Annotated in this window: 52 protein-coding genes, 3 pseudogenes and 1 riboswitch (1 of these 56 cut by a window edge); of the genes and pseudogenes, 8 read left to right on the top strand and 47 right to left on the bottom strand. The window is 42.1% G+C overall.

The genetic code is table 11. The features are described 5' to 3' along the window. Window positions 1–389: the final stretch of a PQQ-binding-like beta-propeller repeat protein gene (locus tag AQR02_RS28490; RefSeq protein ID WP_054943693.1), read on the top strand. 793 nt of this gene lie to the left of the window's left edge; only the last 389 of its 1,182 coding nucleotides appear in the window; its start codon lies beyond the left edge, outside the window; it ends in the stop codon at window positions 387–389. Between the two features lie 878 nt (window positions 390–1,267). Here the strand turns inward: AQR02_RS28490 and AQR02_RS32720 are convergent. From AQR02_RS32720 to AQR02_RS28395, 20 genes are all read right to left on the bottom strand, one after another. Beyond that, a complete protein-coding gene (locus tag AQR02_RS32720; RefSeq protein ID WP_159067871.1) occupies window positions 1,268–1,426 on the bottom strand; it encodes a hypothetical protein in 159 nt (52 codons plus the stop codon). Between the two features lie 1,364 nt (window positions 1,427–2,790). Next, on the bottom strand, window positions 2,791–3,378 hold the full coding sequence (locus AQR02_RS28485) for a hypothetical protein (protein ID WP_148449238.1): 588 nt from the start codon (window positions 3,376–3,378) through the stop codon (window positions 2,791–2,793). Window positions 3,379–3,715: 337 nt separating this feature from the next. Then, on the bottom strand, window positions 3,716–4,582 hold the full coding sequence (locus AQR02_RS28480; RefSeq protein WP_054943691.1) for an ATP-dependent DNA ligase: 867 nt from the start codon (window positions 4,580–4,582) through the stop codon (window positions 3,716–3,718). Between the two features lie 105 nt (window positions 4,583–4,687). After that, on the bottom strand, window positions 4,688–6,343 hold the full coding sequence (locus AQR02_RS28475) for a hypothetical protein (RefSeq protein WP_209444334.1): 1,656 nt from the start codon (window positions 6,341–6,343) through the stop codon (window positions 4,688–4,690). Between the two features lie 30 nt (window positions 6,344–6,373). Then, window positions 6,374–7,921, bottom strand: coding sequence for a hypothetical protein (locus tag AQR02_RS28470; protein WP_054943689.1), 1,548 nt, complete (start codon window positions 7,919–7,921; stop codon window positions 6,374–6,376). A gap of 195 nt (window positions 7,922–8,116) precedes the next feature. Continuing rightward, window positions 8,117–8,362 carry a type II toxin-antitoxin system HicB family antitoxin gene (locus tag AQR02_RS28465; RefSeq protein ID WP_054943688.1) on the bottom strand — a complete coding sequence of 82 codons (246 nt, stop codon included), beginning with the start codon at window positions 8,360–8,362 and terminating at the stop codon, window positions 8,117–8,119. Between the two features lie 125 nt (window positions 8,363–8,487). After that, complete coding sequence (locus tag AQR02_RS28460) at window positions 8,488–8,880, bottom strand: hypothetical protein (protein WP_054943687.1); 393 nt, start codon at window positions 8,878–8,880, stop codon at window positions 8,488–8,490. Window positions 8,881–8,920: 40 nt separating this feature from the next. Continuing rightward, complete coding sequence (locus AQR02_RS28455) at window positions 8,921–9,760, bottom strand: phosphoadenosine phosphosulfate reductase domain-containing protein (RefSeq protein WP_054943686.1); 840 nt, start codon at window positions 9,758–9,760, stop codon at window positions 8,921–8,923. Window positions 9,761–10,219: 459 nt separating this feature from the next. Next, window positions 10,220–10,447 carry a hypothetical protein gene (locus tag AQR02_RS28450; protein WP_054943685.1) on the bottom strand — a complete coding sequence of 76 codons (228 nt, stop codon included), beginning with the start codon at window positions 10,445–10,447 and terminating at the stop codon, window positions 10,220–10,222. A gap of 107 nt (window positions 10,448–10,554) precedes the next feature. Then, window positions 10,555–11,526: a ThiF family adenylyltransferase gene (locus AQR02_RS28445; protein ID WP_054943684.1), complete on the bottom strand. Its 972-nt coding sequence runs from the start codon at window positions 11,524–11,526 to the stop codon at window positions 10,555–10,557. Beyond that, a complete protein-coding gene (locus AQR02_RS28440; RefSeq protein WP_054943683.1) occupies window positions 11,526–12,917 on the bottom strand; it encodes a hypothetical protein in 1,392 nt (463 codons plus the stop codon). The genes AQR02_RS28445 and AQR02_RS28440 overlap by 1 nt, the downstream gene beginning before the upstream one ends. A 60-nt stretch (window positions 12,918–12,977) precedes the next feature. Beyond that, window positions 12,978–13,679 carry a hypothetical protein gene (locus AQR02_RS28435; RefSeq protein ID WP_054943682.1) on the bottom strand — a complete coding sequence of 234 codons (702 nt, stop codon included), beginning with the start codon at window positions 13,677–13,679 and terminating at the stop codon, window positions 12,978–12,980. Beyond that, a complete protein-coding gene (locus AQR02_RS28430) occupies window positions 13,676–14,431 on the bottom strand; it encodes a hypothetical protein (RefSeq protein WP_245237782.1) in 756 nt (251 codons plus the stop codon). The genes AQR02_RS28435 and AQR02_RS28430 overlap by 4 nt, the downstream gene beginning before the upstream one ends. Window positions 14,432–14,440: 9 nt before the next feature. Beyond that, window positions 14,441–14,767: a hypothetical protein gene (locus tag AQR02_RS28425; RefSeq protein WP_054943680.1), complete on the bottom strand. Its 327-nt coding sequence runs from the start codon at window positions 14,765–14,767 to the stop codon at window positions 14,441–14,443. 275 nt (window positions 14,768–15,042) lie between these two features. After that, window positions 15,043–15,333 (bottom strand): hypothetical protein, encoded by a 291-nt coding sequence (locus AQR02_RS28420; RefSeq protein ID WP_054943679.1) that lies wholly within the window; start codon window positions 15,331–15,333, stop codon window positions 15,043–15,045. A gap of 142 nt (window positions 15,334–15,475) precedes the next feature. After that, window positions 15,476–15,814: a helix-turn-helix domain-containing protein gene (locus AQR02_RS35685; protein ID WP_054943678.1), complete on the bottom strand. Its 339-nt coding sequence runs from the start codon at window positions 15,812–15,814 to the stop codon at window positions 15,476–15,478. 26 nt (window positions 15,815–15,840) lie between these two features. Further along, window positions 15,841–16,554, bottom strand: a complete 714-nt coding sequence (locus AQR02_RS28410) for a metal-dependent hydrolase (protein WP_054943677.1) — start codon at window positions 16,552–16,554, stop codon at window positions 15,841–15,843. Window positions 16,555–16,569: 15 nt separating this feature from the next. Beyond that, on the bottom strand, window positions 16,570–18,489 hold the full coding sequence (locus AQR02_RS28405) for an ATP-dependent DNA helicase (RefSeq protein WP_054943676.1): 1,920 nt from the start codon (window positions 18,487–18,489) through the stop codon (window positions 16,570–16,572). A 477-nt stretch (window positions 18,490–18,966) separates the two neighbouring features. Next, complete coding sequence (locus tag AQR02_RS28400; protein WP_159067869.1) at window positions 18,967–19,863, bottom strand: S16 family serine protease; 897 nt, start codon at window positions 19,861–19,863, stop codon at window positions 18,967–18,969. A gap of 179 nt (window positions 19,864–20,042) precedes the next feature. Further along, a complete protein-coding gene (locus AQR02_RS28395; RefSeq protein WP_054943674.1) occupies window positions 20,043–21,056 on the bottom strand; it encodes a helix-turn-helix domain-containing protein in 1,014 nt (337 codons plus the stop codon). Window positions 21,057–21,374: 318 nt separating this feature from the next. Here AQR02_RS28395 and AQR02_RS28390 point away from each other — a divergent pair, with 318 nt between their 5' ends. Continuing rightward, a complete protein-coding gene (locus AQR02_RS28390) occupies window positions 21,375–22,460 on the top strand; it encodes a tyrosine-type recombinase/integrase (protein ID WP_082452132.1) in 1,086 nt (361 codons plus the stop codon). A gap of 327 nt (window positions 22,461–22,787) precedes the next feature. Here AQR02_RS28390 and AQR02_RS35680 read toward each other — a convergent pair whose 3' ends face one another. The 13 genes and pseudogenes from AQR02_RS35680 to AQR02_RS28335 form a co-directional block, all read right to left on the bottom strand. Continuing rightward, complete coding sequence (locus tag AQR02_RS35680) at window positions 22,788–22,907, bottom strand: stalk domain-containing protein (RefSeq protein WP_209444333.1); 120 nt, start codon at window positions 22,905–22,907, stop codon at window positions 22,788–22,790. A gap of 77 nt (window positions 22,908–22,984) precedes the next feature. Next, a complete protein-coding gene (locus tag AQR02_RS28385) occupies window positions 22,985–24,508 on the bottom strand; it encodes a YncE family protein (RefSeq protein ID WP_054943672.1) in 1,524 nt (507 codons plus the stop codon). A gap of 1,104 nt (window positions 24,509–25,612) precedes the next feature. Next, on the bottom strand, window positions 25,613–26,980 hold the full coding sequence (locus AQR02_RS28380; RefSeq protein WP_054943671.1) for an MORN repeat-containing protein: 1,368 nt from the start codon (window positions 26,978–26,980) through the stop codon (window positions 25,613–25,615). 18 nt (window positions 26,981–26,998) lie between these two features. Beyond that, a complete protein-coding gene (locus AQR02_RS28375) occupies window positions 26,999–28,840 on the bottom strand; it encodes a DUF262 domain-containing protein (protein ID WP_054943670.1) in 1,842 nt (613 codons plus the stop codon). A gap of 887 nt (window positions 28,841–29,727) precedes the next feature. Continuing rightward, window positions 29,728–30,486, bottom strand: a complete 759-nt coding sequence (locus AQR02_RS28370; RefSeq protein WP_054943669.1) for a hypothetical protein — start codon at window positions 30,484–30,486, stop codon at window positions 29,728–29,730. 153 nt (window positions 30,487–30,639) lie between these two features. Continuing rightward, a complete protein-coding gene (locus AQR02_RS28365; protein ID WP_054943668.1) occupies window positions 30,640–30,993 on the bottom strand; it encodes a hypothetical protein in 354 nt (117 codons plus the stop codon). Between the two features lie 284 nt (window positions 30,994–31,277). Continuing rightward, on the bottom strand, window positions 31,278–31,526 hold the full coding sequence (locus AQR02_RS28360) for a YdbC family protein (RefSeq protein WP_342447504.1): 249 nt from the start codon (window positions 31,524–31,526) through the stop codon (window positions 31,278–31,280). Continuing rightward, window positions 31,513–32,019: a type I restriction endonuclease subunit R, EcoR124 family gene (locus AQR02_RS35250; RefSeq protein WP_280818675.1), complete on the bottom strand. Its 507-nt coding sequence runs from the start codon at window positions 32,017–32,019 to the stop codon at window positions 31,513–31,515. The genes AQR02_RS28360 and AQR02_RS35250 overlap by 14 nt, the downstream gene beginning before the upstream one ends. Continuing rightward, a complete protein-coding gene (locus AQR02_RS28355) occupies window positions 31,989–34,610 on the bottom strand; it encodes an HsdR family type I site-specific deoxyribonuclease (RefSeq protein WP_280818674.1) in 2,622 nt (873 codons plus the stop codon). Before AQR02_RS28355 ends, AQR02_RS35250 begins: the two co-directional genes overlap by 31 nt. 2 nt (window positions 34,611–34,612) lie before the next feature. Continuing rightward, window positions 34,613–35,773 (bottom strand): restriction endonuclease subunit S, encoded by a 1,161-nt coding sequence (locus tag AQR02_RS28350; RefSeq protein ID WP_245237781.1) that lies wholly within the window; start codon window positions 35,771–35,773, stop codon window positions 34,613–34,615. Window positions 35,774–35,787: 14 nt separating this feature from the next. Continuing rightward, window positions 35,788–37,407, bottom strand: a complete 1,620-nt coding sequence (locus tag AQR02_RS28345) for a type I restriction-modification system subunit M (protein WP_245237780.1) — start codon at window positions 37,405–37,407, stop codon at window positions 35,788–35,790. Between the two features lie 123 nt (window positions 37,408–37,530). Next, on the bottom strand, window positions 37,531–38,208 hold the full coding sequence (locus AQR02_RS28340) for a phospholipase D family protein (protein ID WP_209444331.1): 678 nt from the start codon (window positions 38,206–38,208) through the stop codon (window positions 37,531–37,533). 176 nt (window positions 38,209–38,384) lie between these two features. Further along, window positions 38,385–38,572, bottom strand: a pseudogene (locus tag AQR02_RS28335) (ISAzo13-like element transposase-related protein); the annotation flags it as partial. Between the two features lie 44 nt (window positions 38,573–38,616). Here AQR02_RS28335 and AQR02_RS35010 point away from each other — a divergent pair. After that, window positions 38,617–38,730, top strand: a pseudogene (locus tag AQR02_RS35010) (ISAzo13-like element transposase-related protein); the annotation flags it as partial. A gap of 162 nt (window positions 38,731–38,892) precedes the next feature. On the opposite strand, the gene AQR02_RS28325 reads toward AQR02_RS35010, so the two are convergent. Beyond that, window positions 38,893–39,753, bottom strand: coding sequence for a glycosyltransferase family 2 protein (locus tag AQR02_RS28325; protein ID WP_054943663.1), 861 nt, complete (start codon window positions 39,751–39,753; stop codon window positions 38,893–38,895). 12 nt (window positions 39,754–39,765) lie between these two features. Continuing rightward, complete coding sequence (locus AQR02_RS28320) at window positions 39,766–40,734, bottom strand: glycosyltransferase (RefSeq protein ID WP_054943662.1); 969 nt, start codon at window positions 40,732–40,734, stop codon at window positions 39,766–39,768. Window positions 40,735–40,880: 146 nt separating this feature from the next. On the opposite strand from AQR02_RS28320, the gene AQR02_RS28315 reads away from it, so the two are divergent. The 4 genes and pseudogenes from AQR02_RS28315 to AQR02_RS28300 all read left to right on the top strand — a co-directional run bounded on the left by AQR02_RS28315 (window position 40,881) and on the right by AQR02_RS28300 (window position 47,801). Beyond that, on the top strand, window positions 40,881–41,852 hold the full coding sequence (locus AQR02_RS28315) for a sugar phosphate nucleotidyltransferase (protein WP_054943661.1): 972 nt from the start codon (window positions 40,881–40,883) through the stop codon (window positions 41,850–41,852). A 19-nt stretch (window positions 41,853–41,871) separates the two neighbouring features. Further along, window positions 41,872–43,689, top strand: a complete 1,818-nt coding sequence (locus AQR02_RS28310; protein ID WP_054943660.1) for a glycosyltransferase — start codon at window positions 41,872–41,874, stop codon at window positions 43,687–43,689. A 212-nt stretch (window positions 43,690–43,901) separates the two neighbouring features. Next, window positions 43,902–44,818: pseudogene (locus AQR02_RS28305) on the top strand (tyrosine-type recombinase/integrase). Window positions 44,819–44,831: 13 nt separating this feature from the next. Then, on the top strand, window positions 44,832–47,801 hold the full coding sequence (locus tag AQR02_RS28300; protein WP_054943659.1) for a Tn3 family transposase: 2,970 nt from the start codon (window positions 44,832–44,834) through the stop codon (window positions 47,799–47,801). A 288-nt stretch (window positions 47,802–48,089) separates the two neighbouring features. Here the strand turns inward: AQR02_RS28300 and AQR02_RS28295 are convergent, their stop codons facing one another. Together AQR02_RS28295 and AQR02_RS28285 are read right to left on the bottom strand one after the other, a co-directional pair. Continuing rightward, window positions 48,090–48,575 (bottom strand): YhjD family protein, encoded by a 486-nt coding sequence (locus AQR02_RS28295; protein WP_054943658.1) that lies wholly within the window; start codon window positions 48,573–48,575, stop codon window positions 48,090–48,092. 298 nt (window positions 48,576–48,873) lie between these two features. Continuing rightward, the gene (locus tag AQR02_RS28285) at window positions 48,874–49,074 is read right to left on the bottom strand and encodes a hypothetical protein (RefSeq protein WP_054943656.1); all 201 of its coding nucleotides are present in this window, start codon (window positions 49,072–49,074) and stop codon (window positions 48,874–48,876) included. A gap of 408 nt (window positions 49,075–49,482) precedes the next feature. Here AQR02_RS28285 and AQR02_RS32715 point away from each other — a divergent pair, with 408 nt between their 5' ends. Continuing rightward, on the top strand, window positions 49,483–49,818 hold the full coding sequence (locus tag AQR02_RS32715) for a hypothetical protein (protein ID WP_159067866.1): 336 nt from the start codon (window positions 49,483–49,485) through the stop codon (window positions 49,816–49,818). A gap of 664 nt (window positions 49,819–50,482) precedes the next feature. On the opposite strand, the gene AQR02_RS28275 is transcribed toward AQR02_RS32715, so the two are convergent. The 10 genes from AQR02_RS28275 to AQR02_RS28230 form a co-directional block, all read right to left on the bottom strand. Next, a complete protein-coding gene (locus tag AQR02_RS28275) occupies window positions 50,483–50,779 on the bottom strand; it encodes a hypothetical protein (protein WP_054943654.1) in 297 nt (98 codons plus the stop codon). Window positions 50,780–50,844: 65 nt separating this feature from the next. Then, entirely contained in the window at window positions 50,845–51,090 is a 246-nt protein-coding gene (locus tag AQR02_RS28270) for a hypothetical protein (RefSeq protein WP_054943653.1), read from the bottom strand. Between the two features lie 90 nt (window positions 51,091–51,180). Continuing rightward, on the bottom strand, window positions 51,181–51,453 hold the full coding sequence (locus AQR02_RS28265) for a hypothetical protein (RefSeq protein ID WP_054943652.1): 273 nt from the start codon (window positions 51,451–51,453) through the stop codon (window positions 51,181–51,183). Window positions 51,454–51,509: 56 nt separating this feature from the next. Further along, window positions 51,510–51,749 (bottom strand): hypothetical protein, encoded by a 240-nt coding sequence (locus AQR02_RS28260; RefSeq protein ID WP_054943651.1) that lies wholly within the window; start codon window positions 51,747–51,749, stop codon window positions 51,510–51,512. Between the two features lie 168 nt (window positions 51,750–51,917). Beyond that, window positions 51,918–52,154 (bottom strand): hypothetical protein, encoded by a 237-nt coding sequence (locus AQR02_RS28255; RefSeq protein WP_054943650.1) that lies wholly within the window; start codon window positions 52,152–52,154, stop codon window positions 51,918–51,920. Between the two features lie 245 nt (window positions 52,155–52,399). After that, window positions 52,400–52,579, bottom strand: a complete 180-nt coding sequence (locus AQR02_RS28250; protein ID WP_054943649.1) for a hypothetical protein — start codon at window positions 52,577–52,579, stop codon at window positions 52,400–52,402. Between the two features lie 109 nt (window positions 52,580–52,688). Next, window positions 52,689–53,369, bottom strand: a complete 681-nt coding sequence (locus tag AQR02_RS28245) for a hypothetical protein (protein WP_054943648.1) — start codon at window positions 53,367–53,369, stop codon at window positions 52,689–52,691. A gap of 4 nt (window positions 53,370–53,373) precedes the next feature. Beyond that, complete coding sequence (locus AQR02_RS28240) at window positions 53,374–53,766, bottom strand: PadR family transcriptional regulator (RefSeq protein ID WP_054943647.1); 393 nt, start codon at window positions 53,764–53,766, stop codon at window positions 53,374–53,376. Window positions 53,767–54,926: 1,160 nt separating this feature from the next. Further along, complete coding sequence (locus AQR02_RS28235) at window positions 54,927–56,273, bottom strand: protein kinase domain-containing protein (RefSeq protein ID WP_054943646.1); 1,347 nt, start codon at window positions 56,271–56,273, stop codon at window positions 54,927–54,929. A 513-nt stretch (window positions 56,274–56,786) separates the two neighbouring features. After that, a complete protein-coding gene (locus AQR02_RS28230; protein WP_054943645.1) occupies window positions 56,787–56,999 on the bottom strand; it encodes a hypothetical protein in 213 nt (70 codons plus the stop codon). A gap of 467 nt (window positions 57,000–57,466) precedes the next feature. Further along, a riboswitch (cobalamin riboswitch) is annotated at window positions 57,467–57,630 on the bottom strand. Window positions 57,631–57,671 lie beyond the last annotated feature (41 nt).

Below are 57,671 nucleotides of genomic sequence, written 5' to 3'. Positions count from 1 at the left end.
AACTTATAGCTGTATCACCAAAAGGAATTACCACTTGGGGGAGAACTATCGATCAATTTGGATTTGCTTTTAAAGCTGGATCTGAATATTTGGTATTTAACACTCAAAACAAGAAAATAAGCTTATATAATCAGAAGGGGTTAGTAAAGGAACGGGTACTAACAAATTTAATTTTTCCAGAGGGAGACAGTCTACCTACAGCGAGTAAAACAGTAGATGGAAAATTGCTTGTGAATTTGCTTAGCAAACAGTATATTTTCGACGCTAATACACTGTCCACTATACACGAATTTAGTCAAATAAAAGGGACTATATTGGATTACTGGCAGAATAATATAATAGTTTATTCATGGCAAGAAAATAGGATCTCTAAGTATGTGCTGAAATGAAGAGCTAATTGTGAGGATAATAAATTAATAGTTTCAAGCCGCTTGCAGAGAATCATTCTGTAAGCGGCTTTTTAAACTGCTGCGAATGTGGCGCTGATCCCGGCCATAGTCGGTGGTCAATCACGGCACCTAGTACGTTCAGAGAAAACCAGGAGGGTGAGTAGAGCTTCGAGCAGCTACAGGCTTGTGACTGGCTGCCGTTTGGTGATCTCAGTTCATTTGTATTAGTAGATTTTTTGTGGCTGATGGTTATCAACTTTAGGATTAGAACGCCAAATTCCTGAAAAACGTAAATTATAGTAGCATTCTGACAGCTTTCACCAGACTAACAAACCCGTCACAGTAATCATAAAGAACATCACTATGCTTTTTATCTGGTATCGTTTGAAGGATTAATTAACGATCGGACAATAATTAGTTTATAATTATACCTAGTCTAAGACTTATTACATTTGATTAAAATACGGATTTTGTGCAGATGTCTGGGCGAACATCACTGTTTATCGCCGTTTTACGGGTATATTGTTGTTGTACAGTGACACAAACTTACCTCTTAAAATTGAATGACGCAAAGTTTACCCCTATATAATAAGAAAACTAATGAATTAAGTTGCTCTCTCTAAAGGAAGGCTCAAATCATATTTGAGCCTTCCTTTAGAGAGGTAATCTTTGTGTCATTTTCTCCTATAGGAATAACTTTTGTGGCATTCGCTTCTAACAGGGGAACTTTTGTGTCATTTTCCTTCGAAGGGATAAACTTTGTGTCGCAGTTTTATGACACTAAGTTTCCCTTGAAATTAAAAAAAACCTTATTAAACAAGGTTTTTAAACCGGGTAATATTTGTGTCACTGTACACTATTCTCTTCATTTCTGATATTCATCCTTTGTCATTAAGATTCTTTGCGTCTTCTAGGCCTTTTCGGATCGCATTCGCTTTAGCAAGTTCTTTTTTCTCATCTTCAAGCATTTTAGAGTAAAACGAACTTTTATGTTTTTCTATATATTCATCAACTTCATCAACATTTACTCTTGGCATAAATAATCCCCTCCATTCCATAATGTAAATTCAACGATTTCCCCACCAATGATAGCTTCTTTTCATAGGGACAGGAGTATACATGAAAACCCTCCAAATATTCAGATGAACAAAAATGGTTATATTTTCTAATATGTTACCATGTTGCTGTCGCTCTGTAAACATGTTACCAAGCTGCTGTCGTTATACACTATATCTCTGTTGGTGGACAAGAACATAGTCCCTTGTAGGACAAGAACTTGGTCCCATTGCCGAATCCCCTCATGTGTATGCATCCGCTGATGGTGCAGCAGGCAGCGCGCCGGCATCCCAGCGTTCCTGCGGGAGCAGGTCGGAAGGTGCGGCGTTCGCGCTGCCCGGCGGAGTCCGTCACGGCTGTTCAGAGAAAATAAAGTATTAGACTGGAGTTGTTGATCTGACGCAGTTTTTTGGTTACGAAATCGTCAGGTATTGAGTAATAAGTTGTAGACTGGTCATTTGAGGGGGAGGTGTCCGAACTGCAAACGCTTTGTTAACCAATTGTGTGTGGAAAATAAAGTACTAGACTTCCGCATTAGGTGCGCCCGTTGCGGAGGGTCTTCTTAGTGTGACAGGTAGTGTGTACAAGACCCAGGAAAGCATTTAGAAGGGTTTCTGAGGCAGTTAATACAAATATTTTCTTCTGACAACGGCGACAAAGAGGGCGCTGCCCTCTGGGCACGTACCTGCTGCAGCATTCCGGCCACCCTCGGCTCTCACTGCCCTTCCTGGTTGCTCCGGGGAGTGATGTCCATTCTTTTAACTTCCTTCATCCCAGCGTGGTAACGAAGGGATGCTTCCGCTGATGCTGGCCGCGCGCCGGTATGCCGACTACGGCGCCCTCGCTGCCAGGCGGTATGCTGAGACGACAAAGAGGACGTTGCCCGGGCACGCCCCCCTGCTGCGGTGGTCCGTCCGCCACCGGCTCCTACCGCCTTTCCTGATTTCTCCGGCGGCGCGCTGCTTCGACTTTCTCACGGCCCGTAGCCGGGTGAGCCGATGCTGCAGCTGGCCGCGCGCCGGTATCCCGGCGATCCGGCGGCAGCCGGACAAAAGGTGAAACGTTCGCGCTGCCCGGCTGGGTCCGTCGCGTCGTACAGCAAAAAAAGAGGACGTTGCTCCCGGACGTGCCAGCATGCATACGGAAACGGCGGTATGTTGATAATCGGTCTAGCCTTTATCCCCCTCGTACCCCAAGCAGCAGCTATTATTTTCACTCGAATATGTTTGGACAATGGAATACTTATTTTCGCTAACCCCTTGGTGATTGCTGTGCCTTTTATTTATTTGTTCCTCTGGCATCCAGAATGATCGCTATCTTCTTAAGGTCTGCACTGGAGCCGTCATTAGACCATGTTCCCTGACTTTAAATATTCCTTACCTGGGGGGTATAAGTCTAGGAACTGGTTCTTATAAAGTGAAAATCCTCCTACGTGATCGATAAGTATATCTAGATGAGAATCAAAGTCTGCTCCGCTTGCTCTTAGCTCTTCTCTTATTTTTCTTATTTGGATTTTACAGGCATACTTAGACCGTACTCTCCGAAAAGTTAGCGTTGCTTCAGCTGCTAACTGTTCATCATTTTTCTCACCAGCTTCATTCATCTTCAGCATTAGAATTAACTTTTCCGGGAAACTCCATCTAATATTATTACGTTTTTTGAATTTCTCAAATGCAAGCGTATATTCTTCTAGATCCTCCGATCTCAAGATTTTCTTTAATTCCTGTATTACCCAATCCGCTGCGTCATTTTTATTGTATATCCAAAAGTATTGGGACTTAGTGCCGAAGGAGTATTCATATCTAGGATTCCTACTTGCATAATCAATGGCAATGTCCACTTTAGCCACTACTTCTTCTCCTATCCAAAGAAGTATTTTCTTTCCTTTCTTCTCCCAGTTAATGAAGTCCCTGATTTGTCGAAGATTAGTCAAATTAGTCACCGTCCTATCATAATTATGGATACACGAAAAAAAAGCTTCTGAAGGAATCAGAAAAGAAACCACCCTATTTCAGGGTCGTGACTTAACATTTGAATTCCTCCAAAAGCTGTTTTGTTTATCTCTGTATACGTCTTAGACGCTTTTTAGCATCGTACCATAGAAAATATAATATCATCAATAATAAATTTATTATAAGCTGTGTTATTCAATCCTTTTAATCAGCACTATCAAATATCTGAAAGACTATCTGTATTAATTATCAAATTATTTTGAATCAATTTGTAATTTAAAATGCACCCCAAACCTGATGTTTGGTGGCGCATTTTAGTCATATGATAAACTCCGTAAACACCGGACTCCGCAGCATCCCTGATTTAGTCCAGTTCCTCATTCGAACCCGAGCACGCAGTCGTGGTTCCATGTAGACAAACTCCTTATCCTCGCCATTCACCAGTTGCGAAGCTACTCCTTTAAATGCACTCTTATGAACCGGTGAAGCGCCAAGCTCAATAATCCCAGCCGGTCGAAGCCTACCGGGTGTTCCGGACGGAACCGAAGCCAGCAAGCCAAACTCCTTTTTCCTGTAACCACTGATGTAAATATCGGCGTAAGTCCAGTTGATAACCTTTTGCCATACCGCAGATCGCCGGCCCGTCTCGTACAGACTGTTCATGCGTTTTCCTATGACTCCCTCCATACCACGCGCCTTAATCTGTTCAAAGAGGGCTTCACCAGCACCCTCTACGTGAGGTACAATTCCAAAACTACGAGAAGGTAGATTCAATCCAGCCAGTATCTCTTTACGGCGCATCAGTGGTAATCCTCGCAGGTCCTGCCCCTTGTACTGTAAGATATCAAAGATTGCGTAATAGGCCGGTAAAGTTGCTGTAAGTTGCTGTATCTTGCCTTCCTTACGTGCCTGGAACCGGCTCATAACGGATTCGAAATCAGATACACCAGTTGCTGGATCGACGCAGGCCACTTCGCCGTCTAGAATAACATCCTCTGCAAACGGTATTTGTAGTTCGGGATACTGCTGTGTGCATTCGTTGTTGTGACGGGTATACAAACGGATCGTTCCACCCGATTGCTGGGAGAAAATCAACCGGTGACCGTCAATTTTTGGTTCGAATATATAATCGCTATGACTATAAGGGCCAATAGCTGATTTAAGTAACATTGGGGATATAAACATAAAAAAACCTCCTTCATCCATTATAGCTCTTGGCCACTTAAGATGGTGGAGGTAAGTATTGGGCTCACAAAAACCCTGAATGACTGACTTATAAATGATTGTTCTTCAATGACTGTCAAAAAATCCGTTCCATGAGTCAATATACCTTTCTCTAGTTGACCGTTCGATCTCATCAAGTATGGTTCTCTTGTTGGACATAAAGAGGCACTGACTTGCAGCATGAATTAGCTTTTCTCGGACCGTATTTCCCTGGGCTGCAACATAATAATCGCAAACACGGTTAATCATCTGAGCGGTCAACAGAGGGTAGATTAAGTTCTGATTTTCCAGAGGTATCTCACTTGTTTTTACACGGACCCCGTTGCTTTGGAAAGTTATAGCAGCTCCCTTAAATATGAGTCCCCCTTCCTGGCGCCCAAGCCCCCTCCACTGTCTTTCTGGGTCATTCTTAACGGCAAAAGGATCCAGGGTCACCAGAGTCGCAACAATAGCGGCGAATACAATCCGCTCGGGTCTGATTTCATTCCGTATTTCATGAGGAACCTGAAATTCGCACTGCCTGTTATAGTTTGAGTCTATTTGAATTTGCCCCGGAATGCTCAAATCGATCTCACGAATTTTAGGTTCAGAGAGCCACTCTTTATCTGTATGGGTTAAGTCTTCGTAGTTGGTCATATAGTTCACTTGAAACCAGCGCTTGAAATTCTCCGGTTGATGATGCAGGATCTCGATCCCATCACTGTTGTCCATATAATCTAAGGTAAGATAGGGCTGCAACTCCTCCAAGTAACGGAGTGCTGCTGTTTGGTCCCCCTTCAAATAAGAGAAATAGCTAAGATAGCATTGAGAAAAGTGATACATATCTTGATTGCCATCAGGTAGCTTACCTTTGAAGTTAGTAGGTATAGATGCCTTGCACCAGGCATCGATCTTCAAAAACGCACTAAGCGCTTCCTCCAACTGTCCTTCTTTAAGTAATTGGCAAGCATACGGAAAGTAGAGCTCCGGTATAATACGAACTTTTTTCTCCAGATGTCTGATGATATCTGAATGCTCTGCCGCGGATCGCTGGATATAGAAATTATTCCTTAGCAAATCATAGGCATTGTTGTCAAATTCATACCAGACTTCCGACTCCTCAGATTCAAGCGGGTCTGTAACAGGATATAAGATAAAGGTTTGCTGACGGCGATCGAGTACCGAAGGAAGCCACTCGCCTGTCCGAGCGTAGTTTAAACTGGCTTTATAACACACGGTTTGTCCTAAAGTCCAAAGCATCGTGCCATCCTTAAGGACCCGAATAGGGGGAGGGGTAAGAGGGTTTTTAGTGAGCTCCTGAAGGAACTCATTGTTACTAATATGGATCAACTCTGCAAAGTGATCTGCTTCGATGAGTTCGGAAATGATTGAAAGCTCTATGGAGTATAACATATACAGATCATTCTGCACGTTTCCTTGCCAATAATTGATAGGCAACTTTGCGATATCGTTTAGAAGTTCCTCGATATACTTCCCCCACTCCCAGAAGACCGGTGACTGCACGACGGAAAATGATGTATCCAAGCAAATATGCATGAGCTGAACCAATTCATCAAATTCTCCTTCTTGCTCATAAAGCATCATTGCCTTGTCCAAAGCTCCTTCATATCCTGAGGTCCAGACGGAGCTTTGTTCGGTCACCCTAACCACCTGAAGTTCATGCTTCAGGTATGCAAAAAAACGAGCAATCTCCTTGCCATCCCTAATATCTAATCGTTCCATATTATCCCTCACGTATATCCCTCCCAAACTCTAACCAATATTGGATAGTTCATCTAATAGAGTGATCCCCAAAGTATTCAACCAATCTTCTACTTCATTTTCGCGGCTTAATCCAACAATAAACCATCGTTTTGGTGTCTTTTCAATATGTAATACAAGGACGGGCTTTTGGGAGTAAGTAAAATGAGATACAGATATATCCTCATAACCTACTTGGTATAGGCCAAGTGAAAAGTAGTCTTCAGTCCCTTGAACAGAGTGTGTATCTATCGTCCTCTGAAAGTTGCCAAAATAAAAATCATTTACCTTATAGTTGCTTTTTTTCAATAACTCCCATAATAATCCTCGGGTTTCTGGAATGGAAAGCTGCTTGCCAGCTGGGAAAATGGGAACTGTCGGATCAGGCATGTCATCAGAATGTACCTCAAAAAACCATGCAACAAAATGGGTAGGACTCTCTATCAAAAGGTCGATCAGCTCTTGGAAATCAATATATTCGTTTGTTTCCGGTAATCGAGATTGGGCATACTCCAAAACCTCAATAGCTTCATCGGTCTCACCTTTCCGAGCAAGAATAAAGGAATAGTATAAATAGGCATAGTAATAATCCTCCACCCTATCATCAATTCGCCCTACAAATGAAGGTGGGATTACTTTTTCGAAATTGTCGATGGAATCCAGCAAATATTCTTCTGCTTTTTGAAATTCCCCCGCGTTAATAGCAGCGCTCCCTACCGCATACTGGAGACGTGCAGGATTACTTAGCCGCTTTATTAAATAGATACAAGCTCGTTCGTATTCGATAAAAGGTACATTAAGGATACTCATCTTTAATCGATGTCCGTAATAATATCTACTGCCGGTTTCCTGCCACGCATAAACCGTTTTTTCATCAAGTTCCTCTTCGCTGTCTTCTAACGGTAATAATTGAACGCGATGCCAATCATCTTTTTTTTCAGTGCTCGTCCAATCTCCCCTGATACCATGAATTGATCGACTCTCCAGTACACGACGGAAGTCCTCAGCTTGCCCAACTGTCCAAAGGGGCGTTGCAGCCAGTTGATCGACCGGTAAAGGAAATGGTTTATTTTTTGATCGAAATGCTGATAATTGACGGTTGCTCCAACCTATAAGTTCAGCGAATTCTTTTAAACCAATTCGACGATGTAAACGATAAAACTGCTCATTATAAACAAACATCAGGTCACCAACCAAATGTTCATATTGAATCCATGGTGGAGCTGATTGTAGATCAAATAATAGTTCCTCAATTTCTCTGCACCAAGAATTCCAAAAATTATTAGCGTGAAGAGAGCGATACTGTTTTACCAACTGAAGAAGCCTGTCCGGATTAGAACCGCTCTGATGGATCTGTGCAATTGTCAGGTCGAGCTTCGTAATCTCACCCATTTCTCCGATATCTTCTCTCCAAGCATTATTCTGATCCTCTGTCGATTGTAGTTTTGTCCAGCACCTTACTAATTTCTCGTGTTTTATATATGCGAAAAATGAAGCGATTTCGTTGAACTCAAAATACTGACCATCGTAGTGCAAAGAAGATTGAGACGTCAGTGTCATCAAAAAACCTCGATTCGATTTTGATTTTACAACCATAATATAACAATGTGGTGAAAATGTCACCAATGATTATGTGGATTAAAGAGGGTTTTTTCGGGGAATGGAGAGGAAATAAATAAAGCCCCTTTAACCGGGGGCTGCGGCTCTCTGCGGAGATAATATTCGATCTTTGATTTCAAGGTGTGTTTTTAAGAGTTATCTAATGGCAGGCAAAAGGATCGAGAGCTTTTCCATCGTTGCTGTGTTATCGGACGGAATATCCTTGCCTTGCTGAAGTCGAGATTCGACCTCCATTTGAAGTACATCTCTTGCGTTCTCGCGGACCTCTTCCAAGCTGTCCCCGCGCGCCCCGAGCCGAATTGCCGGGATGTAGGCAATGAAGTCTCCTTCCAATGTGTCCTCTTCAATTAAAACCTGGAAATATAGTTCATTATGTTGCATGATAAGTCCTCCTAATAGATGATGTATGTTTTTCGGCTGTACGTACAGTTAGCCTAGTTGGAGAACCGAAGCCGAATCAGGTAGTTACCTGCAAATCGCTTCAGTTCCCCTCAAGGCTTCCGTACTTAGCAAACTGTCTTTAGTAAACGTTCGGATAAGTTATTGCACGTTCTAAAGTTATCCACGCTTAGTAATTCACCAGTATGCACATTTAGGACATAGAGTGCATCGTCCATACCCGGCTTCTTACCCTCAATCTTTTTAAGGCTTTCGAGCCAATCACGCTGGAAGTTTCTGACCTCCTCGATGTTGTTCAGAGGAATCAGGTGAGTACCGGACTCGTATACATACCAGGCAAACGTGCCGGAGCCCTCACATCGCTGCAGCGTTGTCTTGTCGTTAATCTCGAAATCCGATCGAAATTTTTCCCACTTGACGATGCTTAAGACAACTTCTCTCATCTTTACTAATAATGCACCGACAGCATTTTGTGCAGATGGTGCTTTGAAAATGGACATAAGGAATTACCTCCATATTGTTATTTATAAGGGTTGATCATCAAAACAGGGGAATCTGATCCTCTTTGATGAAGGCGCTAAGCGAATGAGAGATTCCATTCTTGCTCTTCAGGGTGTGTCCGAGCTCACGTTCCATTTGCTTCAGATACGCCCAATCCTCCGGGAAAAGCTGCGATGTGCGGCTCATTTCGGCAGACGTATTGAAAATGCAAAATTTGCAGGAGCAGCGGCTGACCCATTCATAACAAGGGTGGAGATCGATGCCGTAATCCGCGCAGAGTTGCTTAACTTCGGTTTTAAGCATGGCCTTAATCGGTTTAAGCCAATGAACAATCCGGTTCTTCCGTCCCGTAGCATGGGCCGAATGAAGTTTGAAAATTGGCTTCTGTGCCCGTTCCTTTGATTCCTCGGAACGTTCGCCGGTTAGGAGCAGGATTTTGACGTTATCGAACTGACGCACCCATTTTGCGTACACATCCCTCTTCATATACGATGTACAGAAGCGGCATTGAGAAGATGGAAACATCTCACGCTCACGGATTCGCTCTTCCAGGCTTAGATCGCCCCATAAAACGATCAGGGGTAGATCTAGTACCTTGCTCATGTACTCCAGGTAACCGTCCGTCTGTGGCCAGTCAAACAATTGCCGTTTTGTCGGATCGTTAGGGTCTCCGTCTACGCGCATATGAACCAGTTTGAGCTTTTCCTTCGGAATATTATAGCCGTGGAGAGCCACAAGGACAGTGGCCACGCTATCCGCACCTCCAGAGACGTTTACATGGACTTCATCATATTCGTGGAGCGGGAGCATTTCAGACGGTAGTTGTGGAATTACAAAGGCTTCTGCACCTCGTTTTAAACCCATCACGTTAATTGCCATTGAACATATCTATCCCCAAAAAAGAAGGAACAGAGATAAAAAACGCCGACGATGCCCTTTTTTGAAGTGGCCTTCGTAGCAGTAGGACTTAACGTGAATACTCCAGTTGTCTTTTGCAGGTAGTAATTCACCGTTTTTTTAAACCTCTTAGAAGACGACATTCAATTTCCTCCTTGTTTTAGGGCAAAAAAATAGCTATGGAAACGCAAAAAAACACCCAACTGGTGTTTTACGTCTCCATAGCTAAATAAGCCCTATATGAATGATTACCGAATTTCGGCATGCCCCTTCTCTGTCGAAATAATCGTAACGACAAAGAAAAATAGTGTGTTTCGTAGTAACCCCATATTACCACCGATCTACAAATTTCGTCAATAAAAAAGGGTTCAAGAAGTTATCGCTCTTCCCCCTCCTGAACAGGTGCCGGCGGCGTTCACGAACCCCCTGTCCTTCTCAATCTTAGTCATCATGACGTAAGGCCACTTCCTTAGTGGTAACACTGGAGGAGGCCTGCTCCTGAATGAATTGAATGTACCACTTCTCCCTAAGCATACGTTGCTGTTGGCTAAGTAAAAGGGCTTCTGCAAAGTCGTAACGATCAAGTGCATCCAGTTGCTCTTGATGGAGAGCATCGTCCTGAGCCTGCAGCACTGCCGGCATAGACTTCAATATCGAGTAATTATACATATCGATTACCTCCTTAAAAACAATAGGGGAACGCTTATAAGCGTTCCCTCTAATTACCTCCTGTTACTTTACTTCCTTATCAGGCAATCGGTGGCCACGAGATACCTTCACTCTTCCACTTCCTCTTCGTCGTGTTCTTCAAAATCATCTTCATCCCCTTTCTCCGGTTCGTTAGCGGAGTTGGTTATCGAAGCAGCCTTCTCTACTACAAACGGAGCGGTTAACACGTCCTCTGCATAGATAGGACGGCAGTTACTCGTGCGGGCATTGAAATTAAGAACATTCACAAGAATTGAATTTGTGGCAAAGAGTTCATTCATGATTGTTGTGATTTGAAATGCCGCCATCTCATTAGCGATCATCCGTTGTGGTTGATACGGCTCAACGCCGCAGCTGTGGGATGGTGGGATTGCATCCTTCGTGTCGATCGGATAGACCCTATCGAGCGGTGGTAAGATAACCGCTCCCTGCTTCTTGACCCCCACAACGACTTGGCCCGAATACCCGCTATCCAGGTGCTCCAGTTTCTCTTCCTCTGACCAAAGATGCTCTGGCTTTTGACCACCCTCCGGTAGATACACTCCTTCGATGCCGGCGTCGATGTAAATTATGTCGTCCGTCTTCTCGAAGTAATCATTCATGATCTTGCGGGAGAAGTCATTGTCCACTGCACCAATAAGAACCTTTTGGATAATTTGGCCTTCTTCATACAAATAATCCGTATGGGAAAAAAGGCTTTCTAACTGCTCCACTGATTCAACATAAGAGTCGGAGTAAGAACCGATTTTTAGCCCATAAGTGGATCCGTAGCGTTTTGCCAAAACCTCCGATTTTTTCTTGGAAATATCGGAAGGAATGAAGGGCTGCCGCAAAAGATTCTTTTCCTCTACCGTGTCTGGATCGGCCAGCATAAGGAACGACCGGACATTGTTAAATGCATACAGCATTTTTGTAATGCGCTGCACCGCATATCCGCCATTACCTCCGCAGCCGAGCAAAACGCAGTAGTAGAGGATGTTGGAAACCTTGGGCGTACCATAGCCTGACGATTTTGTATGATAGTCGCTTAATTTGATCATTATTTATTACCCCCATTTTTTTTTGAGCTGATGATTGTAACGCGGTTGTGCCAGGATTCTGGATACTTCATGGGAGCGAGGCTATTGACCTTATCCCTCGAAAAGTCCCCCTCGATGAAGGTATTAGGTTCCAGAGGAATGAAGCGGCCGGCAACTCCTGCGCGAGTTCGTAAATCATAGGTGACTTCACAAAGTCCTTGCTGCAGGCGGCCGACTACTCCATATAGCATGGTTCCAAGCTCGTCGGCATTATCGACTTCACTGAAATATGCGCTCATCGTGTTATGTGAATGAATCTCGGCCACCTTAATGAAATTAGCCGGATAATCACTATAATGTACGTCGATTTTGACCTTGGAAACTTCCTGGTACGGCACATCCAGCACATAGCTCTTCGAATCCGTGTCCCAGTAGAAAACGCCCATCACTTCGACTTCGTTCATGGCATAATCACTAAAAAAGGAAACAAGCTGGGCGAATAGGTTCTCCGGAATCTTCGGGAGATTCAATTTAAACCCTTCACGGCAAGGCTCCAGTTCCTCAATGACTTCAACTTGGGCAACGAATACTCCAATCGCATTCTCACGGACTTCGTAGTATCCGTCACGGGCAGCCAGGATGTTGATCGGCTCCCTGTTTGCGAAAAGGTCCTTTGAACGAAAAAAGAAGCCTTTCAGCCCTTGGCTGAAATAGGCTCCTTTCTTCCCTCCGGTGACCATAGGACAGATGAGATTTTTCTTCTCATCCCAATCCATTTTGGTCCGCTGTTTAGACAATTCCGGGAAGTCTCTCTCCAACCGCTTCCGAACAGCTTCAAGGTCGAGTCCGGCCAACTGCTCCGCATCGAAAAACTTTGTGATGGAGAGAGTGTGTCCAGCATACGCGATAAACGTAGCATGGTTAAACTCCGGCTTTTTCTCTTCCTTTTTGGCAGCTGCTGCACCAGTGGTGACGGCCGATTTATCATCGGCTTTAACTTCCGCATTGGCTTGTCCACCTGCAAGCTCGGCTTTGTTGGCCGCAGCTTCATCTGGATCAACGTCGTCAGCGAGCGCTTCGCTTTCTTCATCGCTCAAATTGTTCGCTTCATTCTCATCCTCGGTGTCAGCACCCTCACAGGCGTCCTCACAAGCATCCTCCGGACGCGCCTTCTCCTGCTGCTCCCGTAAGCGTTTCGAAGCGAGATGTATGACCTTGTTGTCATTCTGGTCGACTTCGGAAACTCGGGACGTAGCGGAAATGATTGTCGTTTCGGTGCTTGCGGATGGTTCTGAAGAAAGGGAAGCGTTCTGCTCCTGCTTCACTTCATGAGTCTTCTGCGAGGGGGTAGTAAAAGCATCACTGCCTCCAAAGTAAGAGAACAAGTCAAACTGATCGTTGTTGTTAGACATTTCCAAATACCTCCAGATAATAATTTAGATTTTTATATGCTCCATATGCACTAACGCTGTTTAAATCGAACTGGTCATCTTCTGGATCCACTCCTGGAGTTTATATCCAGTCTCTTTCAGATACTCATCCGGAAACGAAGTTCCCTTGATCTGTTCGACGAGCTCTCGGTACGGCAACTTGCTGATATTCGACCCTGTGTAATAGCAGTCTGAATTCGGCGAGTTAAAGAACATCTCAGGAATGGTTGCCAGCTGGGAAACTCGTTCGATGGATGGCAGTTTTTGACCGCCCCAGCATACCGAAAATGAATTAGCGACGTTCGTGTACGGGTAGAAATAGACCTTTGATTCTTCATTAAGAATGAGTTGGTCTTCCAGCGCCGCAATATACACATCAGTAATGTCCATAGTTGTTTCTCGCACCATTAATTCGAAACAGAACAAAAGACGTGGGAACGGAACATCCTCAATCTCCGCATTGTGGTAAAAGACTTTTCGGCAATGCGGCGGGATCTCCAGAATGATATACCGCTTCGAGGGCCCCTCCGAATAGTAGATCGCATTACGAGGCAAGATGGGTGTCTTTATGGCTGTATAATCCAGAGACTGTATCACACTCCGTGCGATGGTCTCGTGGGTATAGGAGCCGACTCCCAAGCTTACTCCTTCATGAAACTCCTCAATCGTTGGCAAGCCATAATCGCGCATTGTAATGACCACTTTTGTTCCGGTATCTTTGTCTAATTGTGCAGCTGTACTCATGCTGGCACATCCTCTCGGTTTGTATTTATTACCGCCTGATCAAGCGTGCTGGTTAGCGTTGTAATCATTGTCTCGAAAGAGAGCGAATGGTCAGTAGCAAGCGAAATCCTAGGATTATCGCATTGCTGCATGATGCTGGAGAATACCACATCGAGTTGGTCCTCCAATGACACATCCACAACGATACCGGATCGGTCATAAACCATCTTCGCCATTACAATACCCCGCAGTCCGTTGACAAGCTGCGCTCTCCGGGTCCGTACGAGCTCATGAACCTCGTTACGAATTGCCACCATTTGTGCAAGCAGCGGAGAATACAAGCCATAATCACCCGATAGCGTGATGTGAAAACAGTTCCCAGCCATCATGCCCTCCATCTCGAATTCGCCAAAAAAATCGTCCTCCGAGCGGAGCATAGCATTAAACTTGTTGATGTACCGGCTACGTTCAGCATCCTTCAAAAGAGGGTAAAAATCACAAAGCTCAGGAAGCGGTACGCGGTATGTACACTTTGACGTACCCCAATCACTCAGCTTCTCACTTGTAAGAACCACTTCTCCGAAGATCCTTTTCATGCACACCCAAAAGGTATCAGCCTGACTCCCAAAGTCATAGCAGTAAAAGTCGATAGAATCGCTCACTACATCAATGCCAGCGTCATGGGCGATTTTGATGAGTAGAAAAGCATCATAAGTCGCCTGCATCTGGCCGATCTGCTCTTGACACATATACGATTGTTCCAATGTCTCCACGCACCTTTCTTAAAAGAAATCTACATCTTCGGACGGCATAGGCTTGGCTCTCTTGAAATGATAGATAAATTCATTGTTGTGAAGAAACTCGTGAATGGCATTCCCTTCATTCGGAGAACCATCCATTTCTTCCACATACTCAGTATCTACATAGTTCATTGCCATATCCAATGCCTGTTGTGCTTCCGCTAATGTAAACCCGTTCCAATCAATGCTCGCACTGTTAGTCTCAAAATGAGCGGCTTCAATAGCGCGAAAGAGACCAGGTGTATACCTCTGCTGGTACTCTTCCCTCTGCGGTAAATTTGCCGTTAAGCGAGACAGGTTTATGCGCATGTTCAAACTTCCTCCTTGGTTTAGGCGAAAAAAAAACCAGGAAGAACAAAAAAAGCGCACCTAAATAAGGTACACTTATGTTCTCCTGGTTAATAACGCCTCAATTTTTATTAACGGCAATCTGCCGTCTTCACCCGTTCTTCTGCAGAAAATATGACTGCGAAGAAAATAAATTATGCATTGTAATGAATTTAGTATAGCACAAGGGAAAGTACAGATAAAGAATAATGTTGACGGTATAGGCACCTAAATCCCTGCCATCGATCCCAAAGGATTTACCTTTTCAATGCGGTACGTAGCTTGTGGATTAATGCTATTAATCTTTCCAAAAAACCGAAGTTTATTTTAATACCTTTCTCATGAATACATATGTAGTTTCGTGTAATAGAATCTTTATAATAATAGAGACCAGATGGGTGATGATACATATACATCCACCCATCCAAAGTCGTAAAAACATCCTTATTTTTGCGCCGGCAATACTTCTTAAAAGGTAAAAACATCAGATTTATTTCTAAGTCATAATCATGTACTCTGTATCCGCGTGATTCTAACTCTTTTTTCACAATTTTCACTCCTAGATTAAACATGTGCAATCTCACCCACTTGATTCAGGTTTCCTATTTTCTGTGGATTTCTGTTCAAGTTGTTTCAAGGTTTCGTCGATTTCCTTTGTAGTTAACGCCGGTTATACGTCATATTGCACACTTAATGGAATGAAGTAACAGGATCATGAACCGCGGTTGCTTTATGTGGTGTTTGTAATGCTTCCAGAAAAACCGGCAGCAACGTATCACGGAAAACGACTGCCTGTATCCCCCTACTCGACTTCACGTGAAGCTTACTTTGGATGCTGGCTACATGATTCCTTACGGTTTTCTCCGAAATGTTGATGGAACAACCAATTTCACGGTTGCTACCACCCATAAGCATAAGCAGCTGTAGAATCTCTCCTTCCCGTCTGGTAAGGCTGAACTTCTCCTTGATGACTTCAAAGTAACCTCGGATGATTGGGTTTTGATGTAAAAGGGATCGATCTACGATCATGTTTCATCGGCTCCTTCTAATGGTTTTTAAATGGCGATATGACGTAAAAAAACAATGTACACTAGGAAGAAGGTTAATAAGACAAATCCACCTTCGACGAAAGATCCTTTCCGGGTGCCAGTACTCATTAGATTAAACTTAAGACGCCAATCGAGCGGAGGAATCGGACGGATCCCGCGATTCGTGAGTGAGTCAGCAAGCAGGTGCAGCAGATAGGATAAACCTCCGGCAATCCAAAGAGTATTACTATATCCAGAAGTCGAAAAGTACAGCAAAGCGGTCCATCCAAGCACTCCGTACAACGTATGGGTGAGTCCTCGATGCGGAAGGAGTGCACAGATGACGAGCAAACTTCCAATGATATAATTCCAAGGGATAAACGTATTTCCGAATAGAATAAGTCCAGCACCTATCAGGATCATGACGATATTTCGTAGAGAGCGGGTCGGCATGAGTGACACTACACCAACGAGGACGGCAAGGATAATATTCCAAGGTGCAAATGCTTGCCCAAAAAAGTAGAGGAATCCACCAAGACCGACAAGTGCAAGCTTTAAGAATTGGATGAAGCGGGTGGGAAGTGCACGGGAAACAAGTAACGAATTGGGTTCATCAATGTCCGGAAGTAGAGCGCTGACTGCAGTAACGGCAATGACTGGCAGCGTAATCTTCTCATCTATGATTCCTAACACACTCAAGGTGACGCCTGTACTGATAACCAAATGGGATTTTCCCATCATTACGACCACTTCCTCTCAAATGGGTAAAATACGAACAATATCTTCAAGTTTTTCGGAATATTTGCACTTCGGCAGGCTTTTCAAGACGGTTTTGCCATATCGCTTCGTTCGCATGCGGTTATCCAGGATGATTACTGCGCCCTGACATTTCATGGAGCGATTCAATCGTCCAAAACCTTGCTTCATTTTAATCATCATCTTCGGGAACATATAATCCACGAAGCTGTTCCGCTTTGCCTTTTCGATCAACTCAAGCTGTGCCTGGATCAACGGGTCATTCGGCTGCGGGAATGGGAGCTTGGCGATGACAAGGGTGGTTAAGGCGTCCCCAGCGACGTCTACGCCTGTCCAAAAGCTGGAGCAGCCCAGGACGATCGTTCGCGGATTGGTCTTTAAATCGCTAATAATCTTTTCTCGATCGCATCCTGGGAACTGAACGAGTAAGTTGTAACCCCGATCAATACAATGCTGCTGAAATTTGCGAGCGACATGGTTCATCGTTTCAAAGCTGGTAAATAAAACGAGCATCCGCCCACCGGAATACATTAGAATTTCCTGTAATTTTTCGACGGTATACTGGATGATGTTAGGGCTATCTGGTTCAGGAGCGTCGTCAGGACAGATAATCATAGTTTTATTCTCATAGTCGAAAGGACTACCCACCATGATGCTATCGTAGTCCTTTACACCACACCGGCCGGCAAAAAATGCGAATGAGCCATTGGTAGACATTGTGGCACTCGCGAGAATGACCGGCACCTTATCGAATAAACCACGGGCTAGAACCACTTTGGGAAAGAGCGGGGCCGCGTGAAGCGTGACATTATCACGTCCTTTAACCGTCGCCCAATACGCCCAAGAACGTTTCGCATTCTCTCCGATGAAATCAAGGTCATCGTTTCCTTCGAAAAGTCGCTCCAAGATGTCGGAGACGCCGCGGACATTTAGCGATTTGATCTTTTCGATAAACTCCGTCAGGATAGAGCAAACGCTGCTCATATCAATCTTCTCGCCTAACAACTTGAAGGCATCGTTCTTCATCCCCTTCCCCACTGATATGTAAACATCGTCCATCTTTTGTATGAACGACTGGCGCAGCTGCGTAAGGGCAAGTTGGTTGCTTTTATCAAGGTCATTGAAAGCATCACGTTTGAAGAGAGAATCGAAAAGTATCTCAAATCGGGTTAAATCCACCTGTTTTTCGAAAATGTTACAGCACACGTCCTCTAACTCGTGAGCTTCATCGAAAATAACAGCATCATATGGGGGGAGAGAACCGTTACCGGTCTTTTTCCTCATGATCAGGTCACTGAAAAAATAAGCATGGTTAGTGACTATGATGTGAGACTTTTGCATCTTCTCCTTCAAGTCTTCCAGCATACAGTTATCAGGCTTCTTGATTGACAGACAAGAGGAGGCAGAAATTCGATTCCACAGAGCATCTTCTACTTCAAAACCCAAGGCCGTTCGGTCGCCTATACCCTCTTTGTTCACTTTAGAGAAGATCCGCTGAACAACTTTGGAATCCCGATTGTTACTCCGAAGCATTTCTTGCCACAATCCCTCCAGTTTTGCTGAGCAAACATAGTGAGACTTGCCTTTAACCAATTGATATTTGAGATTCAGATTCTCCATTTTCAGAATTTGCTGGACCCGTGGGAGCTCGACATTTACGATTTGGGTCATGAGTGGGATCGTATGGGTGCATACCACAACGGTCTTTTTATTTTTGACGGCCCATTGTGCTGCAGGGATCAAGTAACCAAGAGATTTGCCTGTCCCGGTACCGGCTTCGCACATTAAGTGCTTTTCAGATTCGAGCGCCATGCCGACCTTAGTAGATATGAGAATCTGTGGGGCTCTCGGGCTATAACCTTGTACGAGCTTGGATAAATGGCCTCCCTGGCCAAGTGCTCTCTCGATAAATTCTTCCAAGCTCTTTCGCCTCCTGATATTGTCGCTAATATATTAACTAATATATTACTATACTAATATAGTACATTACTCCTACGTTTTTACCAAGCCGTTTGGTAATTTATTTTCTATTCTGGGGTGTATAGTGAGTGCAGTTCCTTTTAAAAATGATGGATAATAATTTTTTTCATTTATTCAACCTCCGATTTGTTTTTCATAGGAGCCTTTGTTCTTTCTCAGAACCTTAATAATAATAGAAAAAATAGGTTCATTCGCGTACGTCATACTAACATCCTAACTAATGATCAAAATATCATAATCTTAACTATGTATTATAAGGTTAGTTTTTGAATATACTAATCTGGAAAGCTGCTACTTCAGGGGGTGTTAACCCCCTGTTTGTTAATTAATTATTCTATTATTAGTTTAAACATCTGTTTGAATGGAGTGAGTTTATGGCAACCTAAGATGCGGTGCAACTAAAGCTAAGCTAAAGCATCATCCCTTTCTATTGTTCCAATATCTTTCAATGTCATCAAGGTTTTTAATCGGTACGATTTTTATGTCGCTATTCATTGACTCTTTCATATTTATCGCCTCAGTGTAATTAACGCCATCAGGTACGAACATAACCGGCATAGACTTTTTTACTGCCAAATATGTCTTTGCTTTGATACTTCCAACGCTTCTTATAGTACCATCAATATTAATTGCACCAGTTATTACAAACTTTCCATTTTTATTACCAAGCCCTTGCATTTTTAAGAAGACATTATAGGCTGTCGCAACACCACCGGAATCACCAGATACATTCCCAAGTTCAAAAAGCATCATTTCATTAAATCTCCAAAGATCGTTAATGGTATAGTGTGCGCTTACTGTTATTCCATAAATTGATGCTGTCTTATTCACAATGTTTCCCTTATAGGTCCTTAATTCAAATTCATGAGGTGTTTTTGAACGAACCAGTTCGTTTACTTTCTCTATTGTGGGAGGTGCACTGTCAATTGTGATAATGGTTGTGCCAAGTAGATCTTCAAGCTCAAGAGTTGTACTAGTAAATTCAAATGCATAACTAAAGTCAGCTGGTAGCCCTGCTGCGTAGCTTCCTGCTATGTAAGCCGGCAGTGCAACATAGAGTAAACTATCTGTCATAAGATTGTTATCTACGATTTCAACATGACCTGGATTATCTTTCGTTGTGGTGAATGCAGTAGACAATACTTGATCGTCTAATTCTTCAAACTCGCTGAGTAATTCCCCGTATTTTGCCTTTAGGAAAAAATATTCAAGAAAATTATCTGCTTTTTCTTCAATCACACTTGGAATGTAGATTCCATTATCGATTGGGTTACGAAATAGTTCTTGTGAAGGGGCCAGGTTTGAGGGAAGCATATAAGTCCTCTCTTTAATCGGGACAAAAATTAGGATTGATATTATGACCATAGTAAAAGCTACAAAGTATAGCAATATACGGAATGGAAGAAATGATCGTCTCCTGGGTGTGTGCGGAAACTTAGTATGCGTTATACTAGACATAATTTATCTCCTTGTCTCATTAAGCCATTTTATTATTAATTATTAAATGAAAGGCACTCTTCCATATATTCCTGTAGCGTCATATCTCTCTCTTCTGCCTTCTTCAAAAGCCTGTTTTTCTTATCCTCGGTCAGATAAATCGTTACTGGCATAATGCCGGTATCAATGAGCGTCCCATCATATTTTGGAATAATCTGACCAGACTTTAAAAAGCGTTCCAACTTTACGATAAGATCCGGATGCGTATCTGGCATAACTCCTGAAAGGACGCATTTTCGGACTTCCACACTAATTATTTCACTTTCTTGCGTAATTTTCATGTTAGCGGGCCCTGCCTGCTTATAGAGTTCTTCAATAATAGGATAGATTACAGAGTCGGGTGATTTAGCTGCAGGAAACTCAAAACGGGCATAACCATAACCATTGATTAGTTTTCGTTCGTTGATCTCCATAAGAGGAGTCCATCCTTCGTTTAATGCAGTGTCATAAGAGAGGCGTCGACCATCAATCGTTTTAAGCCATGCCTCAATCTTTCGGTTATTCACGCGCTTCAGCTCCATCACCCGAGCAAGCTGGTCCCCCTTAACAAAAGGTTGAAACAGAAAGACCCCTTTTCGCTTGTCATAGATCGTTTCAACTTTCCCCGCATTTGGATTTTCCTGAATATATTTCTCCAAATCAGCCTCTTTAATAAAAAACGTTCGCTTCCCTCTATAATCCGCTTCATAATGTGGTAAAACTCCGTCCCGGATTAGCTTATGTACAAATGTGGTAGATCTGCCTAATCGCTTGGCTGCCTCTGTCGAGGTTAAATCTTTCTTCACATAGTTCCTTTTAAATTCCAACACATCGGACAAACGAAATCGATAACCTCCGTCCCCGCGATGAGTGCCGCGGTTAACCGGCTCTAGTTTTTTTGAGGGATCTTCATGATTAACAATCTTGTATAGAGAAGTTGTGGTAATTCCAATTTCATTCGCTGCTTCAACAATACTAATATACGTGGCGGCATTTTTACTCTTTTCTATGTATTCCTTTGAATCTTCCATGAATACAACTCTCCCTTTATGTTCGTATGTAAAACAAACTAATTAGTAGATGCTTTATTAAATTTTATCACAAAGTATCAATGCAGACTAAAGTAATTGTCATTTTATACGTTCTTAAATATGTTATATATAACTGATTATAAAATATTAATTACAGTTTTGTGTTTATACTGTTTTAGATAATTATGTTCAAAGCAAAAGAATGTACAGTTATTTTGTATTGATCGTTTAATTTCACTTTTTCAATCTTTATATAACCATTGAAGTTTATATTTGCTAGAATATAATTATGAATACCAGATAAGGTGGCGAGCGTATTTGAGTGAGTTAGAATCATTAGAAGGAACAATGATGTTTGATAATAAACTTATCTTAAAGGATACTCATCATAACGAACTGCTTTATGCTTTGATAAACGAAAATTACTATTATAGCCTTCGCGAACGTGTAACTATGAGCGAGGATGAAGCAGGTAATTATGATTACTCCCAGGTCTCTAACTTGGGAATGGTGTATCTGTACATTCATAACAAGGACAAAATAAGAAAAGATAAAACGAAGAAGGATTATGCGAGGATTTTGCTCGATTTTCTGCAGGATGTAGCGGAATCCGGGAAGAGCGATATGCGGGAGTTGTCGCGATTTGATATGGAGACATTTCAGGCGAAGATGGAGCAGAATGGAAAGAAATCCACCACTTTGTCTAAGAAGGTCATCATTATACGTTCATTTCTTTCCTGGTGTATCGATGAAGGGTATATCAAGAAGAATATTGCCCGTGGAATGCGGTCAGTGAAGAAGATTAAGGAGGAAATTCCTGAGCGGGATATTGATGAGGTAGACCTGAAGCTGGCCGTTGAATTTTATAAAAATAATCCAAAGGTGCAGTCTCTTTTGCTACTTCTCGGGAATAGCGGAATGCGCCTAAACGAGTTGATTCAGCCGGCTTGGGGGGATCTATATTATGATCGCCGACGGGAGAGGCATTATCTCATTACTCGAACGAAGCGGGACAAGATTAGACATGTCCACATAAAAGATTATGTCTTAGCTGTACTGATTGAGTACCGAAGAAGAGTCGGCCTTAGTACGGAATTAAATAGAGAGGACAAAACCCCATTTTATCCGAACCGGTTGGGTAGGAGACATAACTTGTCGAGCCTATCCACTTCGCTCTCGAAGTATATGCAAGCAGCCGGGCTGACTACTGTACACGGAGACCGAGCCACACCTCATTTCTTGCGCCATTTCTTCGTACAGGCTGCCTACGCAAATGGGGCTCCCCTGGATTGGATCTCTGAAACACTGGATCATTCATCGACTAAGATAACGAAAGACAATTACCTAAGCCGACAGATGAAGAAGGAGCGAGACGTGAGCGACTTTGTTGATATAGATATTTAGAGAGATGGATAAATTCAAAGAAACTTTAGATTAAGTATACGATATACGAACTCCGGCTTAGTTATACCGGTAATAGGCAAGCTTACAATTGTGCAGTAGCCGACGCCTATCCTCAAAAAAACAGGCTGTTTACGCAGCCTGGGTCGTCATTTTGAATTAAATTTTGGCCATCCATCAGGGAAGACATACTCACCTCTTAATGACTGCTGTGGACGTTGCGTTCACCCACCTACTTGCGCTCCGATGGGTTTATCTACGAAAGGCGGGGAACCATTGTGTTACCGCTGATTAGTACGGCTAGCGTTGCTAGTGTTACCGATTTACCTTTTAATGTGACGGAGGATTGACGATCTTCGTGGTACCTTTGGTTGCTGTTACCGTTTGGGACGCTTGATCCCACCCAATCGTGGCTCTCGGTTTTTCAAAAACCGTTTCTTTTGGAACCAACGTGTACCCTTGCAAGAGAGAACTACCGATTGAGCGGAAAAGACTACTTCACACCATCGCTGGTGACGTTGGCAGGTTTATAAGTCTGCAACGGTGAACGTATAGGCAGCGACCACACCTGCCGGAACCCCATTCTCTTGCCCATCCAGCGCCCAAGCATAGATCGTATGCTCACCGCTCGTCGATGATGCGACAGTAGAGGTCCAATCCTTGCCGGCTCGACTTGCGGGCTTCCACAACCCTTCAGTGCTATCGATCTGGTAATATACACCTTGCACAAGCGACGCAGCCGAAGAATATGTATTGGTGACACGGAACGAGAATGTCTGGCCTTTTCCATTTGCGCTGGACTTTGGCGCTATGGCCACTTGCAATGGGTTCGCTTTGCGTCCTCCATCGTCAATGACGGTCACGGTTTTGTCGTTGGGAATGGATGTATAGATTTTATTTGTAGTCGGATTCACAGCAATGGCAATAGGAAGATTTCCAACCGCCACCTCCGTTGTTTTGTTACTCGCACCCTCAATGACACTTATGTCGTTAATATTACGGTAGGAACTTCCAAAACGATTTTGATTGGCAAAATAAATTTTGTTGGTAACCGGATTCACCGTAACGTTATTATGCCTAATTCCAGCTGCTACTGTTGTTGTCTTGTTACTCGCACCGTCAATGACTGTCGCATTGGAATTGTTCGCAGTATAGATTTTGTTGGTGACCGGATTCACCGCAATATCCCAAATGTATGATCCCACGTTCACCTTCGTTGTCTTGTTACTCGCGCCATCAATGACTGTCACAGTCTGCTTGTCGGGTATGGAGACATAGATTTTGTTGGTGACCGGATTCAACGTAAGGGGCCCGGGACTCCCTCCCAGTGCTACGTTTGATATCTTATTACTTGAACCATCAATTACTGTTACGCAACTTTTGTCGCTCCCCTTTTCGAGGTTACCCTTGTAAAAGACCATGTCATTATTGGAGACATAGATTTTATTCGTGACTGGATTCACCACAACGTATGTAGGACGGTGTCCCGTCGCTATTGTCGTCGTCTTGTTGCTCACACCATCAATGACCGTTATGTTATTGGTACCCTTTTTGTAGACAGGGTCGTAGTGCTCATCAGAGATTCTTTTGCCCTGATTGACGACATAGATTTTGTTAGTAACCGGGTTTACCGCAAGTGTACTAGGACTCTCGCCCACCGCTACTGTCGTCGTCTCGTTGTTCGCACCGTCAATGACTGTCACACTGTTGCTCCAATTGTTGGTTACATAGATTTTATTGGTGATCGAGTTCACCGCAATAGAGTGGGGAAGACTTCCTACCGCAACCTCCATCGTTTTGTTACTCGCACCGTCAATAACCGTCACGCTTTCATCATTATTATTAACAACATAGATTTTGTTCGTGACCGGATTCACTGCCATTTCCCAAGGTTGCTTCTCCAACGTGATATTATTCAACTTTGGTGCTGCCCAAATTGATTGCGGCACCGGAATGAACGAACCAATGAGAAGGACGAGCGCGACAACCGTTTGAAGTAATGTCTTACGCAACGTCGCCCTGCTGCGTCTATTGTGTAACCAATGTTTCATGAGCACTCCTCCTAATGTGTTAAAGCGATGATTACCAATAATAATAGATTCTTTTCATCCATAATCTTCTTATTTTAACATAGCTATATTTAAGTGAAAGTTATTTATTTCCTTTAAGATTCAAGTTATATAATTTATTTTCCCCGCAATCAGATCATTTTTTCCCTGGTGTATCGAAGAAGAGGATATCAAGAAGAACATTGCCTGGAATGCGATCAGTGAAGAAGATTAAAGAGGAAATTCCGGAGTGGGATATCGATGGGATAGCCTGAGGAAAAGAAAAGCCGAGAGAAAATCAGGAGAGTGCCTGAAGATCAATCGGCTTGATCGTAACATTTGGGGGATGGTCAGAGACATAAATTGATAGGGCATTTCCATCCCGATTCCTTTGTTATCACGTCTTTATTCGATTTTTAGCACGAGATTATTACGAATAGCACGAGTTTATTTGGGGTCTACACCTTATATACCAAGGAACAAACCGACTCCACATGGACCGTATGCAGGAAGCAATCCCGTTACTAAGGCATCTGTTATAATTACTTAATCTCGCATTGAATCAAGGTTCTTGCAGTCGGTTATCTTAGTATTCTTTTTCATTATTATACTTTATCACGAATTTTTACGGCAGATACCATTTTAATCTGAATGTACTTGAGAAGATTAAAAAATAGTTGTTGGCGGCTTTATTACATCATGCTGACTATGATTGCAGGTGAGTTTTATTGTTATTTTAGGTCTTATCAAGGTTTTCTATCCGAATCCCTTTAAAAATCCGTCCTATATTTCCAAGATAAAATGATGCGTTTGCAGTGTTCGTGGTCAAAATGTGGTCATGTAATTATCCTAATCATATGTTTTGTATGAGGGAAGCAATCCCGTTACTACGGTATCTGTTATAATTACTTAATCTCGCATAGAATCAGAGTTCTTGCAGTCAGTTACCTCAGTATTCTTTTTCATTAACTTACTTATTTTTACGGCAGTTTTACGGCAAGTATCATTTTAATACCAATTTACTAAAAAATCTAATATGCTGTGTACTAAAGAGTTTATAAGTTTGGTTGCTCTCCTTGATCAGAATTATAGCTATTGGACAAAATACTAGTTGTACTTTGTTGTGGACTCTAGTATATACTCTCTATTTAAATATCGGTATCTCTCGCTTACTCCAGCGATAAACACTCCCTCTTTAAAGGTACCTGTTTCAATGACCTTAAACATCTTATTGGGGATGGAATCATCATCTACCCAATCCCATACTCTACGACCTGCGCCATCATGTACCCCTCTGTTGAAATACCCTTCATAATTTTCAGTTTTCCCGTACCCGTGGTAACTACCGTCTAACCAGTTTCCCTCGTAGATGACCTTTTCGTTAATTTTCCCTTGAGTCCATGTTCTAGAGTAAAGTATACCAAAGCCATACCTTTTACCATTTTTCATTTCTCCTTTATATAGACTTCCTCCATCTGTGCTTACTATTTCAACCTTTCCATTTGGATAAATACCATTGAATGTTCCATGACATGTATAGTAGTGTAAATTTCCATGACAAATGGAACATACCGTTTTATTTGAAATAATCTTACTAAAAGTGACACACTGGTTACAATAAGTCACAAACTGATTTAAATATTCAGCAGCCCTTGATAATAAACCGGGATTACAATTTTTACCCTTTGAAGAGTAAAAAAGTTCTTGTACTAAATGGTATTTGTTACCACTGATTGCTTCTTCGAGAGTTTGCTGTATTACCGATGAGTCAAATACATCTACTGCCTTCCGAATTGATTCAAGACTTCCTGTGTTTAATATCTCTTTTTGAGCAACCATTTGATTAATATGCTTATTTTCTTTTATTAATAAATCAGGCATCCGATCAATGATTAATTCTTTTAGGTTCTTTTGGACACCTGTATATAGTGAATAATTTAGATCTATTGGTTGATTAATTAAAAACTCTGCAATCAACCTTTTTCCATCGGAAACGGCCCTTGCTAGACAACAATTAATATTGACCCCAGTTTTGATCGTTGATTGAATCAAGCGAACATCATCCAACGATATAATTTTGTTTAAAACTGTACCATAGTCGAGATCGTAGGCAGAACACTTGCTGAGTAAGTAATCTAACGTATCTCTATAATATTTATCCCTATTTTTATTATTATTGATTGCTTCAATTATAGCTTCAAGAATGTGCTTTTTCCCCAGTCTCACAGATACATTTACATGATGTTGCTCACTCAAATATCTGACAACCTGTATATGCCCACTCGTCGCAGCTAAATACATGCCAAGTTCTGTTGTTTTTCGATCCTTGTAGTCAAAAAAATATTGACTATGACGTTGTATGGCTTCAAGTTCTTTGAGTAGGTGGAGTTCTCCGCGTTTTGTTGCCTCTAAGAAAACTGAATTGATGTTGTTATTTGCTTTCTTATACTTTGCTCTTAATTGATACGATCCCAATCCTAGAACCCCTCTTCCTTATGCCCAAATAATACAAATCAAGTTATACAATAGCATATGTCTCTCTTCAAGTTCATCAGGACCATATTGATCCATGGGTCTAAACTTAAGATTGAACGATTTCATCATATTTAAAAAATCGATTTTTGTTTTATAGTTATCCTGACGAAGCGTTTCGTTCCAGTATAGTGTGTTGGCATACGTTTTTAGCTTGTTTAAGTAAAGCTCATTGCTGCTGGAGATATTATCTTTTCCTTTTAATAACAGAAGTCCACCTAATCTATTTCTCTCACTCTCAAAGCGCTCTACATCATCTCCAAATGCGTTTAAATTCTCTGTATTGTTAGCGAGTATATGTTCAATATGAAAGCCGTTCACTGAACCTGTATTTGCTACCAGATCATAAAAAGAATGTTTCATATTCATTTTAGTCTGATCAGCAATAAACTGTTCGATCCGGGCAAAAAAGTATCTTTTAAAGCGCTTATTGAGCTCGATACCCGTGTCTTTAAAATAGCTGTATGAAATTGGCTGCATTGTAGTTACGCCTCTTGCATCGGATAACATTCTTAACAGATATTTATCAAATACCGACTTAATGATTGCAATGTCCTGTCCTCTAATCTCAGCGGATATCAAATATGTCGCCTCATTGAAGTCATTGCTATCATAGCTCTTCTGCAATTGTAATAGCGAAAATAAACGATCTACTTCACGCGCTATCAATTTGATTTTTTCCTGTTCCTGAGAGTCGTTTAAGACACAGGCAGACAATATTAACTGAAATTGGCTATCCATCTCAGTTAATCCATTATAATAAACACTCAAGTAATCATCTTGAGGTTTATCGTAATAACTAAGGATTTTACAATATAGCTCTGAATAATACCTAAACTCATTTAGCAAAAACCGTTTTACATCTTTCGGGCTATGCTGCAATTTTAATTCCCTATCAACTTCAGGGAGAAATATTGCCCGATGATAATTGCGATCAAATTTACGAGTATCACCAACCGTTTTTGCGAACTTTGATCGCAAGAAATATATAAAAAACTCATCAATCTCATCATCATTATACTGATTGATATTGTTCACTTGCGTATCCCAGATTTCATTTAATCCCAACTGATCCAGCTCGTCCTTATCAATCTGTCCTAGCAGTTTCCCTTTTAAGATCTCGTAAGGTTTGAGTTTTACTCCACGATCATTGATAACCTCAAATACCATGGGAACATCGGTTTGTTCGACATTTAAATTAATAAGTACCAACCTTTTAAGGAAGTAGAAGATAAAGCTCTCCAACTTTTGCTTATCTAATAACTCTTTGTCCAGTATTGTCGATATGACTCTATAGTTATTAACCATATTGAAAGCTGTAATTCCCGAGGAAGTATCGATATCCTCCGGCTTTTTTCCAGCTAAGAGTCCTGACATTGATACTTTATGTTGTTCATGATTCATCCAAAACTCTTTCTTAAACCCGGATTGACCTGCAATTTTGTTCGCCAGCCAGTCAGTTAATTCCGAATTAGCGTCTTTTGCGGTATGCATCAGCTTGATCAAGATTAGGGTTAACGTTGTTAGTCGTTGCTGGCCGTCAACCACATAAATTTTACCTTCAATATTATTAGTTACATAAGTATTTAAATAGTACCAGGAATACCGTTCTACCAGTTTATCTAATTCGATATCACTGTCTTTATAGCGCTGATATTCAATGTTAAATTTGTAGAAGATATCATCTAACAATCTACGAACTGCTTCGTCTGTCCATTTGTACTGACGTTGGTAAAAATCAATATAGTATGTTGTACTAGAGAAAACCTTATCTATATTTTGCTTATCAGGCGTAACATCCATGATAGTATCCTCCTACATATTCGTTTCTTACTGAAAATCATCGTGCTTAACTTTAAAAAATGTCATTACTCTGTGTAGTCCAAACTAACTTGATTGCATCGATAATTGCTTTATTCCGGCTTTATTTTCGCCAACAATTAGGTTTAATCCCGGTATGGATTCATCTTCAAACTCAGATTGTGTTTATGTGTAACCCGATTTTTATTTCACCTCTACCGTATTTCCTAAAGTTCCAAATACTTAGGTTTGACAAGAACTTGACCGGAGAGCTCTGTATCAATTTATTTATTTCAGTATTCGACAGATAGTTCATTCCCTCCAAAATGTGGTGTGCTCTATGATAGTATTGGTTTTGATAAAACAATAGGGTAAATACACACCAAGCATATTATCGAGCAATGGAACATTTAAGCTGATATAACTTTTCTTTAACTAAAATTAAAGCCAGTCTTTCGTCATAATAATCCTACAGTTGAACAAATCTGAGGTAGAAATCATTATATGTTTATGATTAGTTTATTAACTAAATCAAAGAAGCTTCTCATCAGCCTGGGATTGATAAGTAGCTTCTTTATTCGACCTTATGATGGCAACTTAATTCATTAAATCCTAGATATTAAAGGGCAGTTTGAATTACATCATGCCGCCCATAGGGTTGCAGTCTGTAACATTGTTTATGACAATTCAGGAAAGTGTGTAAAATCAAGGTTTTCATCTAAACAGCATTTCATCTCTACTGAGCAAGGCCGGTCAAACTAGCCGTCCTCGGGTCATAAACCAAATTAGTAATTGAACCATCTCGAATACAGCTCACCGCTTCGTCAATAACACGCAGCGGCACAAGGAACCATTCCTACGGCCGTACAGGCTATCCCATATTCTCATGCCTACCTTGGATTAACTGCCCCGCCCAGCACGATAGACATCCGGTAAAAGCGGGAACAGACGTCATCCTCGTTTACTTTGTCCTTTTGAACCGTACAATAATTGTTGGCGTTAAGATTTTGGCAGTTTCGGCAATTACGCAGCTCGCTATAGGTTCGATACACCGGCGGCGCTTTGGGCGGCGCCATTGATGCCGCACCCACGGTTTCGACCCGGGAGCCGTCCGCAGCCCAATAAGAAACGGGTGAGGACTGTCTCCGGCTCTTCTTGGTCGGCTTCGGCTTGCGTGCGGTTCCCTGGGACTTCGCAGCAGGCCGCTCTGCTTGCTTGGGCCCAGCCGCCGGACGGGGTTTCTTGGCCGGGGCCAGCTCATTCCGGTAGAAAGCTTCCGAAAACCGCAGAAACAGCTCCAGCTGCGGCGCGCCGCTCGCCTTCAGCTCGTAGACGCCATCGGTTTTTCGGAGCTTGCCGAAATTTATCTCCCCTTTGAACACAAAGGTAAGCCGATCTGCCTGAACCGCGAGGATCACCGGAGCTTGTTCAATCGTAAAGTGCGTCTTCCCGGAACTTACGGCTTCGCGTATCGCCTGCCGCATTTTTTTGGTGAGAGTATATTTCAGTCTGTACTCACTTTCCTGGGCTTTCTTCTCCGCGGACACGAAGCCCGCCTTAAGGGCATCCGCAAGCGGTACGCTGTCCACCTTGCATTGGACGTGCAGAAGGCCGTTTTTCAACTGAACGATGAATTTACTATCCGTCACCCGAGCCACCCCTGTTTAGATGTTAATGAACATACAGACTTCTCACAGAACCGTTTCAGCCATCATCGCAGATGCGGCTTGCCCCATCTCCGCCGATAAGAGCGCCAGACATACAGCTCCGTCAGAATTAGCAGATTGCACGAGTTCAACAGGCTATAGAGGAAGAGGTGCATCCGCTGAAACCTCCACCTCATGAACGCTTGTTTTCCCCCGAACAATAATCATTTCCTTGCATTTTCGGCATTTCACCCGCACAGAGAAAGGGACGAACCGGCTGGCTTCGGCTTCAAACAGCATGGACTGGCAGAGTGGACAACGGATCCCCTTCCATTGCTTCTCCTGCTTCACGTAATATTGAGAGAATAATACAATATCCGTACAAGCTTTATGTACCACAGCCCCCAAAGGCCGGACTTCCTTGACGTGCAGTTCTTCATTCTTATGGAAATATTCATTGGGCGAGGTAGTGACTTTAATCGTATCTCCAGGCTGAAGTGTTTCGTGCATGCAGGGGTCCTCCTTTACTTGTCAGTGTATTGCCCGCCATAGACGGCCCATGGCGCCGCAAGGGATGTAATCCTCCGGATCGCCTCTTTGCGATCTCCTTCCATGACTGCGACCCGCGTGCGCGAGAGCAGTGTATTTACGGAGATCCGTCGTTACTTTGATCTTGTAAACTCGATGACAAAGCGTATCCTGAGCCAGTGGACAATCTATGCTTAAGTCATCCAGTAAAATCAAGGCTTTTGAGTTATGAAATTGTTTCATATTCATGAACTAAATTATTTTATTTAACAAATCCCGAAGCGCAACGATTCTTCCTTAGGCAATGTGACACCTTTGCCCATTTTCTCATGATCTGGAGACCATTCTCGAATATCGAACTTTGGCTCACGGTCATTCCAAGAGATGAGATTAAGTTCCTTCTTCCAGCCCTTTGCACCTTCGGATAGAGTGCCGATGTGCTGGGTAATGGTATATTTTTTTTGCCATATCTTCGCCTTAATCCTTTCCAACTTACAATTATTATATTTTTCCACCTACTCCCTTAAATTTATCTACAAAGGCAGAGATTTTCTGAAAAACGCTCTGCTTTTTTGTTAAATACTGAGGATTAAGAGGACTCATTTTAGGAAGAATTTCATTAAGCTCCGTTCCATTTTCACTGGCATATTCTCTTTTTAATGAAGTTAAAATATATCTTTTTGCAGCCTCTTCATTAAGATTTTCAGTAGTAATCAATTCTTCTGCTTCACGTTTTTGCTCCGTTTGAGCAAATGAGAAGAAGGTATCAATAATACTTGCTTTATCTTGAATTTTATCTAAATCAGCTTGGTTGATAAAATCGACGACTAAGCTTTCTTTCGCACGGTTTCCTACACTAGACCGAATGATGCGACGAACTTCTTCAACCAAGGATGCTTTATCTTTTACTTTTTTGTTATGCTCAAAAATAAGTTCAAGAATGTAATCCAAATTGATCTCTTGGGATTTTAAAAGATCTACTTCAAAGACAACATCATCCCAATCAATAGAGGAATTGTCTTTTTCTTTCCCGTTTTTTCACGGCGAAGCCAGTCACGAATGTCATTATACGAAGAACGATAATCTTGAATCGCTCTTTCTTCTAACACTTGAATCTCTTGCATAGCAGCTATATCTTCATCTGTTACATAGTGTGTAGACTTAAATTCTTCTAAAGCTTTAGGGTCAGTCATATCTACTGCTTGTAAAGCTTTTAATCCTGAAAATTCATCATAGTTCTGTAGGATATTTTCAATACGCAAATATTCACCAAAAAGTTTAGCAAATTCTTTCTTATCCTTTTCAGTAACAATCGCATCAACATTAGGGAAACGCTTTTGTAGCTCTTTTACTACGTCTACATAACCACGACGGGCTTCACCCGTTGCTACATCAGTGAATCCTTCCATATACTCTTTGTAGCTTTTTTCCAGAACCACATTTTTAGTGCTTTTATCCCCAAAAAGAGTGATAGCGTCTATGGTTGCTTGTTCTAAATCTCTAAAAGTAACAATATTTCCAAAGGTTTTGGTGGAATCATAAATACGATTTGTTCTCGAAAAAGCTTGCATTAAACCATGAAACCTAAGATTTTTATCAACAAATAAAGTATTTAATGTAGGTGCATCAAAACCAGTTAGAAACATTCCTACAACAATCAACAAATCAATCTCTTTGTCTTTTACTCGTTTAGCAAGGTCACGATAATAATTTTGAAATTCCTTACTATCTACGCCATAATTGGTTTTAAACATGGCATTGTAGTCTTTAATGGCTAAAGTTAAAAACTCTTTTGCACTACTATCCATAGCTGTGGGTTCAAACGTTTCATCCAGAATTTCACCTATCGCAGTTTGCTCTTCATTCGCAGCAAAGGAGAAGATGGTCGCAATCTTAAGGGGTTTACTGCTTCCCTGTTGTAAGTTATTTAATGATTCATAGTAGAGTTTGGCTGCGTCAACACTACTCACAGCAAACATGGCGTTAAATCCTTTTCCATTCGCATTTAGTCGATGGGTTTTTACTCTAAAATTATTAAGAATATATTGAGAAATTTCGCTGATTCGTTCAGGATGTAGTAATGCTTCTTTATTTTCTGCTGCCGATAGCTTTTTCTCGTCCTGTTCTGTTTCAATTGTTTTGAACTTGGGACGTACATCGTTATAATCTACTTTGAACTTTAAAACTTTCTCATCTCTAATGGCATCCGTAATGACATAAGAGTGTAACTCTCGACCAAAGACAGAAGCAGTCGTTTCAGAACCTAACGCATTTTCCGGGAATATAGGCGTACCTGTGAATCCGAACTGATAGAACTTCTTAAACTTTTTATTGATATTTTTTTGAGCTTCACCAAATTGCGAACGGTGGGCTTCATCAAAAATAAATACCACTTGCTTATTATATATAGGTAACTCTGTTTCACTTTTGATTAGGTTATTCAGTTTTTGAATCGTCGTCACAATAATTTTATTATCATCTTTTTCAATGTTACGCTTTAATCCTGCGGTACTTTCTGAACCATTCACACTATCAGGAGAAAAACGCTGATATTCTTTCATCGTCTGAAAATCCAGGTCTTTCCGATCCACTACAAAAAATACTTTATCTATAAAATCCAGTTCAGTAGCCAAACGAGCTGCTTTAAAACTCGTAAGTGTTTTCCCCGAACCCGTTGTATGCCAAATATATCCGCCGCTTTCAGTGGTTCTCCAATTTTTAGCTAGGTATGAGCTTTCAATTTTCCATAAAATTCTTTCTGTAGCGGCAATTTGATAAGGACGCATAATAAGCAAGTTATCGCTGACATCAAAAACGGAATATTTCAGTAGAACATTCAATAAAGTTTTTTTCTGAAAAAATGTAGCCGTGAAATCTTTTATATCTTTAATCAGGGTATTATCCGATTTTGCCCAATTCATAGTAAAATCAAAACTGTTCTTATCACGTTTCGTCGTATTAGCAAAATAACGGCTATCTGTCCCATTCGAAATCACGAAAATCTGTAAATATTTAAACAGAGAGTTTTCGGAATTCAAGCTCTCTTTACTATATCGATGAACCTGATTAAAGGCCTCACGAATGGCAATCCCACGCTTTTTAAGCTCTACTTGTACTAAAGGTAAGCCATTGACTAAAATGGTAACATCATATCTATTGGCTTGCGTTCCTTTTTGTTCAAATTGGGAAATGACCTGCACTTTATTGTTGGCCATATTCTTTTTGTCTACTAGGTAAATGTTTTGAATATGCCCATCATCAAAAACAAAGTCATAAATATAATCGTTATGAATTTTACGGGTTTTATCAATGTGGTTATCACTGGGTTTATCTAAAAACTGCTCACAAAATCTAATCCATTCAGCATCTGAGAATTGCACATTGTTAAGAGTTTGCAGTTGCACACGCACATTAGCAAGCATTTTTTCAAGAGTGTTTAACTTTGGCAAATGTTCATAACCTTGATTTACTAAATCTTGAATGAGTTCTCGTTCTAAATCAGCTTCTGTTTGATAACCAACTCCTTGTTGATTTATCTTGGTGTATTTATCCAAAACGATAAAGTTGTTTGATTCCGCGATGGGTTTGAAATCTGCCATTTTTAAACCTCCCCTTTAGGAAAGCTAAGAAGCATATTACGGTAGTATTCATATTGTTTTTGACGCAACTTTATTTCACGAGGTAAGCCTTCAGTGATTGAGGATGTCAAGGCGTCGAATTTGTCTAAAATAGATACGATACGGTTTTGTTCGGTAAGAGAAGGTATCGGAATTTTAAATTTTTCCAGTTTATCCCCATGTACTCGAATAACCTTTGTTCCTGTTCTATTTTGCTTTTTATAATCAAAAAACATAGGGGTTTGGAGATAATAAGCCAAATACTTTGGGTTTTGATTATGCTTAAAAATATAAGTCTCTCCACTGACACAAACCTCATCCTCACCCAGCCAAACCAGAGGTTTACAAACATCTTCAATATTTTCACTTGTAGTCGCAATAATCAAATCGCCTTTCTGAGCTTTTCTCAACTTGGTTGCCAATGTTGGTGAAACGAAAGATTTTGTTTGATATGCAAAATTCCCGTAGTAAGTATAAATTTGACCATAATGGATACAGCCTACACCACTCTCTGCAAAATCACTTTTCTGCAATCCGTTGCCCCGTACAAACTCACCAATTTCCCCCAACGTCTTCCATTCAACGTCACCCTCTTCAAAAGTCAGCAACTTATCTTGATAATATTTATATTGCATTTTACGAGCTGTAAGCTCTGCTGTAAGCTCTGCTGTAAGCTCTGTAAAAGTGTCCAAAATACGAACTATTTCCTCTTGGATTTGAAGGTCTGGGATGGGGATTAATTTATTAGCAAAATTACTAATCCATTGACGTTTATGATCTCCTTCAACCAGTTCAGTAGGTAAAGTATTTAGCCAATAATAAATATATTTTAATAGAACTTCTGATTCATTTTTTGATGTAATCATCTTCATTGCTGATGATTTAGCTTTAAAATCAAAATCAACCCATTTATTTGCTGTTGTAAAGTCATCAAAAATAATAACAGGATTCTTTGATGCTTTATAGACACCATCTATTTCATCTGTATATCCGAGTATAAAAGTTTTACCTGCTGTTAGAACGGGTATATCAAAATCATCACTATAATTTTTTGATTTTACCAAATATTTCGTTGGTTGTTCATAATCTGAAACTTTATCTAGAAACTCCCATTTCACCTCAACCCCATCAAGCAGTTTCTCCATTAAGTTCGGCTTCATCATGATTCAATCACCTCAATAATCTCATCAATTTCAGCACGAAGCCTATCTATCTTTCCTACAGTCGTTTTTATTTCTGCATTCAGCTCATTTATATCAATGACTTCCCTTGTGTCTTTTGCTTCCACATAGGAGCTCACAGACAGGTTATAATCATTTTGAACGATTGATTCATAATCAACGGATTTTGCTACATGATCAACGTCTTCTTTGCTGTCAAACACTTTCATAATTTTCTCAATATGTACATTTGTAAGTACATTATTATTCGTTTCTTTTATATAGAAATCTACTCCACTTGCATCAATAAATTGAGTTTTATTATCCGTTTTATGCTTAGAAAGAACCAAGATATTAACCGCTATTGAAGTCCCATAAAAAAGGTTAGGTGCTAATGAAATAACCGTCTCAACAAAGTTATTATCAATCAGGTACTTTCTAATTTTCTGCTCTGCACCACCACGGTAAAAAATACCTGGGAAACAAACGATAGCTGCACGACCCTTACTTGAAAGGTAACTAAGCGAATGAAGTACAAAAGCGAAATCGGCTTTAGATTTTGGCGCTAATACTCCTGCAGGAGCAAATCTCTCATCATTAATAAGGGTTGGATCATCACTACCAATCCAATTTACGGAATAAGGTGGATTCGATACAATGGCATCAAATGGCTTTTCATCACCAAATTGAGGGTCTAATAGTGTATTTCCTAAAGCGATATTAAACTTATCGTAATTTATGTTGTGTAAAAACATATTCATACGAGCAAGGTTATAAGTTGTATGGTTAATTTCCTGTCCATAAAACCCATCTTCGATAATATGAGCATCAAACTGTTTTTTTGCTTGTAATAGCAATGAACCTGAACCAGCTGCAGGGTCATATATCTTATTTATGGTTGTTTGTTTATGTATAGCTAATTGAGCAATAAGTTTAGACACTGATTGCGGTGTGAAGAATTCTCCTCCAGATTTACCAGCATTGGCAGCATAATTAGAGATTAAAAACTCATAGGCATCACCAAAAAGGTCAATGTGACTTTCTTCAAACCCACCAAAATTAAGCCCTCCAACACCTTTAATGACAGCAGCTAGACGACTGTTTTTATCTTTCACAGTATTCCCTAGTCTATTGCTTGTCGTGTCGAAATCAGCGAATAAACCTTTAATATCGAGTTCAGATGGATAACCATTTGCTGAACTTTCAATAGCAGAAAATATAGCAGCTAAATCAGTATTCAAGCTTTCATTTGTATTAGCAGTTTTCGCAGTATTAGCAAACAGTTGACTTGGATATATGAAATAGCCTTTTGTTTTAATGGCATCCTCTTTGATTTCTTTCGTTATAATCTCATCCGGAAGGTCTGCATACTTGACGTTTTCGTCTCCAGCTTCAATATAGCTAGAAAAGTTCTCGCTAATGAAGCGATAAAAAAGCGTTCCTAAAACATATTGTTTAAAATCCCATCCATCTACTGAGCCACGGACATCATTGGCTATTTTCCAGATTTGGGATTGTAATTGGGCACGTTGTGCTGCACTTGACATTTTTATTCCTCCAATTATTATAGTGGTAGTTCTAATAGGTTTGAAATTTCCCTTCCATTTATAAAACTTCATGAAAGATCACTCCGTAATACCAGCCTAATAGTTCGATTGGATTTATTCCACAATCCTACTGGTAAATCCTTTATTCGACAGATCGACTACACTATTATACATCAGCTTGAAGACATTTTGATGTCAGCGATTGTATGTCCACATAAAAAACTCCGTGGTTGGGGAGTTCTCAACCTCAATTTTACCTGGAAGCAGCTTGATCTCTTCCATTTCTTCCTCTGTAAATTGAACGATGACCTTGTTGCGTATTACTTCATCTATTAGGATTTCTTTCATTATTTCTGGATCGGAAACCCAGACATGTTCCTTCATAATCTTTGTCTTGATTGCTTCCGGTATGTATTCAGACGTCTGTTCATAAATTTTGTGATAACGATCCTGATAAATATCAAATAAAGGAGAATCATCAAAGACGACGATTTCTTCGAATTGTTTTTTGCTTTGGAACGCATTCTCTGTAAAATTTGCGGATCCCAGAATGATACGATTACCTTTCTGGCCTCTTAATAAATAAAACTTCGAGTGTACTGAGAATCCTTGTTTAGCATATCGAATTTGATATTGATTGGAACAAATGCTCTCTTGTGCAGCTTGGGGTAAGGATTTTATAAAGTTAATCCGTTTTTCTATATCAAGAAATGATTCTAAGCCGGATGTAAAGGGACTTGCGACATCTCCGTCCTCAATACCAAGGATGAGGCTTATACTTTTGAATTTTTTCGTGGTGTTAAAAAAAAACCTTGGAGAAGCAACATAAGTAACGGCGAGGAGTTCATCATATACAGATGGGGGTTCCGCCAACATTTTAACGAAAATATACGCTTAGCGTTAGCGGATACGTATTCGCCGAGTTTTTCTTGCAAAACCTATACTTCGGGGAAGACTGAACCAAATGATTGAACCTACAGAAAATATAGAACAGTACGTAGCCGATCAACTAAGGACCCTATACGAAATAACCTAAGACAGATTTGAAGTGTTGCCGCGATCAAGTTGACGATGACATCGTAACTGGTCAGCGGCCTGCCGCACCAATTCTGCGTAATGTAGGAGAACTGGTGATGCTCAGTTTTGTTCCACTTGCTCGTGCCCGGCGGAAGATGACTCACGGCAAGCACGAGTCCGGTTTCATCGGCAGCCGCTGCAGTTCGGTCTTCCATAGGCGCGAAAACCCCCGTCTGCGGTGGTCACGATACGGCCCCCCGTTGCTTGGTGGATCTGGAAAGCCTAATCAATCCGGCTACCCGCGGAGAGCCTCAATCCGCTTTGCGCTGGACCAGCAAGAGCATGAACAAGCTAGCAGCAGAACTAACGGTCATGGGGCAGCACGCCCGGCTGACCATGATGCTGTTCGATTATTACGGGATCAAAATCGGCTTGTACGAGGAAATGCCTACGCCAGCTGGCCAGCAGCTGCAATGAAAATTAATCCGGTCCCGCCAACCCTGAAAGAAGTGATAACGGCATCGTTTGATGGTTGAACCGTCAGAAGGAACACAATGAGGACAGAAGGTTCATCAAAGCGATTTGATCGTAGACTCCAGTCTTCATATTGCTCGTTAGTAATTTGCGAATCCAGTTCGACTTCGCCGTGGCATCTGATCGTCTGCCGGAATAGCACAGGTCCAAGTGTATGGCAAACTCGGATTCGCTAGGTTCAACCCCGAGCCATCGCAGCTGTTCATACCGAATCCGATCCGCCTGCCCAAGCTGCTCGGATTGACGGCGAATACTGACCTGTCCCTCGTGCTTACGGTAATGCAGCAGCACCTCCGGAACATTCGTGAGCTTTGTAACCCGGGAAAGCCACGTCCATAATTGATAATCTTCGGCGTGGGCATAAGAAGAGTCATAACGAAGCGAATAGTGATCCAGAACCGCTCTTCTGAGCATGACGGACGGATGGGCAAGGCAGCAATGGAACAGAAGCCTGCATTTCACTTCTTCCGGATGCACGGGTTGGTACCAAATCTCTTCCCTATTCATGACTTGAACATAGGAACCGCATACTCCAATCTCTGGATGACTGTCCATAAAAGCCGATTGGATGCCAAGCCGATTCGGCAAGCTGAAATCATCAGCATCCATCCGGACGATGAATTCCCCCCCGGCGGCACGAATACCCTCGTTCAAACTTTCGACGATCCCCACATTGATCTTGTTTTCAATCCGCACGATTCTCGGATCAACATATGTGTTCAGGATTTCTCCACTGCGATCTGTCGAACCGTCATTTATGATGATAAATTCAAAATCGTCATAGGTTTGATTCAGGATACTTTGTATAGCTTCTTCCAAATACGCCGCGCCATTATATACAGGCATTAAGACAGAAATCTTGGGCATTCTAATCCCCTCCTAGTTTAATCCAAGCACCTTTTTGTACAAGGTCAAATAGTTTTGGGCCATAACAGAAGAGGTGAAGCAGCAAAGGTAATGATCACGCAGCCGGTCCGGGCTTGGGAATTCAGCCGAGTCCAACTTATGCACTACTTCTTCAGCATCCTTGCAGATCAACTCGGGAAAAGCTTCGAGAATTTCCGGAACCGAGCCGTTCCGGAGCGCAAGCACAGGAGTTCCGCAGGCCATTGCTTCGATCATCACGAGACCGAAAGCTTCGTCGTCCGACATAAACAGGAGGCATTTTGCATGGCTCAGCAATTGCTGTTTGTAAGTACCCCCAACCTCCCCAACGTAGACGATATTTTGATTTGCTCGAATTTTCGGCAGCACGTGACGAATATAGAACGCCGATGTTTCTGGTTCGACAATGTCTGTTTCCGGTCCCGCCAGTACAAGTCGCATGTTCGTTTCCTCGGCGATGCGTATCGCTTTCAGCACCCCTTTGCTTTCGATCAGCCTGCCCAGGAACAATAGATAGTCCGATTTGAGGGCCGAAAAAGGGAAATCGCCGGGATTCAGGCCGTTATGGACGACATGTCCCCGACCCCCGCCCAGTTTCGCGCGCATGATACCACTCATAAAAACAGGATGTTCCACCTCACCGCACCAGGGAACATGGATGGAACAGACGACCGGAACGGGTAGTGAGCTTCTTCCGATTACGGAGCCGTGCGTGTGATCGTGGATGATATCGACGGAAGGAGGCAGTGTGGCATGCACGAAACGGGCGATTTCCCACGCGTCCCCCCAGTGCTTGTATGCAATCAGTTGTCCGCTTGTTCGGCTGCCGGGCAAGGCGTACAAAAAAACTTCGTGTCCCATGTTCGAAAGCTGTTCGGTCAGCTCATATACGACGCGTTCGATGCCTCCGTACTTTTCGGGCGGGGTGGTCACATAATCAGGGGCAACTTGGACAATTCTCAACTGTGCACCTTCCCTCGTTGCTATTTCAGACAGTATATTCCCGCGCTTCAGGTTTTGGAACAGGCACCCGCACAATTATGATTTGGATTAAAGTCCAAACTTAACCGAGCGGCAAGACGTATATATGGAAGCATGGAGGTGAACGAATGAAAGGAATCATTTTGTGCGCTGGGAAAGGCACCAGACTCAAACCCATTACGGATTCCGTTCCCAAAACGCTTCTGCCCGTGGCAAATAAAACGATTTTGGACCGTGCGCTGGATCAATTGGCCGAGGCGGGGATCAATGAAACCGCCGTCGTAATCAACCCCTCCCAATCGCAAATAAAGAAGCATCTGAACCGGTTTCATGCGCATCGAAACGTGAGTGTGATTGTTCAACACGAAGCGCTTGGTATATTGCATGCGCTGTTTCAAATCCGATCCTTCGTTGGCGACGACGATTTTGTCGTGCTGCTTGGCGATAATGTATTCAACGGTTCGTTAAGTTCGCTTATTCAATGCTTCCAGGGACACCGTGCATCCATCTTCCTAGCCATGGTGAATAATCCGCAGGAATTCGGGGTTGCTGAAGTCGTAAACGATCAAATTATAAGTCTGGAAGAGAAGCCGGCACATCCCAAGAGCAACTTGGCAATTATAGGTATCTATGTTTTTTCACCGGCTATTTTCCTAACGGAAAATGTGGTTAGCCCGTCGTCGCGAGGGGAATATGAGATAACAGATGCGCTTCAATGGCTTCTGGACAATGGGCATTCTATGTCTTACACCGTTACGAAGGAATGGTTCATGGATGTCGGCACGCCGGAGCGATGGCTTGCATCCAACCTGAACATGCTGAAGCTAGAACAGGGAACCCGAATCATTATGAATCGCGGAACGATCGCAGATAACTGTACGTTGATAGGCCCTGTTTCAATTGGGAAAAATTGCCGTCTGACGAATGTGACGATCGGTCCGTTCGTATCGATTGGGGATGGCGCGGAGCTTGACGGCTGCGTCATTGAGAAAAGCGTCGTTTGCGAAAATGCCTGGTTGACCCGCCCGATGGGGAAAATCAAGCGTACGATTGTTACTTCGGACAGGATGTTCGCAATACCGGGAACGGAGGATGATTAATAATGGGAGGTAGGCCCCTATGATGGAGCTCGGCGCCTTGCATTTCAGCGGGAACGAGACGATTATGTTTCAAAAAAACATCCGAGACCTGGCCGATACGTTTACGTACGAGTTTTGGGTGACAGCGGAAGCGGAACAAACGCTTGAATTCGAACAAATAAGCGGCATAAGTGGAGTATCAGGAAAAAACTATTTGATCGGTCCTGATTTCCTGTTTCCGGAAAATGCGGGTTTTGGTATCGCGGTCGGAACGAACGGCATATCTATTCACGAGCATACAGTGAACGATATGCCGGCCAAGCTTGTCTATGCGCACTCGTTCGCGAAGTGGCAGCATGTGGCTGTCGTATATGATAATAAGCTCCCCCGCCTCTATATTAACGGCAAGTTTATTAAACAAGGTCTTCCCAGCAAATATGATCATGTTTACCCTTCATTAGCTGTGGGGGGGCATACGTACGGCCATTTTATAGGTAAAGCGGCACAGGTAAGAGTTTGGAGCATGGCGAGAACGGAAGCCGAAATACAAGCGTTCATGTTCACCGATCTAAAAGGCGATGAACCAGGACTTTATTGGCATTGGAACCCAGCTTCAGGAACGTTGGTCGCGAATTCCACCCCGAAGTATATTCAAGTCAGTGTCATTATGCCTTCTCATAACCGCTGTCCGTTAAATTATTACGCTCTGCGTACATTGCAACTACAGACCTATCCGGCCGACCAGATGGAAGTTATTTTTTTGGATGACGGTTCGACGGATTCGACCCCATCCATAATCGACCATTTGAATCCTCCGTTTCCGATCAAATACGTTCGTTTGGAGAAACCGGTCGGAAGGGGGAAAGTGCGAAATATCGGCATAAGCATTGCTTCCGGGGCTGTCCTGTTGTTTCTGGATGCCGAGATGCTCTGTCCCGCCGATTTCATCGAGAAGCATATGCGCCATCATCAAAGCGGCATTCCGCTTGTTGTCTCCGGGAGCATGAAGGTGAAACGAATTTATACGGTGGCCGATCCTTGTTATTCGGAACAGCAGATTTCACAATTGCAAAGTTTGTACCTTCACCGCCCTTCCGCGCAACCATTGATCGACCATTTTATCCAAAAAGATCGGACGGTCATTCAGTTGCTGCCGCTGGAATCGATGGGCGATCGGGAACAGCTGGATCCGCTCAGCTATGAGTATGATTATTTTGACGGAATCCTCGCGAAGCACGGTCCTCATTTCAAGGAATTCCATTATAGCTGGATGAACTTCATCACAAGCAACGTTTCATTGCCGAAGTCGCTACTTGACCGGTCCGGGTATTTCGACGAACGGTTCGAGGGATACGGCTGGGAGGATTGGGAGCTCGGTTTGCGCTTATATAAAAAAGGAGCGTGCTTCATACACGATGACGAGGTAGTCAACTACCATCAGGAGCATCCGAGGCCAACGAGCAACTGGAATCAATCGCGCCAGAACTTTATGGAATTCGTTAAGCTACACCCGGGTTTTGAAGTCCAATTCATGGTCCTTGACATGATCCCCCATCGAAAAGACATGGTGACTGTCAACGAATATTTGACAGAGCTATTCAAGTTGCGGGCGATTTATGGAGAGAAATACGCCGGGTTCGAACAATATATGCTGGTCGTGCTGGATAAGCTTTGTTATCTGCTATCCATCGGTGCCGCGATCTACATGCCACTACCGGGCGACATTGCCGACGGAAAAAACATGCGAATATCTGAATCAAGAGCAGAGGCGGATGAAATAAGAGATATAGGTCTATTCCCCAAGCTAATGGAGGCATTCGATTTATTAAACGACTTTATCGTAAAAGATTACTCGTAGCCTAGGATTACCAATTATAATTGGTAATCTATAGGGAGGAGTTCAGTTGACGCGTGTAAACGGATCATATTCTAAAGTTGGTTAAATGACCGCTAATAAAGATTAGCGGTCATTAGGTGTTTTCAAAGCATACACTTGATGTCCGCTAATGTCTCGGTTAAGATAAGAATGCCATGTCCGCTAATGTAAGTCAAGATTTGGAGGCTTTGCTAATGAGAGAGACACCGGGGATTTCGGAACAGGGCGAGCAGATAATTCAGGACTTCATTCACGCTCTCACCACCCACGAAGATTTGAATCCCAAAACACTAAAGGAGTACGCAAGCGACTTGAAACATTTTATCGGTTGGTTTGAGACAGCCAACCACCAAGAGGAAGAGGTTATATTTCGAATTGAAGATGTGGCTACTCCAACATTAACACGATATCGGGAAGCCGCGCAAAAAGTAATGGAATTGAAACCGGCGACCATTAATCGGCGGCTTATAACCCTGAAACGTTTTTTCGAGTGGGCCGTGTCGGAATCCAGGATTCACCGCAACCCTTCGAAGCCGGTTAAATTGGTTCGGGAAGAAAAGGTAAGTCCCAGGCAGATGACAGACAAAGAAGAAGCTGCATTGATCGCTGCGGCTGAGCATGGCGGTTCCCTTCGGGATCAGACGATTCTCATCGTGATGTTTCACACCGGCTTACGAACAATGGAAGTATGCGATCTGGCTCCCGGAGATATTCAAATCGGTAAACGCAGCGGTCAGCTTACGGTTCGATCCGGAAAACGGAAAAACAGCGAGAAGTACCTTTGAACGCTACGTGCAGAACTGCTTTAGAAAAATATCTGGCACTCCTTCCTTCGGATAGTCCTTATCTGTTTCCATCGGAGAAAACTAGCGATCGATTAACCGAACGAGCATTACGCCATGTGATTCAAAAATACATGAAAGCAGCGCGGCTCGAAGGATTAAGCGCCCACGATCTGCGGCACCGGTTCGGGTACGTGGTGGCAGAAAACACCCCATTGCACCGCTTGGCGCAAATTATGGGACATGATAGTCTGGATACAACGATGATTTACGTCAAGGCGACTCGTGCGGATCTGCAAGCGGAAGTTGAAAAAATATCTTGGCAATAAGGGGATGAGAACGATGTACGCGAGAGTAAGGGAACTGCTAACTCCGGAGGAAAGGATGCAATATTTGCAAATACCGCCTGATCTCGGCGAATGGGAATTGGGCACCTATTTCACATTTACCCAGCACGACCTTGAAATCATCCAGCAGCGGCGAAGAGATTATAACCGCCTCGGTTTTGCCGTGCAGCTGTGCGTACTTCGCTATCTCGGCTGGACGCTTTCTGACGTAAGAGATGTGCCATTTCAAGTCCTTCGTTATATTGCAAAACAAATCAATGCCGATGTGGAGTCTTTTGCATCTTACGGCGACCGAGAAGCCACGAGATACGAGCATCTGTATGAGATCCGGAAGGAATATGGTTTCCAGACATTCACCTTGAGCGAGTATCGTTCTTTGTGCAAGCATCTTTTTAATCATGCAATGGCAAACGGCAATCCCTTACACCTGATTCAGCTCGCACTCGAAGATTTACGTAAGCGTAAAATCATTCTTCCTTCAATAGCTACAATTGAAAGATCCGTTTGGGAAACTCGCAAACGAACAGAAGAAAAAATATTCAAGCTGCTCAGCAATTCACTGACAGCATTACAGATTGCTAAGTTGGATCGCATCTTGACCACCATGCCGGAAAGTAGCAAAACCTACTTGGCATGGTTAAGGGAAATTCCAGGTACATGCTCTCCGGATTCATTTTTGAAGGTTATTGAAAAACTCGAATACATACGCGACCTGCAGCTGCAAGTCGATACGAAAGGCATTCATCCGAATCGGCTGCGACAGCTTTCTAAAATCGGTTCACGTTACGAACCTCATTCCTTCCGCCGCTTTAATGATCCGAAAAAGTACGCGATTTTAGTAGCGTACCTATTGGAGTTGATTCAGGATTTGACAGACCTGGCATTCGAGATTCATGACCGGCAGATCATGATACTGCTTTCCAAAGGAAGAAAGGCTCAAGAGGAACTTCAAAAACAAAACGGTAAGTCGATCAACGAAAAAATTGTTCACTTTGCCGATCTTGGAGCCGCTCTTATTAAGGCCCGAAGCGAAGGTATTGATCCGTTTGTTGCTCTTGATGCCGTCATGCCGTGGGATCAGGTCGTTGCATCCGTGGAGGAAGCTAAACGGCTGGCGCGACCCGTTGATTACGACTACTTGGACTTGTTGGAAAAGAAATTCTATACGCTCCGGAAATACACGCCAACGCTGCTAAAATCGTTGGAATTTCGGTCAACTAAGTCCGCAGAGCCGCTAATGAAGGCGGTCGATATCATCAGGGATATGAATGAAACCGGGAAGCGGAAAGTTCCGGAGGGCGCGCCTCTGAACTTCGTTTCGAACCGCTGGCAAAAGCACGTTTACGACGATGACGGAACGATCAACCGGCATTACTACGAAATGGCTGTCCTGACAGAGTTGCGGAATTACGTTCGTTCTGGGGACGTGTCCATAGTCGGAAGCCGTCAGCATAAGGATTTCGAGGAATACCTTGTGACGAAAGACGAATGGAATGGCATTGCTCCTAACGCTACAAAGCTTGCCGTCAGCTTGTCCGCAAAGGAGTATCTTGAAGAACGGATTGAAGCGCTTCTTCAAAGATTAAACTGGGTTTCGGATCACATCAATGAGCTGGACGGAGTTAATTTGGAGAACGGGAAATTGCACATCGACCGATTGGAGAAAGATGTTCCCGATGAATCACGGAATTTCAGTCTCTCCCTCTATGAGCTGCTACCACGAATCAAGCTGACGGATCTACTCATGGAAGTAGCCAACTGGACGAATTTTCATGAGCAGTTTATTCACGCTTCCAGTAACCGCGCTCCGAACGAGGAAGAAACAACAATCCTTATGGCTACCCTTATGGCAATGGGAACGAACATCGGTCTTACGAAGATGGCTGAAGCCACTCCGAGCATTTCATATCGGCAAATGGCCAATACAGCTCAATGGAGGCTGTACGAAGACGCGATGAATAAAGCGCAAGCTGTTCTGGTTAATTTTCATCATAAGCTGGCGCTGCCTTCATATTGGGGGAACGGCACTACTTCCTCATCTGATGGAATGCGCGTCCAGATCGGTGTATCGTCGCTTCACGCAGATGCGAATCCTCACTACGGGACCGGAAAAGGAGCAACGATATATCGCTTCGTAAGCGACCAGTTTTCGACGTTCTACACGAAAGTCATCAATACGAACGCTAGGGATGCCGTACATGTCATCGACGGTTTGCTCCACCACGAAACGGACTTGTCCATCGAGGAGCATTATACGGATACAGCCGGTTACACCGATCAAGTCTTTGGTTTAACGCATTTGCTTGGATTTCGCTTTGCGCCGCGCTTACGCGACTTGGCTGATTCCAAGCTCTACGCTATCGGAAAACCTTCCGATTTACCTAAATTGGAGAAGCTGCTTCGCGGACAAATTAATACCAAGATCATTCAAGAGAACTACGACGATGTTCTCCGGCTGGCTCACTCCATCCGGGAAGGAACCGTTTCAGCATCACTCATTATGGGGAAAATCGGTTCCTATGCAAGACAAAACAGCTTGGCTAACGCGCTGCGAGAAATGGGGCGTATCGAGAAAACGATCTTCATCTTGGATTACCTTTCGAGCGAGGCGCTGCGGAGAAAAATTCATCGAGGGTTGAATAAAGGAGAAGCCATGAACGCATTGGCCAGAGCGATCTTCTTCGGCAAACATGGGGAACTGCGGGAACGTGCGCTACAAGATCAGCTCCAACGGGCAAGTGCGTTGAACATTATTATCAATGCTATTAGTGTTTGGAATACCGTCTATCTCCAGCAGGCAACTGAACACCGCAAAAAACAAGGTAAGCTTCAGGAAGAACTGCTAAATCACATTTCCCCCCTTGGATGGGAGCACATCAATTTTCTTGGCGAATACAAATTCAACTTTAAGCAGAATACGTCTCTCAATTCATTGCGACCGTTGAAACAGCAGAAAGTTGAATGACCGGTGGTCCGGGCGGTTTAGCCCGGACTATTCTTAGAGTAAGAAAAAACGCTAAGCCGGGAACATCCGAAGGCTTAGCGTATATTTTCGTTAAAATGTTGGCGGTACCCCTGGTACTGATCACTTTTTCATCCATAGGCAGCGATAGTACTGACGGGTATTTTTAGCTTCAGGACAAAACTTAATCCCGCGCAGCTGCTGCAGGAACTTCCAGAAAATTCAAGTCCATGGGTGAGTTAGGGAAATTAATGGAGGATCAGTTCCTAAGCCTGCTGGCTCGGGGCTAACTTATTTAAGATTATCTTTTAATGTTGCTCCGAGATCGGCCGTGTAATTGGTCAAGCGTAGGCTAATCTCGGTCCTAATTACGTCACGAGTCATGCCAAAACGCTCCTGGTAACCGCGGAAGTATATTTTATAATACACCACAAAGTCTTCTTGTACATCCAACAACACTTTTATATTTTTCTGTCTAAGCTCCTTTTGTAGTTGGTAGGTTTCCTGCATCACTCTTTTTTGTATATATCGACCTGCCATTAAGTACACTCTTTCCAGAACGTTTCCCGAATGTTCAATCTCTTCGATACTTTTGCTCACCATTGAATCTATATATGGTAGCAAAATGAGGTCCCTTATCATCGTACGTTCCGTCATCGTAAGCATCTGCCCGCCGGCTCCAGCTCCCTCTTTTTTATCTGACTGCTCAAACTCATCAACATATTCAGGCATGACCATCTTTGTCTTCCATCGCTCATTGGCATCCAACTTACTCATAATATGTGCCTCCTAATGATACAACCAGTAATCTATATTTGTTCCGTCACAGCCCCTCTGTGCGCCTTTCTGCTGTGTTGCATACGGAACGTTCCTTTCCCATTCCGTTATGATGATGGCTGTCTCTATCGGATCACCCGCGCTCCATTGTATGTAATGTTCGGCTGCCAGAACCTTGAAACCCTTCGTTATCTCCGCCGATCGCCTTCCGCTTAATCTTCCCAGCTCCATCAGCGTAGGCATTCGTTTAAAGTGGTATCGAAACTGGGATATTACTCTAAGTAATTTACGCGGGGTGTCATCTAGCATACCGTTCTTCCCCCACTGACTGCCAAGCAAGGATGCGGTCTAACAAAAACACCCTCGGTGTGCCAGTAATCTGATTAGTAGCTCGTATACGTCCGTCTTGAATGCCTAATACCTCTATTTTCCGCTGTGTGATCTTCCTGACTTTATCCATGTACACGATTTCGATGGTTTGACCTGCTGCCAGTTTCATGTTCACCGCCTCCGAAATAAGAACATTTGTTTGTATTATAACCACTTTTCGCTATTTTAATCAATGGAAAAATAGAACATACGCCCCTCTTCCCGCTACAACACTGAGATAGGGTTTGTCTTAAAGGGTAAATAAGTAGGTGTGCTGTTTTATTGCCCCCTGAGACGAAATGATATAAAGTGCATGTACATACGTTTAGAGGGAAATTATAGTGAAATTCATTAAGGGATTGGCCATTACTCTCATGATGCTTGCGATAGGCCTGGCTGCCTTTGTCGGCTTCTTAATCATCATGCCGGAATCCAAGGAACAGGCTGCGCCGGCAGTCGCGCAAGCGCAAACACTAGCGCAGCCGCAGAGACTGTTGAGTCGGCAACTACAGAAGAAATCGAAAACTATGATCCGGAAGTGCTACCGGACCCGCCAGCCGATGCTGAACCGGTCAGTACTGATACTGCGGACGTGCCTTCTGACTCCATAGAATCCATTTATGGAACATGGAACCTTTACTCATTCAATGATTCAACAAAGATTGAATCAAGGGTTACCATTCAAAAAGGAAGTATTATCAAAAGCATAGGCAGTCCAGACACAGAGTTTGCAAAGGACTATATGGCCTACTATAAAATTAAAGAGGATGACAAGCTCGGACTTGTTAGGTACTATTACGATGATGAGCAATCTTTTAATGAAGATAAAGGCAACTCTCCAGTCGCCAAAAAGATCTCACAAATGATTCGATGACATTTCTGCCAATAATCACGCCGTCAATGCACGTAATGTCCGACCAGCCACAATACCTCTTCAAAGTAAAGTGATCCAGGCGGCATCTACAGCTTGTTTTACTTGATCCATTCGGATTAAGCATAACTGACCATTAACTCAATGATGTATCCTCAGATTAATACTTTGCTCTCCTATAACAGTTGGACCAAAATTTGCGTAAACGAAGAACCGCCAAAGATTATACCTTTGGCGGTTCTTCGTTATGCCTGTTCTGGTGAGCTGATGATCGAAACGGGAATTCTGTTCATTGCCCGAAACGTGAAGCGCTACTCCCCGGAGGTCTTTTGATCTTTTGTTGTACGAACTTTTGTTCGCTGGCAGACAGTTGTCATTTAACCATGCTATATTATTTACAAGCCCCCGGTGCAGGTAGATACGTACCTGGTAAATGGCATGCGGAGAGATCGGACCAGCAGCCCGAATGCGCCTCGTGGACACAAGTAAGCGAGGTAATCGTTCTCGAAAGGACTCCCAGCCGGGGGTCCATTTTTCATGTTCCCGCAAATCCTGAACAATAAATGTACTGTTGAACATCAATATATTCCTTAGAGGGAGATTCGATTGAACACCGTTCGTCACGGATCGTGAAAAGTTTTGATCAGGACATACCATTCAATCAGTCTCAATCTATCGTTTCAACCATAAATTCATTTCCGATAAGATTTACTTCGCATCCAAACTCTTTAAGTTTTTTTGCAATAGAATCAGCATATCTACCGGAGAATACAATTAAACCTGTATCATCTTTTGAAGGTAAGGCTTTAAAAATATGTTTGATAGTACGTGATTTATATGTTCGACCCATCTCAGTAATCTCTATCAACTCTCCATCCGCGTTTTCCCAATAACCATCTGGAGCAAATACACCACCGAAACTCCTTTTAAAGTCAACTGGTTTTAAAGCATTATTGTTCCCCATGTTAAGACCTCCATAATCTATGATCTGCTCTTATGAAATGCTATATTCATTGAAGATCATTAGAGCTAAATACTATAGCCTCTGCCCTTTGGATAACACTTCCGGTACATGTAATCAAACTGCTGCATCATAAGCCAATGTACTTTGCTTTCATCCCATTCTACGTTACCAAGAGCATTGAATACAGAAAGTTCAAGATCATTAAACGGCGATCCGATTTCTTCACGTTTTTTTATTAGTCTTTCCACTTTTTTTTGTAATTGCGATTTTTTAGGTCGTTCAGGGACCTCAACCCAAATTGATTTCGGCACGATAGTCACCCTTTCCTTATGAACGGATTTATTCATTCTGTTGCCAGTCTTTGAAACTGATATAGACCAAATCGAACCTCCTGTCAGATTTCAATTACTTACTTTAACAATCAAGTTCAGCATATTATCAATCATAGTACGCCTTGAAGATACAACAACCGCTGTTAATGCTTCTCCGTTTGGCGAGAGTAATCCCAAGAACGATTCCCTTCTGATCATATTTGTTTGATCATTAATACGTAATTTGAGTTTTCCAGATTGTAGATCAATCAACTCTGCTATTTTTTCATTTGAAACATTTATAACATGAACGATAGAATCTCCTTTTGGTGAATTGCTTTGTAGTTGCGCATCCTTTGTCATTATTCAGCTCGCTCCTTCTATTTCTGTGATAAAGCTACAATGTTCTGATTTATTCATCAAGTATCTTCACGATCAAAAGCTGTAGCTGCCCTTTTAAATTTAATGTTATCGTTGGACAAATAGGTCACATGTCTCTCACGTTTGATCCAAACTCCATCCCTTACCATCTGATCCACGTTACCAAAGGGGATTTGCTTCGAAACGATATTCAAAAAGTCCTGCGTGGGTTCGATAATTTCACCAATCAAACGATGTCCTTCATTAGTCATGAAGACTAATAGTTTTGTTCTGCTCATTATAAACACCCTCCTTTATTCTTCTTCCTTAATGAACTGATGTATTCAATATGATTCGTCATTCAATGGCTGCTGCTAATTGGATTCCTTCATCCGTGATCAAATACCATTTCCCGTTCTTCTTCGGATGTCCAAGGAAGATCGTATTTCGCACTAAACCCTTCTCTTTCAAAAACCGTTTATTTCTCTGATAATAGATTGTTCGACTAAATCGTCACTTGTATGCTCCCCCTTAATGATTTTTCGATTGATCTCAATTGACCTTTTCAAATTTGATACTGGGCCACGCCTCAGAACCGTATTATGTTTGCCCGCTAAATCATCAATACCTGCTAATGTCATTTCAAAAAAGTGAATGATACCTAGAATTAACTTATGACCAAACAATTTCAACTTTTGAGTCATATCTTTTCTCCTTTTAGGAAATAAAATATTAAGACGGTGTTCATCGTTTATTTTCCGGAAACTGTATCAATCAATATAAACATTCGATATTCACTCTATGTACTTCGTATCGTTTATCCTCCCCAACTGAAACTCCACCTATAGTATAGTTTTCATCGGTAGGCAGCTGTTCGATGGTCAGTTTTTGTACTTCATTTAGTATCATAAATACATGTTCTTTATTTTGTAAGTTGTGTATGCAAAGGTTATTCAAGGAGTTTATATCCTAGTATTAATGCATTATAGCCCATCGCATCAGTTGAGAATTGGATTTCAAAAAGATGACCTTGTGACTGTAAATGTTGAATATATGCATCGAGTCTTGCTTTGAAATTAGAGAGTTTTCTTTCTGTAATAATTTCTGTAAAAAGATATTGTTTTCTCATTAAAATTCCACACCCTCACTATTCATTTTTTGTAATTTTTGATAACTTTAAAAATTGGTGAGACTGATCCTTTCATTTTCAAAATCTAATAGTCATTTCAAAATCTCCTTTATGGGTTGTTATATTGCCTTTTTCTCCTAACCTCTTCAAAATCGGCCAATACGTTTCCTGGAAGTTTACGTTTTAAGTGTGCCGGTATATCCTCGAAGCAATATACCATGGATTCGCGGTTCAAATTGGGAATCCTTCCTAGCAGCTCCCACTCTGCACTACTCAAGTTCTTTTTACACTTTAGGCACTTGTGATTGGAGACCGCAAATGATTGAATAGGAGCGGCTCCCGCCTCCGCTCCGGTAGGTGGCCCATTTTGTAATAAATGTGCAAGAGCGGGGTTTCCTGCCCAATCCTCAAGCTTGTAGGGGGCCAGATCCTGCCATCCCATCTCATAAGTATCAATCGCATCGATAAAGGCTTCATTTACCGCCTGATCGACTGCTGTGCGTATAATTTTGGGGTCTGCAGCAGGATCTCCGTGCATAATCGATACTCCATAGCCATCACGAACATAAGAACCAATCCGAATTTGTACGATCGCCTTTACAAAGCGGTGGGGAACATTAATATCCAGTTCCTTAATCTCCTTATCCCACTCACTCCCTGTTGCCGACTCAAGCCGATCTGTATAGACCTGGTTGGGGATATAAACCCCTTTCTTATCCTTTCGGTGTGTTACGGTCCCTTCCGGAAAGCGCTGCTTCAGCGAAGCTATGATCTCCTGATAGTTGTCCATCTCCTTACACACCTTTCGGTTGGTCATATTTTTTCATGATTCTAGAAAAACGTTCATAAACCTGGATGGCCATGTTTACTCTTTCCGGTAATTCACGTACGAGCTGCTGAAAATACTCCTCACCGGAAGGTGTGATTTCATAGTAACGGTTATACCGGTTATCATCCTCCCACCTACTTGTGGCATGCCCCTTCTCGGCCAGCTTCTTTAATCGCTGTGATAGGTAAGAGTCATTCACCCCCACGCCATCAAGAGACTGGATGATAACCTGGTCAATTTGTTTACCATAACGCTCGCCTTTCTGCAGTTCAGCAAGTACCATGAAGTCAATAACTTGCTGCACTTTAACGACAGAACCAAGGGTGGACTCTTTTTCAACCTTATCCGTATTCCTCATTTGTTTGTATCCTTTCTATATTCAAACTGCTATGAGTTTCATCTCATCGCGCTATTGATAATCTCTAAATGCCGGTCAGTGACTTGCACGATGGGGGAGGGCCGAAACCCGCTCCCGGCGCCCATTTAACAGTCAGGAAGCGGGTTCCTAATACTCATAATTATACCATAAAACGCGTGCTATTAACATACGTGTTTGCACGTATTACCCTCATTGAGTTGCATCATTCCCCTCGTTATCCGGATCTCCCACCTTTATACCGCACTTCAACATTCTCTATACCTAGACTTGACTCAGTTACAGAGTTAAACGCTTCACCTATATCCGTGTTTATTCTTTTGCTATGTACGTATCCAGTAGAAAAATTTAACTCTGCAGCTAAATCCGGATCAAGTTACAATGATAGATGGTTTGGGGGGGCGGGCCGGCGCGCAAGGCAAAAACCGGGTTAAAAGGTAACCCCAAATAATCAAAATCGGCAGGCTACACCTGCAGGAGCACATCATCCACTGGGTTGAAGGAATGGGTGCAGAGATAGATCCAGGAATCGTAGTCCTACCAGGATTGAAGGGTAGATTCGTGGATATGCGTACGTGCAGCGTGTCAAAGGACAACATAAATAAGGAAGATGATGCATGTAACTAAACAGCGATATCGAGCGATCAGAATAGGAGCAAGCATACAGAGAAAGAAGTAGAAATATGGGGATCGAATGCGTAGGAGCGGGCCGCGGGGAGATAATGCGTGCAAACACGTATGTTTAAAACAAGCGTTTCTCTAAAAAGAAAATTAAATATTAAATATTATATACTGGATTTCTATATTCCACGCGACTTTTCGTGTTACCGTAACATCAGACTCCATAAATTTAGTATTGGTTCTAGAAGAAGAGCCACTTCTCATTTTTGAATCCCATGTGTTCAATTGCCTTACCCTTAAAATTATCCAGACCAATAGTTAAAAACAAGAGGAGCAGCTGCAGCACTACTCTACTCCTCTATCGTCACTCGTTAACTTAGCGATGTTCTTTTCCTCCGAAAGCTATGTCACATGTCGGAGGAAAAGAAATACTATCTTATTCAACACATTAAGAGCGTAGCGGCTGCTGCGGATACAATATTCTTAACCTTTTTGTTAAGACATATTATTATGTCACATCTCTATTTATAATTCCGACCAATAGATTTCATTGATATTGAATCTATTAAATTAATAAAATGATCCACTTTGCTATAATCAACTAGTCCATCCGTATCATAATAATCACTCATAATATATCCTTGGTTAAAGATATGAACCTCTTTATCTGCACAAACTATAAATGTTACAAATTTAGACTTTGTTTCTGTGTAGTTAACAAAAATCTTTATTGCAGGCATACTTTCATTTCTAAAGTGTTCAATTATTGGAGATACAATATATTTTTTCGGACTAAAAAATTCCAATTTCATTTTTATATACTTTAATATATCTACCTCGTCTGCTAGATCCCGTGCAAGAAACTTAAGTTCTTGGTTCACTCGGTGAAAATGAAAATCTTCAATTAATTCGATCGTATCAACCGTACTGTCAGCAGAGTTACGATAGATCCTTCCATCTTCGGATTGTTTTACTAATGCTTGAAGTTCTTCGTAGCTCAAAATACTTTTTTTCTCTACTAACAGCTCTTTATACTCCATTAACATAATTGAAAATTGGTTGATATCAACTCTATCCTTTTCTTCATAACGAGTAGCGCTTTCAAGAATGTCATGTAAAAGAGTTATCGGCACCTCTTTCCAGTATTTAGAGATAGAAATCGCCTCATCCTTACGATTATAAGAACCCTCAAAACAATAACTTTCATTCTTGGTAATTAGCATCCATAATGTTTTTGCTAGAGACCATACATCTGCTGGTCTTGCATCTTTAACCTGCCCAGCACGTCTCATCTCTGGCGCAATTGTAGCGTAGTTTCCAACTCTCTCATCTTTTCCTGTTAATTTATTATCTTCGAAATCAGGGTATGCAACTAAACCAAAGTCACCAAAGGCCCACTCTCCTCTATGGTAATAGATATTACTGGGCTTGATATCTCTATGAACAATTCTATGGCTATGTAACTTTACTAAAGTTTTGGATAAAGAAATCAAACAATCAATGATAACTTCTAAATCATCACAAGTACCTAATTTTTCGAAAATCGGTTCAGCAAGCTCCATAACATACCACAGTTCATTTCCCTTAAGGTCCTCTGTATACTCAAATTCGTCTTTTATTTTCTCTGGAATAGATTTGTACCGTAAGGGGATTATTCCTTGTATTTTATCTTGAAACTTTTCTACAATATTGATTTCATTTAAAAACCGATTCACTTTTTTAGCATCTTGAATTGAATTAATTTTTATGCTTTTTAACGCATACTTTTTTCCTTTTTTATCTTGAACTAATAATATTTTCGCGTTCCCTCCGGAGGCGAAATTCCGGTCTATCACTTCAAATGGAGCATAATTGTTAGTTTTCTTCATTATTAGTTCTCCTCATTTTTTATTAAGTTAAAAAATCATCGACCAAAAAATTGCTGATCTCTTTGGAGAGTTTGACCTTCACAATATAAGGTTTACCGTAAGCGGTTGTAATAGACAAAAGATCCCCTTTTGTCTTTACTGGGAAACAGTCCTCAAATTATGAATCTCCCAGTTGCTAATTCACAAAAGCCTCGCAAGGTGGAATACCGATTCTCAGTGCTTCCGGAACCAGGATCCCGAGTTGAAGATTTGCTGCACTGCCGGCCGCCCTCGCTTGAACTGGCCTTCAAAGTGGATAGGCTCACCAAAAAAATGTCATACTAATAGCTATATCACATATATTAGAGAAAAGCAGGAGTAAAATGTATGTAGATTGCAGCATTGGTAAAGCATATAATAAGAAGATAAACGAAGTCGGTGACTAGTGGAGTTCACAGCTCCAGAAGTCACCATATCGTTTAATACAGCGGGTGAATTCACAGTTCACGCGCCTAAGTATTGTGAAAAGATTGTTTACTTTTTTGAAGAGTCCTCATTGTTCTCTTGGTCGGGAGCGTTGGACTCTTCTTCTTTTTCTTTTTCTTCTTGATTTACTTCACGTACCTGGTGATAGGCAACAAATACATTACCGTATCTTAGGAGCTCGTCCACCACTGTGTCATGTACATTCTTAATTGACTCTGTATGGTGTGCAATCCACTGTATAGTTTCCTGTATAATGCTCATGGGGTTCTCCTCCCTTCTACTGTAATCTGAGTCCTTCGTTTAAACCCTCATTTTAATCCCTCCCTTCAAGGTGCGCTGCAATAACACTATTGACGATTACATTATAACTATATGGCGAATAGAAATAAGTTATGCCGTTTTTTGTATTTAAATAAAAAATATTTTTTCAGTTTTGTCATATTCGTGTCGAAATCTTTTTGGAAGTGCCTATTTTCAAAATATCCAAGCAAACAAAAAAGTGCCACCGGTAGACGGGACACTTTATACGCTATATATTCATTTGGCAGGAACTGAAGAGATTCCTCCATTGGAAAGGTAGCGTAAAAAGACATAGTCAACCGGATTTTATTCTTGGTTTTGACTAATGTCACTGCACCTTCCCAGAGTTAAATACTCCAGTGGCTCAAGCAGTGAAGCTTTAGTCATTCAACTTGCGTAACATTAACAAGCCTTCAGCTTTATGTGAAGGTCTCTCGTTAAGTTAGGCAGGTCTCCTGACTTACGGGTTACATTCTGACGGTTTTCGTCTTATCCCCGTTTACAGTGGCGGGACCGTACCGGATTTGCACCGGGTTTCCCTATTAAGCCGTACCTTTCTCTCAGGTTCGGCACCTAGCTTTAATAATATTGTGTTGTGATTGATACCAATATAATAAAATTATTATGCTTAGA

This window comes from Paenibacillus ihuae, assembly GCF_001368795.1.
In the GTDB taxonomy this organism is placed as follows: domain Bacteria; phylum Bacillota; class Bacilli; order Paenibacillales; family Paenibacillaceae; genus Paenibacillus_AQ; species Paenibacillus_AQ ihuae.
Note: the sequence above shows the minus strand (reverse complement) of the source record. Positions and strands in the feature narration are given on the sequence as shown.

Excerpts from the sequence above, each read along its gene's own strand:
- AQR02_RS32720 (WP_159067871.1), bottom strand. The coding sequence starts at position 1,426 with ATGCCAAGAGTAAATGTTGATGAAGTTGATGAATATATAGAAAAACAT.
- AQR02_RS28480 (WP_054943691.1), bottom strand. The coding sequence starts at position 4,582 with ATGTTTATATCCCCAATGTTACTTAAATCAGCTATTGGCCCTTATAGT.
- AQR02_RS28475 (WP_209444334.1), bottom strand. The coding sequence starts at position 6,343 with ATGGAACGATTAGATATTAGGGATGGCAAGGAGATTGCTCGTTTTTTT.
- AQR02_RS28470 (WP_054943689.1), bottom strand. The coding sequence starts at position 7,921 with ATGACACTGACGTCTCAATCTTCTTTGCACTACGATGGTCAGTATTTT.
- AQR02_RS28465 (WP_054943688.1), bottom strand. The coding sequence starts at position 8,362 with ATGCAACATAATGAACTATATTTCCAGGTTTTAATTGAAGAGGACACA.
- AQR02_RS28460 (WP_054943687.1), bottom strand. The coding sequence starts at position 8,880 with ATGTCCATTTTCAAAGCACCATCTGCACAAAATGCTGTCGGTGCATTA.
- AQR02_RS28455 (WP_054943686.1), bottom strand. The coding sequence starts at position 9,760 with ATGGCAATTAACGTGATGGGTTTAAAACGAGGTGCAGAAGCCTTTGTA.
- AQR02_RS28450 (WP_054943685.1), bottom strand. The coding sequence starts at position 10,447 with ATGTATAATTACTCGATATTGAAGTCTATGCCGGCAGTGCTGCAGGCT.
- AQR02_RS28445 (WP_054943684.1), bottom strand. The coding sequence starts at position 11,526 with ATGATCAAATTAAGCGACTATCATACAAAATCGTCAGGCTATGGTACG.
- AQR02_RS28440 (WP_054943683.1), bottom strand. The coding sequence starts at position 12,917 with ATGTCTAACAACAACGATCAGTTTGACTTGTTCTCTTACTTTGGAGGC.
- AQR02_RS28435 (WP_054943682.1), bottom strand. The coding sequence starts at position 13,679 with ATGAGTACAGCTGCACAATTAGACAAAGATACCGGAACAAAAGTGGTC.
- AQR02_RS28425 (WP_054943680.1), bottom strand. The coding sequence starts at position 14,767 with ATGCGCATAAACCTGTCTCGCTTAACGGCAAATTTACCGCAGAGGGAA.
- AQR02_RS35685 (WP_054943678.1), bottom strand. The coding sequence starts at position 15,814 with ATGATCGTAGATCGATCCCTTTTACATCAAAACCCAATCATCCGAGGT.
- AQR02_RS28410 (WP_054943677.1), bottom strand. The coding sequence starts at position 16,554 with ATGATGGGAAAATCCCATTTGGTTATCAGTACAGGCGTCACCTTGAGT.
- AQR02_RS28400 (WP_159067869.1), bottom strand. The coding sequence starts at position 19,863 with ATGCTTCCCTCAAACCTGGCCCCTTCACAAGAACTATTTCGTAACCCA.
- AQR02_RS28395 (WP_054943674.1), bottom strand. The coding sequence starts at position 21,056 with ATGGAAGATTCAAAGGAATACATAGAAAAGAGTAAAAATGCCGCCACG.
- AQR02_RS28385 (WP_054943672.1), bottom strand. The coding sequence starts at position 24,508 with ATGAAACATTGGTTACACAATAGACGCAGCAGGGCGACGTTGCGTAAG.
- AQR02_RS28375 (WP_054943670.1), bottom strand. The coding sequence starts at position 28,840 with ATGGATGTTACGCCTGATAAGCAAAATATAGATAAGGTTTTCTCTAGT.
- AQR02_RS28365 (WP_054943668.1), bottom strand. The coding sequence starts at position 30,993 with ATGCACGAAACACTTCAGCCTGGAGATACGATTAAAGTCACTACCTCG.
- AQR02_RS28355 (WP_280818674.1), bottom strand. The coding sequence starts at position 34,610 with ATGGCAGATTTCAAACCCATCGCGGAATCAAACAACTTTATCGTTTTG.
- AQR02_RS28350 (WP_245237781.1), bottom strand. The coding sequence starts at position 35,773 with ATGGAGAAACTGCTTGATGGGGTTGAGGTGAAATGGGAGTTTCTAGAT.
- AQR02_RS28345 (WP_245237780.1), bottom strand. The coding sequence starts at position 37,407 with ATGAAGTTTTATAAATGGAAGGGAAATTTCAAACCTATTAGAACTACC.
- AQR02_RS28325 (WP_054943663.1), bottom strand. The coding sequence starts at position 39,753 with ATGCCCAAGATTTCTGTCTTAATGCCTGTATATAATGGCGCGGCGTAT.
- AQR02_RS28315 (WP_054943661.1), top strand. The coding sequence starts at position 40,881 with ATGAAAGGAATCATTTTGTGCGCTGGGAAAGGCACCAGACTCAAACCC.
- AQR02_RS28310 (WP_054943660.1), top strand. The coding sequence starts at position 41,872 with ATGATGGAGCTCGGCGCCTTGCATTTCAGCGGGAACGAGACGATTATG.
- AQR02_RS28300 (WP_054943659.1), top strand. The coding sequence starts at position 44,832 with ATGTACGCGAGAGTAAGGGAACTGCTAACTCCGGAGGAAAGGATGCAA.
- AQR02_RS28295 (WP_054943658.1), bottom strand. The coding sequence starts at position 48,575 with ATGAGTAAGTTGGATGCCAATGAGCGATGGAAGACAAAGATGGTCATG.
- AQR02_RS28285 (WP_054943656.1), bottom strand. The coding sequence starts at position 49,074 with ATGAAACTGGCAGCAGGTCAAACCATCGAAATCGTGTACATGGATAAA.
- AQR02_RS28275 (WP_054943654.1), bottom strand. The coding sequence starts at position 50,779 with ATGGGGAACAATAATGCTTTAAAACCAGTTGACTTTAAAAGGAGTTTC.
- AQR02_RS28265 (WP_054943652.1), bottom strand. The coding sequence starts at position 51,453 with ATGACAAAGGATGCGCAACTACAAAGCAATTCACCAAAAGGAGATTCT.
- AQR02_RS28260 (WP_054943651.1), bottom strand. The coding sequence starts at position 51,749 with ATGAGCAGAACAAAACTATTAGTCTTCATGACTAATGAAGGACATCGT.
- AQR02_RS28255 (WP_054943650.1), bottom strand. The coding sequence starts at position 52,154 with ATGACTCAAAAGTTGAAATTGTTTGGTCATAAGTTAATTCTAGGTATC.
- AQR02_RS28250 (WP_054943649.1), bottom strand. The coding sequence starts at position 52,579 with ATGAGAAAACAATATCTTTTTACAGAAATTATTACAGAAAGAAAACTC.
- AQR02_RS28245 (WP_054943648.1), bottom strand. The coding sequence starts at position 53,369 with ATGGACAACTATCAGGAGATCATAGCTTCGCTGAAGCAGCGCTTTCCG.
- AQR02_RS28240 (WP_054943647.1), bottom strand. The coding sequence starts at position 53,766 with ATGAGGAATACGGATAAGGTTGAAAAAGAGTCCACCCTTGGTTCTGTC.
- AQR02_RS28235 (WP_054943646.1), bottom strand. The coding sequence starts at position 56,273 with ATGAAGAAAACTAACAATTATGCTCCATTTGAAGTGATAGACCGGAAT.
- AQR02_RS28230 (WP_054943645.1), bottom strand. The coding sequence starts at position 56,999 with ATGAGCATTATACAGGAAACTATACAGTGGATTGCACACCATACAGAG.